The following is a 57,671-nucleotide window of genomic DNA, read 5'->3' as shown; positions in this document are numbered from 1 at the left end:
CCGTCACTGGTCAGCCGGATCCGGTTGCACTGACTGCAAAATTTATGGCTTACTGCACTGATGAAGCCGATTTTTCCTTTAAATCCCTGTGCCTGATAATAATGGGCAGGACCATTTCCCAGACTGCCTTCATAAGGAATCAGCTGAGTATGAAGCTTCTTTTCCAGAAGCATCAGAATCTGATCCTCTGTGCAGCAGGTAAAATCCTTCCCATATCCGATAGGCATCATTTCAATAAAACGTACATGCAGGTCCTGATCTTTGGCAAGTAAAGCCAGATCTGCCAGATCCTGATGATTTTTTCCATAAACAGGCACACAGTTCAGCTTTGTTACAAGTTCCGGATAAGATAAGGCTGCTTTCAGACTGTCCATAACAGGAAGGAGCCTGTCCCTGCCGCTGATCTGCTGATAATGTGCGGAATTCAGGGAATCAATACTGATATTGACTCCTGTAAGCCCTGCCTTTACCAACTGGGGAAGATACTTTTTCAATAAAATCCCGTTCGTTGTAAGAGTAACGCTGCGTATCCCAGGAATCTGCCTTATTTCTTTAATAAGTGCGGGAACCTGAGGCCGCAAAAGAGGTTCACCGCCTGTGATCTTGACTCTGGACACTCCAAGCTGTGCAAAACACCTGCACAGCATAAGGATCTGATCATCGTTGAGCATCTGTTTGGGCACTTTTTGTATACAGCCTTCTGGCATACAATAAATACACCGAAGATTGCACTGATCTGTTACAGAAATCCTGATATAGTCAATGGTTCTGCCATAACTGTCCTGCATACGGCTTCCTCCTTTCTTTTTTTCCTTGAAACACCTGATGATTTTTAGTATAATTTTTCCGGGAGCAGAAAGGTGCTGGTGTGTCTCCTGGTCTTCAAAACCAGTGTGGGGCATGGATTGTCCCGGGTGGGTTCGATTCCCACATGTTCCCGCCAGTAAATCATATCTTTTTTACAGCTTTTCAGTTATCCAATGCTGTGTGCCAGGATTCTTTTCTTTCCATTCCAGCTGGTAAAATGCTCTTTGTCGTAGCTTTCCAAAAGAGTAATGGCACACTTTCTTGAAATACCAAGTATGTCCCTGAACATTCCTGTAGGGATCTCACCATGTTGCCTAAAAAGAAAAGCAGCACATTCTTTTCCTTTCTTATAAAAGGCTTTTGCCATATAATCTCCCTCTCCAAACCTGCATAAATCTCCCTGCTGTATCATTTTGAAAAAAGCCCCGGAAAATCCCGGTTCTTTCCCAAGCAGTTTTTTGACCTCACAGGTTTTAGGTGGAAAGAAACCCGCCTGCTGATACAAAGTGCAGATCTTTTTCATGGTTTCACCAGATTCCTCTGGCTTTTGGCATACCTTTTCCCGTCTAACCTTATCGCAAAGCTGTATTACTATACCGCCTCCAATGGTTTTTGAAGGAGAATATTTCCGAAGGATCAGATGATCTCCAGGCTTTATATAAAGTTCTTTTTCCAAACGAAGCTGTGCCTGGCATTCTTCTCCTGGAAAAATCTGTTCCTTACCTTCCAGAAGTATCCTGCCCTGAAATGTACCACAGCCCCAGCATACCTGTATACGACTGTTATTTTTTACAGGTTCTTTTAAGCTTTTTACGGTCTGAAACTGTATATTTATTCTCCCTGCAGGCTTTTGACTGCCAGGCTGTGCCAGTACCATGCCTCTGGAAATCTGATTTTTTTCTATTCCCGGCAGATTCACTGCCACCCTGGTGCCAGCCTGTACCCATTCAGCCTGTTTTCCAAAGATCTCCAGCCTGCGGATCTTAACTTCTTTCCCTTTTGGATACAGGATTCCTTTTGCACCTGCACAGATCCTTCCCTGAACCAGGGTACCTGTAATTACAGTTCCAAACCCTGGCACTGTAAAAGCACGGTCAATAGGCAGAAAATAAGGCAGAGAAAGGTCTTTTGGCGGCAGCATTTTGGCAAGCTGTGACAGCTCCTTTCGTATGGTCTTGATCCCTTCACCAGTAAGTATGCTGGTTTCTATGATGGGTGCCTGTTCAAGGAAAGTCCCTTTTACAAGGGTTTCTATATCCTGTCTCACCTTCTGCTTTTGCGTTGCATCAGCCAGATCACATCTGGTAAGGGCGATCAATCCTTTTTTGATCCCCAGAAGTGACAAGATCTGCAAATGCTCTACTGTCTGAGGCATGATCCCCTCATCAGCTGCCACCACAAATAAGATGATCTCCATTCCCCACACACCAGCCAGCATATTCTTGATAAAGTGCTCATGCCCCGGTACATCGATGATCCCGCCACGGATCTCTTGTCCCAGATCCACAGGGGCAAATCCAAGATCAACCGTCAGGCCTCTTTGCTTTTCTTCCAGAAGCCGGTCTGTATCCACCCCAGTCAACGCTTTTACCAAACAGGTTTTCCCATGATCCACATGTCCTGCTGTCCCAATGGTAACGTACTGCATCCACTCACCTCCTTGTGAGGAAGAACATTTCTCCGGCTTTCTTAAATATCAAGAACTTTTTTGATTATCTGTGTCAATTCCTTCATTTCTCCCGGAAATATGGTCCGCATATCCAGAACCACCTGGTCTTTCTCAATTTTCCCGATTACCGGAGGCTCACTGTGGCGCAGCCTTTCTTCTATCTCCATCACAGAATACCTGGATGAACGAATAGACAGGCCTTTTCCTGGCAGATCCTTTCCCGGCATACTGCCTCCACCTGTTGTTCCTAGAGTGTCGATCATCTGAAGCTGCACATGATCTCCTGCTTCATGTTCCAGGCTTTTTAATAAAGCATCTGCCATCTGTTCCATCTGTTCCAGGCTCCGGCTGGTCATTTCCAATACCGGGATCTTTTGTTTTTCAGATTCCTTGTACAGCCTTACTGTTTCATCCAGCACAGCTGCCGTGAATTTATCGATCCTGAGCGCACGCATCAGAGGATGCTTTTTTATCCTGTGGATCAGTTCTCTTTTTCCTGCAAGTATCCCTGCCTGCGGCCCACCCAGCAGCTTGTCCCCACTGAAGGACACCAGGTCTGCCCCCTGAGCCAGAACTGACCTGACTGTCTCTTTTGGGTCCGTTCCGGGAATATAGCCCAGATCTCCGCTGCCCAGATCCACCAGCAGATACAGCTGACGCTTATGTGCTTCCTCTGCCAGTTCTTTTACAGAAGGTGCACAGGTAAAACCTGTGATCTGGTAATTACTGGTATGCACCTTCAGGAATGCAGCCGTGTTCTCTGTAACTGCGCCGGTATAATCTTCAAGGTAAGTTCGGTTTGTAGTGCCTACCTCAACAAGGATTCCTCCGCTTTGCTCCATAACCTCAGGGATCCTGAATTTCCCTCCGATTTCCACCAGTTCCCCTCTTGAAACACAAACCTGACGTTCAAAAGCCAATACAGTAAGCATAAGAAGCACTGCAGCTGCATTATTATTGACCACTGCTACTGCCTCAGCGCCTGTAAGACTCTCCAGATCCTGCTGAAAGGAAGCCAGCCTGCTTCCCCTTTTTCCTGTTTCCAGATCCAGCTCCAGATTGGTATACCCGGTCATCAGCCGTGCCACATGCTCTGCTGTCTCCTCTCCAAAAGGTGCACGTCCCAGATTGGTGTGCAGGATCACCCCTGTGCCATTGATCACATGGGTCAGATGCCTGCGCTTCTGCTTCTTTAGTATGGCACGGATCTCTTTAAAAATATCTCCCGGGTCTTTTCCAGGATCCTGCCGTATCTGGTCTGCAGCAATCCTTGCAGCCTGCAGGGTTTCCTGATATCCGTAAGCCCGGGCAAGCTGCCTGCCTGTTTCCTGAGCCATCAGCTGATCCATTTTAGGGATCTGCCGCATCCTTTTTGGATCATCCATTTTCTTTTTCCTCTTCAATCCGCTGGGCCAAATCATTTAAGTAAACCCATCTGTCCATTTTTTCCTCCAGAAGCGCTTCTGCATCTCCTTTTTCTTTCATCAGCTCCTGAAGTTTTAAGGAATTGGTGGCATTTTTAAGAATCTCCTGATCCAGATTTTCAATCTTCTCTTCCAGGCTGCTGATCACATCATCAATCGTCTCAAATTCCTTTTGTTCTTTAAAAGAAAATTTCAGCTTCTCCGGCCGGTTCTTTTTCCATTCCTTTGCAGCCTTCTTTTTATCTTCTGCAGATTTCTCCAAAGATGCCAAAGAAGCATGCACTGCTTTTTCCTGCTTTGCCTTTACATAGTCTGTATATCCGCCTTCGTATTGTACCAGATGGCCATCCCCCTCAAATGCAAAAATCCGATCCACTACATTGTCCAGAAAATATCGGTCATGGGACACTGTGATCACAATCCCGTTAAAAGAAGACAGATAATCCTCCAATATAGTTAATGTAGGGATGTCCAGGTCATTTCCCGGCTCATCCAAAAGCAGCACATTTGGTGCTTCCATAAGGACTTTCAGCAGATATAAACGCCTTTTCTCACCACCGGACAGTTTCTGGATGGGAGTATACTGCATGGCGGAGTCAAAAAGGAAGCGTTCCAGCATCATAGAGGCTGTGATCTTTCCATCTCTGGTAGGAATATACTCTGCCACATCACGGATATAATCGATCACACGCTGGTTGTTGTCCATATCCGGTACTTCCTGGGCAAAATATCCGATCCGGATCGTTTCACCTACCTCTACTTCTCCCTGGTCCGGCTGTACCACACCTGCGATCATACGGATCAATGTGGATTTTCCGCAGCCGTTTGGACCAATGATCCCCAGTCTCTGCCCTCTCAGTACAATATAATCAAAATCATTTACCAGCACCTTATCCTGATATTTCTTTGTAAGATGATGAAGAAGTATGGTTTTTTTCCCCATTCGTGTTTCTACGGAATCCATTTCTACCGTCTGCTCTGCCAAAGGTGTGGTTCCGTTTTTCAGGGCTTCCAAACGTTCCAGACGTGCTCTTTGTTTGGTGCTCCTGGCTCTGCATCCCCGCTTTGCCCATTCCAGTTCCATTCTAAGCACACTGCGGCGTTTACGGTCACTGGCAAGCTCCATTTCCTCTCTTTGGGCTTTCAATTCCAGGAATCTGGAATAGTTTGCCTCATAAGAATACAAGCTCCCGTGACTGATCTCCAGGATCCTGTTGGACACCCGGTCAAGAAAATAACGGTCATGAGTGACCATGATCAGCACCCCTTTAAACCGGATCAGATAATCCTCCAGCCATGAAACCATTTCTCCGTCCAGATGGTTGGTAGGCTCGTCCAGAATCAGGATATCAAACGGATTCACCAGTATCCTGGCAAGTGCAGCCCGCTTTTTCTGGCCTCCGGACAGATGGGAAATCTTAGCCTGATGATCTGTAAGCCCTAGCTTATTCAGCACATTTCCGGCCTCACTTTCCGTGCCCCACTCTTTGTGCCATCTTCCATCTGCCACATAATCAAGAACGGTACTGTCTGCAGGAAACTGAGGATTCTGCGGAAGGTATGCCATGCGGATACCATTTTGCATGATCACCTGACCTTCATCGCCTTCTTCCAGCCCTGCCAGGATCCTTAGAAGAGTGCTTTTCCCTGTACCGTTGATACCGATGATCCCAATCTTCTCACCTTCCTGTATACCGCAGGATATATCGTCAAAAATCACCTTTTCGCCATAAACCTTGCTGATATGTTCTATATTTAATATATTCATCCTAAAAACTCCTTGTTATCATAGCCTGGGGCTTTTGACCCATATTCCATCCTATCACAAACCGCTTATTATTTCCACTTCTTTAATAACCAGCCATCTCCTTAAGGGGGATTGACTCCCAGCTGATATAGAAAAACATTGAAATCCCCCTGCCCTTGCATATATACTGGAAATACAGGAGGTATTAAATCATGAACATACTTACAACCCGCTGGACGAACCAGGCCGCACTTGGCAAAACACTGCAGGAATACCCAAGGCCTATGATGGTACGAAACGAATGGGTCTGCCTTAACGGCATCTGGGATTATATCATAACAGACACACGAATCACACCTGCTGACTTTGAAGACCCAGATTCCTTTCCATTTCAGGGCCAGATCCGAGTTCCCTTTTCACCGGAGGCACCTCTTTCCGGCGTGATGCGCCAGCTAAAGCCTGATGAAACCCTGTGGTATTCCCTGACAGTTCTTCTTCCCTGGGATACCATAAATGAAGCCACAGACTGTCTGCTTTTGCATTTTGGCGCAGTGGATCAGATTTGTACGGTCTACGTAAACGGTCATCATGCCGGATATCATAAAGGCGGATATCTGCCCTTCACCCTGGATATCACAAAGGCCGCTGCACGTTCCCAAAGGCTTCATCTTCTTGTATCAGTGCGGGATTTCAGTGACACATCCTATCACAGCCGCGGAAAACAAAAACTAGCTCCAGGCGGCATGTTCTACACTGCCCAAAGCGGGATCTGGCAGACTGTATGGCTGGAAAAAGTTGCTGCAGACCACATTAAAAGCCTGAAACTGACTCCCAATCTGGATCATCAAAGCCTTTCCCTTAAAGTACAGGTCAGCAGTTCTGACTGCAGGCAGGAAGCCCTGTGCCAGATTTATGCTCCCTGTCTTCTTACAGAGCAGGGGGTCACTGAAAAAGCATGTCAGGAGCTTCTCTTTGAAGGCTCTATTGTTCCTGGCAAAACAGCCTGCATCCCTGTAAAGGATCCGATCCCCTGGACTTCTGATTCTCCCCTTCTTTATCCGGTACGGATCAGCTTTGGTCAGGATCAGATCTATACTTATTTTGCCATGCGCAAGCTGGATATTCAGCTAGATAAAAAAGGCATTCCCCGTTTCTGTCTGAATGATCATCCCGTTTTCCAAACTGGAGTGCTGGACCAGGGATACTGGCCGGACGGGCTTTACACAGCTCCCTCTGACCAGGCCTTGATCTACGATATCCAGACTATGAAGGAGCTGGGCTTTAACATGCTCCGCAAGCACGGAAAAATCGAAGCTGATCGCTGGTATTTCCATTGTGACCGTATGGGCATGCTGGTATGGCAGGATATGGTAAATGGCGGCAGCACTTATCAATCCTGGTTTGTTACATACCTGGCAACTCTTATGAATTATCTTCGCATTCCTGTAAAAGATCACTGCCGTTTTCTTTTTTCCAGAAAAAGCTATGAAGGCAGACAGGAGTTTATCCAGGAAACCAGACAGACCATCCAGGCACTTTACAACCATCCTTCCATTGTATGCTGGGTTCCCTTTAATGAAGGCTGGGGACAATTTTCCACGAAGAAAATCAGTGATATGATCCGGAAGCTGGATTCTTCCAGACTGGTAGATCCTGCCAGCGGCTGGTTTGACCAGAACTGTGGAGATATAAAAAGCATCCATTACTATTTCTTTGGCCTGCCTCTTCCCAGAAAAGAAAGCCGGGTAATGGCTCTGTCTGAGTTCGGCGGCTATTCCTTCAGGATTTCCGGACACAGTGCCTATAATAAAATCTATGGCTATAAAAAATTCAACAGTCAAAAGGCCCTTACCAGTGGGATAAAAGCACTTTTCCTTAACACTCTTCTTCCTGCTGTTCCCAAAGGCATTTCCGCATCTGTCTACACCCAATTATCAGATGTGGAAGAAGAAGTAAATGGTATCCTTACCTATGACCGTGAAATGATAAAACCTGTTCCCCATACCATAAAGAGCCTGAACCACCGGTTAAAAAGCCAAATCCAGGATCAGGCATTCTGACCAGCTTCAGGATAACTTTTGGGAAATCTTTTTAAATAATAGATAACAAACAATGTAGCAGTAATACTCCAGGAAATAGGATAGCTGAGCATAATGGTATCGATTCCAGGATATCTGGGTACCATAGTAAACAACCAAAGGAGTCTGAGCGTACATACACCTCCACAGGTAAGTACCATAGGGATCAGCACCTTTCCAGCACCCCTAAGTGCACCGGACAGGATGCTGATCACTACAAATATGGAATAGGCAGGAAGCATACGGAAGATCATATGTACTCCGATCTGAAGCACCTTCTGATCAGAAATAAACAGTCCGAAAAGTTCTTTTCCAAAAAGAATGATCGTACCGCTGATGGCTACTGAGGAGAACAAGGCCATGATCATGCAGATACGCACACTCTTTTTCATTCTTGTAAATTTTCCGGCCCCGTAATTTTGTCCCACAAATGTTGTTATGGATATGCCGAAAGCATTCAACACCATCCAGAAAAAGGCGTCGATCTTGCTTAAGGTTCCCCAGGCAGCCACAGTATCTGTACCCAGCTTATTAACATATACCTGGATGATCAAATTTGACACATTATACATGGTAGATTCAAGAGCTGCCGGTATTCCGATCCTGAGAATTGCTTTCAGATAACGGCTGTGAAAGCGAATCCTGAATGGAATCAACCGGTAGCTTTCTTTCGTTTTCAGCAGCATTACTATCACAATAACCGCACTGATCGCCTGAGAGATCACTGTTGCAGCAGCCACACCAAGAACGCCCAGACCAAATCCGATCACAAGAAGAAGATCCAGGATAATATTTACAGTACATGTAATGATCAGTACATACAAAGGACGTTTGGAATCTCCTACTGCACGGAGAATCCCTGCTCCCATATTATATAGAAGGTTAGAAAGCATGCCTATAAAATAAATATGCAGATATAATACAGAATCTTCCAGCACATCTGCCGGTGTATCCATGATCTGCAGCATCCATCTGGAGCCGGCATAGCCAATCACTCCCAGCACAATGCTTCCAATGATAGAAAATGCGAATGCTGTGTGAAGAGTTTTCTCCAGGCTGTCATCATCCTTAGCCCCGTAAAACTGTGCAAGGATCACAGACGCACCAGAAGACAGGCCTACAAACAGACCGACTGCCAGGTTCACGATCACAGTGGTGGAACCGCCTACTGCAGCCAGTGCCTGTTTTCCTACAAAGCGGCCCACCACAATGGTATCTGCCGTATTATAGATCTGCTGAAAAAATGTACCGAAAACAATTGGAAAGAAAAATAAAAGCAGCTGTTTCCAGATCACTCCTTCTGTGATCTGATTCACTGCGGTTTTTGCCTCTTTTTTCATATTTACCCCCTTTTACCCCAAAACAAGGGGCTGCAACATTAACACCAGCCACGAATACTTCTTATCCATGTCCGCTGTTAATGCCACAGCCCCTTGAATCATTTCTGCAGTGTTGAATTAGTCTTCAACCTTAATGATCTCTTTTTTGTTATAGCTTCCACAAGCCTTGCAAACTCTGTGTGGCATCATCAGAGCACCACATTTGCTGCATTTTACAAGATTCGGAGCGCTCATTTTCCAGTTTGCTCTTCTCTTATCACGTCTTGCTTTGGAAGATTTATTCTTTGGGCAGATGGACATTGGTTACACCTCCTTAAATTTACTGAATATATCACTGATAGCTGCCATGCGGGGATCCTTAGGCTCATCCACACATCCGCAGGGACCGTCATTAAGGTTTTTCCCACATTGGCTGCAGATACCTTTGCAATCCTCTCTGCATAAAACCTTTAAGGGCCAGCCCATCAGTACCTCAAGATAGACCAATTGGTCCACATCCAGGTCCATACCTGTGAGATAGCTGCTCTCATCCAGATCATTTATCCGTTCTTCTTCCGTAAGCTTCATATCCAGCTTTCTCTGGATCTGAAAAGGAATATCTACTGAAACTTCCTCCAGACATCTGTCACATGGAATCGACACTGTGATCTGTCCATGTCCTGTCAGTTCCAGAATCCGGTCTCCGGTATTAGTAATACAAAGCTCTACCGGTTTCTTCGCCAGAACAGGATATGTACCTGCCTGAAAAGAAATCCGATCCATCTCAAAAGGAACGGACTGCTGTATGCACTTACCTTCACTGGACGAAATATCCGATAAATGAATCCGCATAATTATCTCCTATCCACACTCAATCAATTATACCGTTGGCTTTGTATTTTGTCAACGTATAAATTGCGGCTTTTTATGAAAAAAATGTTGCTTTTTATGAAATTTGCTGTAACAGTCATAAAAATGGGGATCTGCCCAAGGCACATCCCCATTTATTCTTAAGAATGCTGCATGGAATTATTTAACAAGAGCAACTGTATCACGGCAGATTGCCAGTTCTTCGTTAGTAGGAATAACTGCAACCTTTACAGCGGAATCAGCAGCAGAAATCACTACTTCTTCTCCCATTGCCTCGTTTGCTTCTGCATCCAGCTTAACGCCAAGGAATCCAAGATATGAGCATACCTTTTCACGGATCATGCCTACATTCTCACCAATACCTGCAGTAAATACGATAGCATCTACACCATTCATAGCTGCCACATAGCCGCCTACAAACTTGGCAATGCCATAGCAAAGAACCTCAATAGCATTCTTGGCATCTTCGTTGCCTTCTGCAGCTGCAGCTCTCAGGTCACGCATATCACTGGATACACCGGACATACCCTGAAGACCTGATTTCTTATTCAGGACATTCATAACGCCTGCAAGATCCAGGTTCTCTTTCTTTGCAATGTACTCAACGATAGCCGGATCAATGTTACCGGAACGTGTACCCATTACTACACCTTCAAGAGGGGTAAGACCCATAGTTGTGTCCACACATTTGCCATTCTGTACAGCGCTGATGGAAGAACCATTGCCCAGGTGGCAGACGATCACTTTAGAATTGTCCTTATCAAGGCCAAGGAACTCAACCGCACGTTTGGATACAAAGCTGTGGGATGTACCGTGGAAGCCATATCTTCTTACTTTATATTTCTTATAATATTCAATAGGAAGTCCGTACAGATATGCTTTTGCAGGCATTGTCTGATGGAAAGCAGTATCAAATACACCTACCTGCGGAACTCCAGGCATAAGCTCTGCACATACGCGGATACCGATCAGGTTTGCAGGATTGTGAAGAGGTGCCAGATCATTGCACTCCTCAACAGCTGCGATCATTTCATCTGTGATGATTGCAGAGGAAGCAAATTTCTCACCGCCATGGACAATACGATGTCCGATAGCACCAACCTCTTTCAGACTGGAGATAGCACCAGTCTTGTCATTTGTCAGTGCATCCAGTACCATCTGGATAGCCTCTTTGTGAGTAGGCATGGAAGCCTCTGTGATCTCTTTGTCATTGCCAGCTTTCTGGTAAACAAGTCTTCCGTCGATACCGATCCTCTCGCAAAGACCTTTTGCAAGGACTGCCTCTGTCTCAGAATCGATCAGCTGATACTTCAGGGAAGAACTTCCGCAGTTAATTACCAATACATTCATTTTTCTACTCTCCTTAAAAAATATGGTAACAGTTTTCTATCTTCACAGTTACAAAATATGTACTTAATATGATGGGCTATAGAATCTGATGGATCAGTCCTGAGCCTGGCACTGAACAGATGTAATAGCTACTACACCTACGATATCATCTGCAGAGCATCCTCTGGAAAGGTCATTTACAGGCTTAGCAATACCCTGTGTGATAGGTCCGTATGCTTCAGCCTTTGCAAGACGCTGAGCCAGTTTGTAACCGATATTTCCTGCATCAAGATCCGGGAATATCAATACATTTGCTTTACCGGCAACCGGGCTGCCAGGAGCTTTGGAAGCACCTACGCTTGGAACGATAGCTGCATCCAGCTGGAACTCTCCGTCAAGTGCAAGCTCTGGATACTGCTCTTTTGCAATCTTTGTAGCTTCAACAACCTTGTCAACATCTGCATGCTTTGCACTGCCCTTTGTGGAATGGGAAAGCATTGCAACAATAGGCTCTTCCTGAACGAGAAGCTTAAAGGACTCAGCTGAAGATCCAGCGATAGCAGCCAGTTCTTCCGGATTCGGGTTCTGGTTCAGTCCGGAATCTCCGAATACAAATGCACCCTTTGCACCATATTCGCAATCCGGAACAATGATCAGGAAGAATGCGGATACAAGCTTTGTACCTGGTTTTGTCTTAAGGATCTGCAGACATGGTCTGAGTGTGTCAGCTGTAGAATGGCATGCACCGGATACCATACCATCTGCATCGCCCATCTTTACCATCATAACACCATAGTACAGATACTGGTTCAGAAGTATCTCCTTTGCCTGCTCAGGAGTCATCCCCTTCTTCTGTCTTAACTCTACTAATTTGTCAATATATCCCTGTGTCTTCTCAGAAGTCTCAGGATCAACGATCTGTGCACCGGAGATATCAAAGCCGCCTTCTGCTGCGCTCTTTTTAACCTTCTCCTCATTACCGATAAGAATCAGCTTTGCAATACCCTCTTTCAGGACCTTGTCAGCAGCTTCCAGAGTTCTCATATCCTCTGTCTCAGGAAGTACGATTGTCTTTACGTTTGCTTTTGCTCTGTTTTTGATTACATCAATAAATCCCATAATAATTCATTAGCTCCTTTCATAAGTGTTGGCCCGACAGAAATTTATCTCAGTCGAGAAGACTCCCACCTCTTTCAGGTGGTGAGTAACAACAAGTTCGTCTCTGTGGGAGTCCAATCTCCGACTGAGATAAACGCTCCGCGAGGATGCGCAGTGATTCTGTAAAGAATATGTCAGCTTACGCTGACCAGAATCACGCGCCAAGTCTCGCGGCTGCTCGACTTGAATTTCTCAGGCCATACCTGTAATGTATTATAAACCTCCCGGCCTTGTATTTCAAGCATTTCGATGGTAGAATGTGCCATATAATCGTATTTTATGAGGTACAATTTCATGAAAACTGTAGGTATCATTGCCGAATACAATCCCTTTCACACAGGCCATAAATATCAGCTTGATCAAATCCGCCAGAAGCTTCATGCGGATTATATTGTGATCGCCATGAGCGGAGATTTTGTGCAGCGGGGCACTCCTGCCCTTTTTTCAAAGCATGTGCGTGCCAGGATGGCTTTATCCTGCGGCGCAGACCTGGTGGTGGAGCTGCCTGTTTCTGTTTCCACAGCCAGTGCCGAAGGCTTTGCAAAAGGAGCTGTACACCTGCTCTCAGGCCTTGGCGTAACAGACGTTCTCTGCTTTGGCAGTGAATCCACAGATACGCAGCTTCTTATGGAGCTTGCCCGGATCCTGCTCAGAGAACCAGAGCCATACAGGCAGCTTCTTACAAAGAACTTGAAAGATGGGCTTTCCTTTCCTGCTGCCAGAAGCAATGCCCTTACCCTTTATACTCATAATCCTCAGCTTGCCACCTTACTTTCCAAACCTAATACTATCCTGGGAATTGAATACTGTAAGGCGATTCTCTCCCTGAAAAGTTCCATCCATCCTTACGCCCTGCAAAGAGAAGGCAGCGGCTACCATGACACTGATCTGTCAGATACTTTTCCTTCAGCTTCCGGTATACGCACCCGGATTTTTAAGGAGCCTTTGGCTTGTTTTCAGGATCTGATTCCATCGCCTTCCTTTTCTATTTTTAAAAAGGCAATCGAGGAAGGGTTGTATTTAAAAGAAAGTGACCTGGATCCTCTTTACAGATATCGTCTTCTCCTGGAAACACCAGATTCTCTTCAGCAGTATCTGGATATGAACGAGGATCTTGCAAGGCGGATCTGTACCTGTGCCTGGGAATATAGCACATTTACTGAATTTGCTGCTAAGGTTAAAACGAAGAATATGACCCAGGCCCGCATTCAGCGTGCACTGCTTCATGCCCTGCTTCAGATCCGACACACTCCCAGCGATTTTCATTATGCACGCATTCTTGGTTTTCGTAAGGCCAGCAGCAGCCTTTTATCCCAAATAAAAAAAAGAGGCTCCATGCCTCTTCTATCAAAGGCAGCAGATGCCGCTTTACTGCTGCCCCCTACAGAAAATAATCTGTTTCAGGAAACTGTTTTTGCTTCTAATCTGTATCAGACCATGCTTTCACAAAAAACCGGCCAGCCTTTCATTCATGAATACAGCCAGCCGGTGGTCGTCTTATAATGATTTAATGTAACTATTTGGCAGGAAGTGTACGCATACTGAATCGTTACGATTTAATTATCTTTTCCTGAAAGCAGGATTCTGTCATTATCCAATTTTTTACCTGCTCCTGCATTGAATTTTTCCAGAAGGCCGGCAACTGTCAGGCCTTCTCTTTCTTTTCCACTGATATCCAGCACAATCCTGCCGCTGTCCATCATCAACGTGCGATTTCCCAGTTCCAGAGCTGAATACATATTGTGAGTGATCATTAGACAGGTAAGATGATTCTCTTCCACCACCCTTTTTGTCATTGCCAGCACCTTAGCTGCTGTACCCGGATCCAGTGCTGCTGTATGCTCATCAAGAAGCAGCAGCTTAGGTGGATTCATGGTATCCATCAGAAGACTTAAAGCCTGCCTCTGTCCTCCGGAAAGAAGTCCTACCGGCTGCGACATCCGGTTCTCAAGCCCAATATCCAGAAGTGCAAGCTGTTCCCTGAACCTTTCCTTGTCTGCTTTGGATACATGAGAAAGCCATCCACCTCTGCCAGCTGCCAGTGCAAGATTCTCCTCAATGGTCATTCCTGGTGCCGTCCCCCTCATAGGGTCCTGATACAGCCGTCCGATACTTTTGGAGCGGATATGCTGTGGCACAAAGGTAATATCCTGTCCATCCAGAACAATAGATCCTGAATCCGTGAGAAAATCCCCGCAGATCGCATTGAACAAGGTAGATTTTCCGGCTCCGTTAGAACCGATGATCGTAGCAAAATCACCTGGCTTCAGAGAAAGAGACAGATCACTTAAGGCCTTTTTTTCATTTACAGTTCCCGGATTAAAGGTTTTGGAAATATGGTTTAATTCCAGCATCTGTCAGATACCTCCCTTCTTGTGTGTCATCCTTCTTCGTATCTGCGGCCATTGTTTCTTCAGATATGGGCCTGAGATTGCCAGGACTACGATCACAGAAGAAACCAGTTTCAGCATAAATGCAGGCATATTCAGTCTAAGCGCAATGGTATATACAAGCCTGAAAATGAAGGCACCCAAAACCATTCCAACAGCCCGAAGCAAAATGCCCCCCTTGCCCAGGATGGTTCCTCCGATCAGAAGGGATGCCAGGGCGATGGTCACCATACCCTGACCAATATTAATATCTACAGACTTCTGTGACTGGGCCAGCAGGCATCCGGAAAGTGCTGTAAAGGAATTGGCCACACAAAGCCCTACAATGGTGGTAAATACCGGATTAATAGAAGAAGATTTAACCATATCCGGATTATTTCCGGTAGCCCGGATCGCAAGACCAAGTCTTGTTTTCAGGAAAAATACAAGGAACGCAACCACGATCACTACTGCGATCAGTGCGACCAGGATCTCTGTCCTTCCCTGGAGAGGGGTACCTTTCAGTGCATCCTTCATCATCGTAAATACGGTGGTGGTCCTGTTCATATTCAAAAGGGAGGAGCCTCCCATCACTGCAATATTCACAGAATACAATCCTGTATTCACAATGATCCCGGCAAGAAGACTGTCCACGCCCATTTTAGTCTGCAGGATCGCAGTTACAAAACCGGAACCTACACCTGCAGCCATAGCTGCAGGAATGGATAAAAACGGGTGTCCGCTGATTGCTACGGTTGCCCCTACTGCTGCTCCAAGCGTAAAACAGCCATCGGTTGACAAGTCACATACGTTCAGCATGGAATAGCTGAGAAACAGCGCCAGAACTGTAAGGGAACAAATAAGTCCCAGCTTTAATGCAGTCTCTCCCAGTGTTAGAATGGTTGCGATATTCACAATAAATTCCTCCGATCAGTCAGCATTCAGCTCATCAAAGCTTTCAGCAGTTGTGATTTCTTTAATCTGTGTGCAGTGTGGCTCAAAAGCCGCCTTAACCTGTTCAAGATCCAGTCCAAGACCTTCACATGTCTCTGTATTGATGGTTGCTGTACCATTATCAAAAGTTTTAACAGGTGTAGCAGCCGGATCTGCGCCATCCAGAAGGATCTGGCTTACCATGTCTGCTGTTTCCTGCCCAAGATTTGCATAATCAACTCCATATCCCATGAAAGCTCCGTTTAATGCAAAGGAATCAGCTCCTGTATACTGAGGGATCCCTGCCTCCATAAATTTCTCATAAATTGAAAGCTCTGCTGTCATAATGGTATTGTCTGTAGGTGTAAATACTGCATCCACACCGTCTGCAACCAATGCATCTGCTGCCAGCTGTACCTCATCTGTTGTGGTACCTGTACGCTCTACAACCTCAATATCTTTCTCCTCCAGGAATGCTTTTGCTTCCTCAATAGCCGTTGCAGAGGAATCCTGTCCTACATCATATAAAAGACCTACTTTTTTCACATCCGGATTCACAGCAAGGATCAGATTCATCACAGATGCTGTGTCAAGATAATCTGAAGTACCTGTAATATTTGCTCCCGGCTCTTCCAAGGATTCTACCAGTCCTGCGCCTACAGGATCTGTAACTGCGGAAAATACAACCGGTGTATCTGTGCCTTCTGTCATAGACTGCATACGCATTGCAACAGGTGTAGCTACACCAACCATTAAGTCTACGCCATCTGCCTGAAAATCAGAAATGATCTGCTCCATAACATTTGCATCTGCATTACAGTTTTCATAAGAAATATCAAAATTTACACCTTTTTCTTTACCAATCTCTTCCAGTTTTGTCTGAAGATTATCTACAATCTGATTCAGGGATGCATCATCCACATAATTGCAGATACCGATCTTGAAGTCATCTGCCATTACAGTTGCTGTCATCATTGCTGTTGCTGCCATTGCTGCCATTACACATACCATCATCTTTTTTTTCATTTTCGTTCTCCTTTCTTGATCCGCTGAACCTGTGTACTAACAAAACAACATTAGAACCAACTCTAATGTTTTGATACCTACGGATTGCTCCGTGCTTTGCACTCTCGCAATCCTACCCTCTATTCGCATATCGTGGGATTAACATCCCACTTTTATGCTCATATAGGGGCGGGTCCCAAGGTCTTTCATCCACTTATGAGCAAGCTCATGTGGATTTAGACCTTTTGACCCTGGTATCAAAAAAACCGCCTCAAGGCAGCATATCTGCTGATCCTTGAGACGGTAATAAGATTCTTATTATCGCGGTACCACTCAAATTGACTCATTGTCCTCTTTCGCATGTACTGTCATACACTCCTGATTGATAACGGGTCCGGTTCCCGTCGGCTCCTACTCTGCTGTAAAATGATTTCGGGCCGCCCTCAAAAGGCCATTCAGCAAACCGCTCCATACAGGCTTCCACCAATACCTGCTCTCTGAAATGTTACATGAATGCTTACTACTCTTTCTCGTTGGTTTAACTGTGTTTTACTTTAGCACACTAATACCCGAATGTCAACACATTTTTTAATTTTTGAAGCTATGGATAGGAGCCGGGATCCTGCCGCCTCTTTCCACAAATGCATCACAGGAGAATGGATTCACCGGCATAATCGGTGCATAGCCTAACAGACCGCCGAACTCAACTGTCTCTCCTACTCCTTTTCCGATCACTGGGATCAGACGAACGGCTGTTGTTTTCTGGTTGACCATACCAATGGCAGCTTCATCTGCAATGATACCGGAAATAGTAGATGCTTTGGTATCCCCTGGTACTGCGATCATATCAAGACCTACAGAGCATACACAGGTCATGGCTTCCAGCTTCTCGATGGAAAGAGCGCCTGCATTCACCGCATCGATCATACCCTGATCCTCACTGACAGGAATGAAAGCTCCACTCAAGCCTCCAACTGCTGTGGAAGCCATAACTCCCCCCTTCTTTACCTGGTCGTTCAGAAGCGCCAGTGCTGCAGTAGTACCTGGTGCGCCTGCACGCTCCAGGCCGATCTCCTCCAGGATCTCAGCCACACTGTCTCCAATAGCCGGTGTAGGGGCAAGTGAAAGGTCTACAATGCCAAAAGGCACACCAAGACGTCTGGAAGCTTCCCTTGCTACCAGCTGTCCTACACGGGTTACTTTAAATGCAGTACGTTTGATCATCTCACAAAGAGTTTCAAAATCTGCACCACGCACCTTTGTCAGGGCGGTCTTTACAACACCTGGACCGCTGACACCTACATTAATAATACTATCTGCTTCTGTAACGCCATGGAAAGCTCCGGCCATAAACGGATTGTCATCCGGTGCATTACAAAATACAACCAGCTTGGCACAGCCCAGGGAATCCTGATCCTTTGTCTCTTTTGCAGTCTCAACCACCATTTCTCCCATAAGCTTTACCGCATCCATATTGATACCTGTCTTTGTGGATCCTACATTTACCGAACTACATACACGATCCGTGCAGGCAAGGGCTTTGGGAATGGAACGGATGAGAAGTTCCTCGGCAGGTGTCATGCCCTTGCTTACAAGAGCTGTATATCCGCCGATAAAATTCACACCAACTGTTTTGGCAGCACGATCCAGTGTTTTGGCAATGGATACAAAATCCTCTGTTGTTTTGCAGGCAGCACTTCCGATCAGTCCAATGGGGGTAACGGAAATCCTTTTATTAACAATGGGAATTCCAAACTCTGCAGAAATCTGTTCTCCGGTAGATACAAGGTTCTCTGCCTTCTTTGTGATCTTATTGTAGATCTTCTCATTTAACTTATCCAAATCACTGTCAATACAGTCCAGAAGGCTGATACCAAGGGTAATGGTACGCACATCCAGATTCTCCTGCTCTATCATTTTATTTGTCTCATTTACTTCAAAAATGTTGATCATATTCTTCTCCTTGCTTCCAGGTCTGCTTCCGTTGTTCTTTTGTTACCGCTGCTTTACTTTCTGCAGTCTTTTCAAAAACCCATATCAGATACGGTGCATCACATTGAAAATATCTTCATGCTGGCAATGGATCACTACGCCGATCTCATCGCCCAGAGCTGAAAGCCCATCGGCAAGAGCGCCTGTATCCTTCTTGGAAGCGCTGGTGTCTGTTACCATCATCATGTTAAAATACCCCTGTACGATGGTCTGGGAAATATCAAGAATATTTACCTGATTCTCAGCCAGGTAAGTACATACTTTCGCAATAATCCCTACAGTGTCATTTCCTACTACAGTAATAATTGTCTTTTTCATCGTATTATCCTTTCTATATGTAAAATTTAAATAATAACCGGTTGGGATAAGCAGTCCCTCCTGGCAACCTGAATCCTGAAATCACCGGAACGGTATGGATTATCCCCCAGTGTTACTTCCGAGCACACAGTTTCATATGCCAGCTGTTCATAATTATTCTCTTTACTAAGATGGCCTAAAAATACAGCCTTCAGATTGTCATGGAGAAGTCTGCACAAAAGCCTTCCTGCATTTTCATTGGAAAGATGCCCCCGATCTCCCAGTATCCTCTGTTTCAGATAATATGGATATTTTCCCACCTGAAGCATGCGGATATCATGGTTTGCTTCCAGAAGCAAGGCATCCAGCCCCTGAAGATGCTCCACAATATAATCATTATATTTCCCAAGGTCTGTTGCAATCCCTACAGAACTGCTGCCATGCTCAAGCCGGAAGCCAACCGGTTGTGCTGCATCATGAGGGATAGTAAATGCATTTACTTTCAGATCCTTTATCTGAAACGGTTCATCCTCCCGGATCTCCTGGATCAGTCCCTGGGGCAGCTGGCCAAGCCCTTTCGACCTGCTGATGGCATCTGCAGTACCTCCTGTTGTGTAAATGGGAATCTGGTATTTTCTTGAGATCACGCCAAGACCGCCTATATGGTCAGAATGCTCATGAGTGATCAAGATCCCATCAATATCTTTCCCTGTAAGATCTAGTTCATTCAGGCCCTTCTCGATCCGTCTGCCGCTAATCCCTGCATCTATCAGAAGATGTGTCTCCTGTGTGCCTACGTAAATACAGTTTCCGCTGCTTCCGCTGGCAATACTACAAAACCGCATGTTTCTCTATCCTCTCCCTGATCTGGGCATAAGTTCTTTCCAGATCATTATTATTTTCAATCACATAATCTGTATGGGCACGAAAATACTCCTCAGTTGCCTGGCTGGCAATGATCCCTTCCGCTTTTTCCCTTGTATAACCTCTGCTTTCTTCCAGACGACGAATCCGAATCTGTGGATCTGTATGGATATACCAGACCTGATCACAAAAATCCTGATAATGTTCTTCCAGAAGAAGGGCTGCCTCCACCACACAAAGCCTGCATCCACTTTCCTGAAGTTCCCGTATCCTGCGGCAAATGTACCGTTTTACTGCCGGATGGATTACAGACTCCAGCATTTTCAGAAGGTGCGGCTGTTCAAATACTACATCCGATACCCTCTTTCGGTCAATAGTTTTATCCTCTTTTATGATTTCTTTTCCGAAAATACCTATTACATCATCATAACATTCTTCTCCTGGTTCCATTACCAGATGGCCCACCTGATCTGCCTGTATGACGGCTGCACCGTATTCTTTTTCCAGAAAAGCAAGTACAGTGCTTTTTCCTGCACCTACCCCTCCTGTGATCCCGATTATCCTCATTTATTTTGCCTCGTACCAGCTGCTTCCTTCATGCATATCCACTTCCAATTCTACCTGAAGGCTAGCTGCACCTTTCATCTCTTCTTCCAGGATCCTGGCTACCTGCGTAAGTTCTTCTTTCCTTGTCTCGATCAGAAGCTCGTCATGCACCTGCAGAACAAGCCTGGATTTTTTGCCTTCTGATTTCAGGCGTTTGTATACCCGATTCATGGCAATCTTAATAATATCTGCAGCAGTTCCCTGGATAGGTGAATTCATAGCCACCCTTTCTCCAAAAGAACGCTGCATAAAATTACTGGACTTTAATTCCGGTACAGGACGCCGTCTGCCATACATGGTACTGGCATAGCCTTTCTCCCTGGCAGTCTCCACCAGATCATCCAGAAACTCCTTGATCTTTGGATAAGTCTCAAAATATTTTTGAATATAATCTGCTGCTTCTTTTCTGGTAATACTTAAGTCCTGGCTCAGTCCAAAGGAGCTGATACCGTAAACAATACCAAAATTCACTGCCTTTGCATTTCTTCGCTGAAGAGGTGTTACCTGATCAAAAGGTACATGAAACACCTGGGACGCTGTCAGCCTGTGAATATCCTGAGCCTGCTGATATGCCTGGATCAGGGTCTGATCCCCGGACATATGTGCCAGAACACGAAGCTCGATCTGGGAATAATCTGCATCAAGAAAAACGCAGCCATCTTCAGGTACAAAAACCTTACGGATCAATCGCCCAAGTTCCATACGTACCGGGATGTTCTGAAGATTAGGCTCTGTGCTGCTGATCCTGCCGGTTGCAGTAATGGTCTGGTTAAAGGTAGAATGGATCCTGCCATCCTTATCGATCATACCGGCAAGACCATCTGCATATGTAGACTTCAGTTTTGCCAGCTGCCTGTATTCCAGGATATCTTTAATAATGGGCTGCTGCTGGGCCAGCTTCTCCAACACATCTGCAGCTGTGGAATAACCGGTTTTGGTCTTCTTTCCGCCTTTGATCTCCATTTTCTCGAAAAGGACCACTCCCAGCTGTTTTGGTGAATTAATATTGAATTCTTCTCCTGCCTGCTGGTAAATAGCCTGTTCCAGTTCATGGATCCTGACTGCCAGTCTGTCCCCATAAGCCTTTAGTTCCTCTCCCTTTACCTGAATTCCTGTTTTCTCCATGGAATCAAGAGTAAAAATAAGAGGCAGCTCGATCTGGGTATATACCTTCCACATTCCTGTTTCTTCCAATGCCTGCTTTAAGGGTTCCATGCAGGAAAGCACAGTTTCTGCTGTATAGCAGGCATAGGAGGACAGCCCTTCCTGGCCCTCCTCCCAGGCCTTTCTAAAGGATGCCTTTCCAAGAAGTTCTTCCCTGGAGGGTATTATCTTCCCTCCTTCATACTCCCTCGCCAGATCCTCGCAAGTGTAGGTGGATTTCAATGGATTCAGAAGGTAAGCTGCCACACCTGCATCAAAAACCTGGTGTTCTTCTTCCAGGTTCACATGCTTCAACATTGTTTTTATATCTATGGCGCAGATCCTGGTATTTAACGCAAGATCTGCGATCTTTCCGCATAAATAGGGGCCTGTAATAAAATTGGCCACTGGAATATAATATATCTCCTGCTCAGTGATGGCAAGTCCCAGTCCGTAAACCTCTTCCTTGTCAGATAAAAGAGCTGTTCCTACAACCTTTTGCTTCCCTGCTTTTTCAAAAAGGGCTTCACATCCGGACAGATCCTCACAGGTAAAAAATTCTTTTACTTCTGTAAGCTCCTGGGACATTGTCTGATCAAACCTGGCCAACAGATTCTTAAAATCAAGCCTTTTGCAAAGGGCAAATGCTTCTTTTGTATACAGATCGCCCAGTCTGGCTTTTTCATAGGAGAAATCCACTGGACTTTCTGTATTAATGGTTGCAAGTGTTTTTGACAACTGAGCCAGGTTATAATGCTCCCGCAGGGATTCTCTGGCCTTATTTGGCTTGATTTCTTCCACATGCTGATAAGCATTCTCAATGGAACCGTATTCAACGATCAGCTTAGTGGCAGTCTTTTCACCCACGCCAGGAATCCCTGGGATATTGTCTGCAGAATCTCCCATTAATGCTTTCAGTTCAATGATCTGTGCAGGTGTTACCTGATACTTTTCTATTACCTGCTGTGCATGATAATCCTCTATGGTAGTCTTGCCACGTACAGTCTTAGGAAGGCGGATCATCACTTTTTCGGTTGCCAGCTGAAGCAGGTCCCTGTCACCGGACAGAATAGTTACATCCATACCCTTTGCTTCACTTTGTCTTGCAAGAGTTCCTAACAGATCATCTGCTTCATATCCTTCTTTGGACACGATCTCCACGCCCATTGCCTGCAGCATCTCTTTGATCAGCGGAACCTGTTCCCGCAATTCCTGCGGCATAGGCTTACGTGTGCCTTTATATGCTTCATATATCTTATGCCGAAAGGTAGGTGCATGCAGGTCAAATGCTACCGTCAGATACTTTGGCTTCTCTTCTTCCAGGATTTTTAAAATAATATTCAGGAAACCATAGACAGCTCCTGTATGCAGCCCTTCTGAATTGGTCAGATCCGGAAGACCGTAAAATGCCCTGTTCAGAATACTGTGCCCATCTATCAGCAATATTTTTTCACTCATCTGTCTGTCTCCTTTCCTACAATAGCTGCGTGACTGCATAAAACAGAAATCCTGCCAGCCCTGCCGCAAGAATACAGATCACTACGCCAAAAACAGTCCTGAAAAACTTCTTTTTCAGGATATATCTTCTGCTTTTACGAATATCCTCTTCAAGCAACTCCCGAAAATCCAGAATCTGGTCTTTTCCGTTTTCATCCAGCTGCTCCATCGCCTTATGGACAATAAAATAGGTTTCCAGTTCATCATAGCAGGAAGAGCACTCCTCTACATGTTCCAGAAAGCTCTCTAATTCATTTACACTTAATGTATGGTCAATATAACGATTCACCATACTTTCCGCAGTGCTGCAGTCCATAATGCCAGTCTCCTTTCAGCCCTATATCAGAGGTATTATAACGGATAATCCGTAAAAAAACAAGGGACCGACTCCCGCAGATCAAAAATCTGTGTGTCAGTCCCTCTTTAGCGTGGTATATTATGCCCCTACAGATACAGATGGCCCATTCAGGATTTTCATAAACTCTTCTCCTGTAATCGTCTCCTGCTCATACAGGAATTTGGCCAATTCGTGAAGCTTGTCAATATTCTCAGTAAGAATTCTGGTTGCTTTCTCATGTTGTCTGCGTACCAGCTCAACAACCTTTTTGTCCAGAAGGGTCTGGGTCTCAAAGGAACAGGTAAGACTTGAATCTCCGCCCAGATACTGATTGCTCATGCTTTCCATGGCAACCATGTCAAAATCATCACTCATACCATACCGGGTGATCATTGCCCTGGCAATCTTGGTCGCCTGCTCTATATCATTAGAAGCTCCGGTGGTAATGCTATGGAAGATCAGCTCTTCTGCTGCACGTCCTCCTGTAAAAGTAGCAATCTTATTCTCCAGTTCTTCCTTGGACATAAGATAATGCTCCTTTTCATCCACCTGCATGGTGTATCCTAATGCCCCGGAAGTGCGTGGAATAATAGTGATCTTGTGTACAGGTGCAGAATCTGTCTGTCTGGCAGCTACCAGGGCATGACCAATCTCATGATAGGAAACGATCAGCTTCTCCTTGTTAGAAAGAACCCGGTTCTTCTTCTGATATCCTGCAATAACTACCTCAATACTTTCTTCAAAATCTGCCTGAGTGGCAAATCTCCTGCCATCGCGTACTGCACGTAAAGCTGCCTCATTCACAATATTGGCAAGCTCTGCTCCTGATGCACCAGCTGCTGCCTTGGCAATCTCATCAAACCGCACAGAATCAGAAATCTTGATCTTCTTTGCATGTACCTTCAGGATCTCTTCCCGGCCCTGAAGATCTGGAAGTTCTACCGGGATCCTCCGGTCAAAGCGTCCCGGCCTTAAAAGTGCCGGATCCAGGGAATCCGGACGGTTGGTAGCTGCAAGGATCACTACGCCCTTAGATCCATCAAATCCGTCCATCTCTGTAAGAAGCTGATTCAGTGTCTGCTCACGCTCATCATTGCCTCCTGAGAAACCTGCTCCATCACGCTTCTTACCAATGGTGTCGATCTCATCAATAAATACAATACAGGGGGCTTTTTCATTGGCCTGCTTAAACAGATCCCTTACCTTGGCAGCTCCCATACCAACAAACATCTCTACAAACTCAGAGCCTGAAATGGAAAAGAAAGGAACCTCAGCCTCCCCTGCCACTGCTTTAGCAAGAAGAGTCTTACCAGTACCCGGAGGGCCTACAAGAAGCGCTCCTTTCGGCATGGATGCACCAATATCTGCATATTTGCGAGGATTATGAAGATAATCCACGATCTCTGTAAGAAGCTCCTTTGCCTCATCCTCACCGGCTACATCTGAGAACTTGATCCCATTGGTGGACTTCACATATACCTTGGCATTGCTTTTACCAAAGGACATCATCCCCCCAGGGCCTCCATTTCCCATAGAATTCATCATCTTCTTGCTGATCCATCTGCCCAGAAGTACAAAGATCAGGATCGGGATCAGATAACCTGCCAGCAGGTTCAGAAGTATGGATGGCTTCTGGGGCTCTACCACTTCCATGCTAGTACCGGCCTCATATAAACGGTCTACCAGCTGGGGATCCTCCATCCGCACTGTCCTGCACACCGTCTTGGTGTCATCTTTCTCTACCACATAATAAATATAGCTGTCCTGTATCTCAGCCTTAGTAACATTGCCACTATCCACATTCTTCAGGAAGGTGGTATAATCGGTCTTCTCCACACTTCTCCCCTGGATCATGGGAAGTACCAACATGTTCAGAACCAGGATCACAACCACTGCTGCCAGTGTATATACATATAATGGACGTTTGCCTGGCTTTTTATCATTCAGACTCATGCTTTTTCCTCCGTTTTGTGTTGTATACCTGATGCTATCACTATTTATTCTGAATATCAACAGACCCGGATCATATTTCATAAACTTTTTAGAATTAAAGTTACTGTTCACTCCGTTCACAGCAACTTGGTCAAAATCCCATCCTCGGGGAACGTTTTTTGCGTAACAGAAACATTGCAAAGTGATTTCGTATTGCATAAAAAAAAGCCCTGATCTCTCAGAGCTTGAAAAAGTGCCGGCAGTGGGACTTGAACCCACACGTAGTTGCCTACAACAGATTTTGAGTCTGCCTCGTCTGCCATTCCGACATGCCGGCGCTTGAAACAAAAGTTATCTTATCACAAAAGGCTCGCTTATGCAAGCCTTTTATGATAGATACTGAAATATTTTTATGAACCCTTTATGATGGATACTGAAATATCTTATGCTGCTATTTTATGATAGATTCAGAATCACGCGCCAAGTCTCGCGGCTGCTCGACTTGAATTTTCAGAATTTATCTGCATCTTCCAAAAGCTTTTCATAAATCGGAAAGCAGTCAAAAGTTGCAAAATAATCCTTTGGTGTTTCTGCCCTGCGGATCATCTCAAAGGATCCGTCTTCTTTCAGAAGAATCTCGGAAGACTTCAGCTTTCCGTTATAATTGTATCCCATGGAAAAGCCATGAGCGCCTGTGTCGTGGATCACCAACAGATCTCCCTTAGAAATCTCCGGAAGATAACGGTCAATAGCAAATTTATCATTATTTTCACAAAGAGAACCGGTAATATCATACATATGATCGCAGGGCGCATCCTCTTTTCCCATAACAGTAATATGGTGATATGCCCCATACATTGCAGGACGCATCAGGTTGACTGCACACGCATCCACACCAATATACTCCTTGTGGGTATGCTTCTCATGAATAGCTTTTGTTACCAGACAGCCATAGGGACCCATCATAAAACGGCCAAGTTCTGTGTAAATAGCCACATCTCCCATACCAGCCGGTATCAGCACTTCTTCATAAACTTTGCGTACCCCCTCTCCGATCACCTTGATGTCGTTGGGGGTCTGCTCCGGACGGTAAGGAATGCCAATACCACCGGACAGGTTGATAAACTTCACATGCGCACCTGTTTCTTTCTGAAGCTTTACAGCCAGCTCAAACATTACTTTTGCCAGCATCGGATAATATTCATTGGTAACAGTATTACTTGCAAGGAATGCATGGATACCAAAATTCTCTGCACCTTTTTCTTTCAGGATACGGAAAGCCTGGAAGATCTGCTCCGTAGTCATTCCATACTTTGCATCACCCGGGTTGTCCATAATATCATTGCTGATCTTAAATACACCACCTGGGTTGTAACGGCAGCTGATGGTCTTTGGAATACTGCCAACTGCACGCTCCACACTTTCAATGTGGGTAATATCATCCAGATTGATGATACCGCCGATCTCATCCGCATATTTAAACTCCTTCTCCGGCGTATCATTAGAAGAAAACATAATGTCTCCTTCCTTACATCCAATGGCCTTTGAAAGCATCAGTTCTGTCATGGAAGAACAGTCACATCCACAGCCATATTCCTGAAGGATCTTGATCAGATATGGATTGGGCGTAGCTTTTACTGCAAAAAACTCCTTAAATCCTTTGTTCCACGCAAATGCTTCCTTTAAAGCTTTTGCATTATCACGGATCCCTTTTTCATCATAAAGATGAAAAGGAGTAGGATATTTTGCAGTGATCTCCTGCAGCTTTTCAAGGGTAACAAACGGTTTTTTCTTCATAATAATCTTCTCCTTATGCCTGGCTATTTTGTCTCAATGATGTGCATCATATTTGTCACTGCACCCTCTGTAGTCATGTTTGTTGCAGGGTCTCCTGCTGTAAATACAAGAAGATCTCCTTTCTTAACGTGTTCCTTTGCTTTAACAACATTCATGGCCTGGGAAATGATATGCTCTGTTGAATCCTTATGATATCCCTTCAGAGGACAGACTCCCCATGCAAGCTGCAGCTTGTGCTGAACACGCTCGTTAGGTGTAATGGCATAAATAGGAACCTCCGGGCGGTAGTTGGAAATCAAAAGTGCAGTCTTTCCGGTCATGGTAGGCGTTACAACAGCAGCTGCCTTCAGATCCCTTGCAGCCTGTACTGCAGCAAGTCCTACTGCGCTTGAAACAAAGCCTTGTCTGAACATGTTCCTGTCTTTTCTGTGAAGGGTGTTATTAAGATGTGGCTCTGTAGTCTCAGCAATCTCCACCATCATCTTCACTGCCCGTACCGGATATTTACCTGCTGCAGTCTCACCGGACAGCATGATCGCATCTGTGCCGTCATAAATAGCATTTGCCACATCTGCCACCTCAGCCCTGGTAGGTCTGGGATTACGGATCATAGAATCCAGCATCTGTGTGGCAGTGATCACAAGGGCATAATTCTCATTACACTTCTGGATAATGCTTTTCTGGATATGGGGAACCTGGCTGGCAGGTATCTCCACGCCTAGATCTCCCCTGGCCACCATAATGCCATCTGCCTCCTGGATAATGGAATCAATATTATCCACACCCTCTGCATTCTCTATCTTGGCAATGATGCCGATATCGCTTCCGCCATTCTCATCAAGAAGCTTACGGATATCACGGATCACCTGTGCATTACGCACAAAAGAAGCTGCCACATAGTCAAATCCCTGTTCAATCCCGAAAAGAATATCCTTTTTATCCTGTTCTGTGATCCCCGGAAGATTCACCTTTACGTAAGGAACATTCACTCCCTTTCGTTCTCCCAGTTCACCACCATTTAAGACACGGCAAATAATATCTTTTCCTTCGATCTTCTCGATCTCCAAACCGATCAGTCCGTCATCGATCAGGATCTTACCGCCTGGCTTCACATCCTTGTATAACTCTTCATAAGTGATCGCCACCTTGTGCTCATCACCTTCAAAATCTCCGACTGAAAGAATAAACTGACTTCCTGAAGTTAACGTAACTTTCCTGCCATCTTTTAGAAGCTTTGTACGGATCTCAGGTCCTTTTGTATCCAGGAGCATGGCTACCGGCACATCCAGTTCTTCCCGCAAAGACTTGACCAGTTCCACTCTGCCCTTATGTTCCTCATGGTCCCCATGTGAAAAGTTAAATCTGGCAATATCCATTCCAGTCAGGATCATTTCCCTCATAATCTCCCGGCTGCTGCTGGCTGGACCAAGCGTACAAATGATCTTTGTTCTCTTCATGACAATTCTCCCTCTAAGTAAAACGCAATGCTGTTGTAAAAAGTGTCCCTGTCATTTCACATGTGTATGGGTAAACAAATGATCCTGACAGTATTCATAATTGCCATTGCATTTGGAACAGAAACGAAATTCCAGATTTGGATCATCCTGCTCAGTTCTGCCGCAGATGGCACATTTATGCTTTGTAATGGCACCATTCTGCCCGGTACGGCTCTTTGGCTCCATAGCACGGCGAAATTCGTTGCGTCTGTGAACCTCTTTAGGATTATAACGTTGAAGATCCCGCGTTCCCAGAAAATAAATAACAAAATTCAGAAGGGATGCAACGATCAATACAGCCATAAACCAGGCACCCATACGGATATAGCTGATCATCTCATATATGATCATCACTCCGTAGAAAATGGACATCCAGCTCATCTTGATCGGAATAATAAAATACAGCATTACCCGCATATTGGGGAAAGAAACACCGTATGCCAGGAATACAGATACACTGATATAATAGGTGGTAAAATAATTCCAGACACCATCACTGACCCCGTCGTATCCCAATCCGTAAACTGCGATCAGATACAGGGCAAATGCTCCGATAATGGTAAATACCATACCTGAAGCAATATAAATAGTATACCTAAGGCTCCCCCAGGTATGCTCCAGAGATGTGCCAATAGGATAATACAAAAACAGAACTGCGATCACAAACCAGAATACGCCTCCGTTGGACGGTGGCAGAAATACCCAGGTCACAAGCCGCCAGATCTGTCCGTGCAGGATCTTCTCAGGATTTAATGTAAACCAGGTAAGGAAGCCGGAATTCACAATACTGATGATATATCCAATCACGTAACAAATGATAACATACAGGGTCAGATTATTGATCCCGCCGTATTTACCGTATTTTCTTTCAAGTTTATCAATCCACTTCATTTCCTTGTGTGTCCTCCATCAGAAAAATTTCTTTTTTGATAATATGACAGCTGCGATAATACTAACTGCTATAGATAAAAGAATAATGATCAAAAAACCATGGGTAGTAAAAGAAAATGGCATTCCATGTGCATTCAGATTCATCCCGTAAGCGCTGAAAATAATCGTTGGAATACTCATCACGATCGTTATCACGGAAAGTACCTTCATAACTACATTCAGGTTATTGGAGATAACAGACGCAAAAGTACCCATCATACTGCTCAGGATCCCACTGTATATATTGGCCATCTCGATTGCCTGCTTATTCTCTATGATAACATCCTCCAGAAGGTCTGTATCCTCCGGATACTGCTTGATGGTATCTACTTTCAAAAGCTTTTCCAGCACAACTTCATTAGATCTGAGCGAAGTGGTAAAATAAACCAGCGACTTCTCCAATTCCAGAAGCTCCATCAGTTCCTGATTACGTGTGGACATGTGAAGCTTTTCCTCCACCTGCTCGCTTTTCTTGTCAATGATACGCAGATACCGCAGGTACATACTGGCATTCCTGTACAGGATCTGCAGGATAAACCTGGTCTTCATGTATGTGAAAAAGTTCCGCACACGTCCCTCCATAAAGCGTGCAAGAACCTGCGTATCCTCCAGACAGATAGTAAAGATCATCTTTTTTGTGACAATAATGCCTAAAGGGATGGTGCCATACCAGTCTTTGTCATTTCTTTCTTCGATCATAGGAATATCTACCAGGATCAGGGTATAATTATCCTCTGCCTCTATACGGGCACGCTCTTCTTCATCCAAAGGTGCGCGCAGATCATCCACTTCAATTCCAAAACGCTCGGAAATCTGAAAAATCTCTGTAGCCGTAGGATTGGTAAGTGCTACCCAGCATCCTTCTTCCGGCTCCTGAATCTCATGAATGGAGCTGTCGATCGTTTTAAAAATCCTGACCATGATTTTCCTCCCTTCCTGTCCCTTTGAAGCCAAATGGACAAGTTCAATTCATTATAAATTGTGCCGGAATTTTTGTCAATTCTATTGGTTTCGGTTTACAAATTTTTAACACCTGTCTATAATAAAGAAATCCGGAAACATCATTATCCCGGACAGACCACAAAAAGGAGACAACTTATGAGCAGATCATCTTTTGGAAATAGATTTACAGTAACCACCTGGGGAGAATCCCATGGGAAAGCCCTTGGTGCTGTAGTAGACGGCTGCCCAGCAGGGCTTCCCCTACAGGAAAGTGATATCCAGTACTTTCTGGACAGACGCAAGCCAGGTCAGAGCCGTTATACCACCTCCCGGCAGGAGGGTGATCAGGTAGCGATCCTTTCCGGTGTATTTCAGGGACGCACCACCGGAACTCCCATATCCATGATCGTATGGAATAAGGATCAACGGTCAAAAGACTATGGGAATCTGGCCTATACCTACCGCCCAGGCCATGCAGACTTCGGTTTTGACCAGAAATACGGCTTCCGTGATTACCGTGGCGGTGGACGTTCTTCCGGCCGTGAAACTATAGGCCGTGTAGCCGCCGGAGCCATCGCCTCCAGGATTCTTTCCGAAATGGGCATCTCTTTGTGCACTTATACCCGTTCCATCGGGGAAATCCAGATCCAAAGCTTTGATCCACAAGCCATCAATAAAAATCCTTTCTATATGCCGGATCCTTTGGCAGCAGACAAAGCCAGTGCTTATCTGGAAGAATGTATGAAAAATCAGGATAGTGCAGGCGGTGTGATCGAATGCAGGATAAGCGGTGTTCCTTCTGGTCTTGGAGAACCGGTATTTGACAAGCTGGATGCAATGCTTGCCCAGGCCATAATGTCCATTGGTGCAGTAAAAGCAGTGGAAATCGGCGATGGTGCTGCTGTTTCTACCATGAAAGGCTCCACAGATAATGACGGCTTTACCGTAAAAGACGGTCATATTACCAAAAGCACCAATCATGCAGGCGGGATCCTGGGCGGGATCAGTGATGGAAGTCAGATCCTTCTTCGGGCACATATAAAACCCACCCCGTCCATCAGCCAGCCACAGAATACTGTAACCAAAGATAAAGAGCCTATATCCCTTGAAATCCATGGACGCCATGATCCTGTGATCGTACCAAGAGCAGTAGTCGTAGTGGAATCCATGGCTGCTCTTGTGCTTACAGATGCACTTTTTACCAATATGAGCTGTCAGATGGATAAAATCAAAACCTTCTACAATCGGTAAAATCAGCTTTGAAAGAAAAAACTGCTGCAGACACTTCTTCTCACTTATCTGATAAATGGGAAGCTGAATCTGCAGCAGCTTTATTTTTTAAAGTATTTATTAACCATTACACCGCTTTTGAAGCTTTCAGTTATGGTCCGGTATATCCTCTCCGTCCGGTACCGGCCAGATACCGATACAGTTAGGTGTCTCGATCTTTCTTGGTTTGCCGTTCATAACGATAATATTCTTCTCATAATCCACAGTAAACATGGTGATGGAATTACTTGAATGATTGGCAATGGCTATATGCTTATTATCCGGGAAAATAGCCAGATCCTTAGGATAATCCCCACTAATGGGAAGGGTAAACTTCTTGGTGAGAAGCCCTGTCTGTTCATCGATCTCATACATGGAAACTGTATTCTCCCCTGCAGTAGTGCTGAACAAATGTCTGCCATCCGGCGCAAGAGCCAGACCTGAGGCTGCATTATGTGATACATCTGTGTCACCCTTCTGAAGGGTGGAAACGCTCTGCAGCAATTCAAACTCCGGTGCATTTCCGCTGCCGTCATAACTGTAAACCTTGATCTCATTGCTCAGTTCAAAAAGAAGATATGCATATCTGCCGTCTGCGCTGAACCGAATGATCCTTGGACCGCTCTCTCTTGGGCAACGCAAAATATCTACCAGTTCCAGCTTATCTGTTCTCTTGTTGATTCTGTATATCTTTACCTGGTCAATCCCATTATCTACTGCACAAAGATACTTGTTATCCGGTGTAGGACGTACACAATTCACATGCGGCCGGAAATTACGCTCCGCAACACTGCCAAGGCCTGTATGGAAAACCCCATCCATAACACTGCCAAGGCTTCCATCCTGATGGGTATGTACCACTGTAACCTTCCCGTCATGGTAGCCAGCCACATAAAGATATCTGCCATCCACATCCGTAGCCAGAAAACAGCCTCTCATACCATCAATGTCCACACTGTTGATCCTTGTAAGGTCTCCGTTCTCATCCCTTTGAAAAACAGCAACTCCCTCATCCTCTATGGAATAAAGAAACTTGCCATTCTTGGAGACTGCCGTATAGGATGCATTGCTTACCTGCACCTCACTGCGCTCTGTCAGTGTTCCATCTTCCACATTCACATCATACACCTGGATCCCTTTACTGGTTCCATGAGTGTAAGTTCCAACATAAGCCACGTATTTCTTTTTCCCCATTGTTCTGTCAACCTCCTAATGTCATCTCTCATATCCCGAGGTAACTATCAGTTACTGTTCACTCCGTTCTCAGCAACACCCTCTGGTTGATTATACCATATCGTGGTCTTTGTAACAAGCATCAGTCACAACTATTCGTCCGCTGCTTTCCATTTTTTTGTAAGCCTTGTAAGCACCTGATCTGTCTCTTCTCTCAGCTCCCGCTTTCTGGCTGTGTCCGTACTGCCGGTCTGGATCCCGATCACAGAATCATCTGCAATACAAAGTCCTGGAAAATAGAAATCACTTTCTTCTTTATCTCCGGATACATTCACATAGATGCCTTCTTCCTTACATACCTTACAGATCTGCTCATTCAGCTTCCAGTCCTGTGATGCTGCGATCACCATATATGCATTGTCGAAATCTGACCGCCTGATGGGACGAAGCTGGATATTGACTCTGCCTGCCTTTCCCATTTCCTGAAGCTCCTGCGTCATCCGAGGTGCGATCACCGTAATATTCCTTGTAAATAAAAGGAGACATTTGGTCCTTTGAAGGGCTGTCTTGCCACCCCCTGCCACAACGATGTTTTTATCTGATAAATCCACGAACATTGGAAAATACCGACTGTTTTTCATTAGTTATCTCCTGCTTCCTTTGTGTTTCCTGCTCATGGATAATATTTTAATCGTGAAAGAATGGAATGTCAATACAGCGGTGAAGGGATAGGGCGCCAATAATTATTTTACTATATTCAGCCTGCGGAGTAGATACGGACACGTAACGGAATACCAAGGGAATCTGCCAATTCCTGACTTTTACGTATATTCTCTTCTCCGATACAGTCTACAACTGTAAATCTTACATCATCCAGATATTTTCTGCAGTCGCAGGCAAATTTCAGCATAGCATCAAAGGACTTCTCCCCATAAGCAGGACGTACCACTTCATTATAGGATTTTGCGTCCGGCATGTTCAGGCTGATGGAAACACAGTCTACAGCCTTACAGATCTCTTCTGCCGTAGATCTTCCGTGGATCAGGTCACTTAATCCGTTGGTATTTAATCGCAGACGGAAATCATATTTTTTCCTTACGTATTCACTTACTGCCACCAGCTTGTCAAGTACCATGGTAGGCTCCCCATACCCACAAAATACAGCTTCCCTGCATCCGGTAAAATCAAACCTGTCTATCGCCGGGATGATCTCCTCAAGAGAAGGTTCCTTGGAAAACCACAGATTCCCAGATTCCCCTACTGTGTCTCCATTATTTCGGATACAGAAGGTACATCTGCATGGACATTTATTTGTCAGATTAAAATACACCTGATGATTATAATGATATACAATATCTGTCATAGTCCTAATCCTCCCATAATGTATAAAGATATTTTTCAAAGCAAACTCCGTCGTTTCGATCCGTACCTTCCTTTACTGCATCCCGGATCGCCTTTTCAAGAAAACGGACTGCTTTATGAACAAGTGCTTTTAAGCAGATTTCCTGCACCATCCCACCACATAAAACAGATGCAAAAAGATCGCCTGTGCCAGAATAGCTGCCTCCTGTTTTCTCAGAAAAAACCCATGTTTCTTCGTTATTTTCCCAAATCAGATTGCCAATCTGTTTTATTTCTCCATCCTGATCGTCCACTCCTGTGATCACAATCCCAGGCACCTGGTACTGTTCATGAAGCCTGCTTCCCAGTGATTCTATCTCTTTTAGGTATTCTTTACCTGAAAGCAGCAAAAGGGACGCCCATTTCTTTTCCATTTCCTCTTTCCCGTATAGTAAAAGCAATGCCTCTGTCAGATTAGGAGTGATCACCTGGGCTTGGGATATCAGGGCTCTCATTTTCTCACAAAGCTGCGAGGAATAAATATCATATGCCCTTCCCTGGTCTCCCATCACCGGGTCTACCAGGATCCTTGTGTCTGATGAAGCAAATCGATGAATAAACTCAAGGATCTTGTCTGCCTGTTTCTCTCCTGCCAGAAATCCTGTATAGATTCCATCTGGACGAAACCCTCGTTTCTCCCACTCATCCATAATCCCATCCATATGCTGTGTATAATCGTCACAATAATATGAGGCATATCCGGTTTGATTGCTAAGAATTGCTGTAGGCAGAGGACAGGCCTGCACACCCATGGCAGAGATCACCGGAATGGCTGCTGTCAGAGAACATTTTCCAAGTCCGGATAGATCGTTTAATATAGCTATTTTCTTCAAAGCTTGATCTCTCCTTGTATTTTTATTTATTGTGTTATAGAATAACATCTAAGTGTATCTTAATAAATATCCAAATTTAATTATTTTTAAGAGGACAGCTATGATTCAATTAGATAAAAAAGAAACAACTGATCATTTATATCTGGAAGTGTACCGATATTACCGTGACCTGATTCAAAACGGTAAAATGCTGCCAGGCAGCAAAATGCCTTCCCTGCGAAAATGTGCCCAGGAATTGAAATTAAGCAGAACTACCATAGAAAATGCTTATCTTCAGCTGGCTGCAGACGGATACATCCTTGCCAAAGCCCAAAGTGGATACTATGTAACTGAAATCTCTGTTCATCAACGCCAAAAGGCCAGTTCCAGGTACAGCCAGAGCGTAAATGTCCGGTTTGACTTCTCCTCTGCAGGCGTAGACAGAGAAAGCTTCCGTTTCGACCTTTGGAGCAGGTATATCAAAAGTGCCCTGCGGCAGGATCAGCGAATGCTGACCTACGGCGAAGTACAAGGGGAGCAGGATCTCAGACAGGTGCTGGCTGACTACATAAGACATCGCCGGAATATTCAATGCTCCCCCGATGATATTGTGGTAGGTGCCAGTGTGCAGTGTCTTCTTCAGGTACTGTGCCCGCTTCTGAAAAGCAGGTACCACTCTGTTTCTTTTCCTAATCCCTCCTTTGTACAAGGATCTACCATATTTCAGGATTTTGGATTTCAGCTCCATTACAGGGATAAGAACAGCCAGGTCATCTACGTATCCCCGGCTCATATGACCAAATGGGGAGAGATCATGCCCGTTTCCAGACGCCTGGAGCTGCTTGAGTATGCAAGCCAGCGAGAAAGCCTGATTATAGAGGATGATTATGAAAATGAGTTTGTATATCTGCAAAAGCCAACGCCCTCCCTGTTTGGTCTTTCCGGCGGACAGAATGTAGTATATATTGGCTCTTTTTCCAGACTTCTCCTTCCTTCCATCCGGATCAGCTTTATGGTCCTTCCCCCATCTTTGTTGGATGCTTACCGAAAAAAGGCTGATTTTTACAATCAGACAGCCTCTAAAGCAGAGCAGATCGCTTTGTGCCAATTTATCAGAGACGGACATCTTGCTTCCCAGACCAGAAAGCTGAAACGATTATATGCCCAAAAAGGAAAGCAGCTGTGCCAGATACTTTCCACAGTTTTCGGCAAAGAATACAGCATAAAAATGGGGCCTGCAGGCACAAGCCTTGCCCTGACCCTACCCTGTGTGGTAAGTACCGATGTTGTTCACAAAGAAACAGAAAAAAAAGGTCTTCGTATCCCTGTGCTGTCTGAAACGGCAGATACAAAAACCTTCCTGTTGTCCTATTCAGCTATGGAAGTCCAGGATTTTCTCCCGGCTTGTCATATACTGAAAGAAACCCTGCAAAGTCTTTCAGTCTCTTGAATTATTGATCATATATAAAAGAGCGTTCACAATACAGGCTGCAATATTTGAGCCACCCTTTCTTCCCTGGGCAACGATATAGGGAACCGGAGCTTTCATGATCAGCTCCTTTGACTGGACCACATTTACGAATCCTACCGGAACACCAATGATCAGCTCAGGTTTCAAGAAGCCATCTTCGATCAGTTCATACAGCCTTACAAGAGCTGTAGGTGCATTCCCAACAGCAAAGATCAGCGGCTTTGAAAGGCCTGCTGCCTTGTCCATACTTGCAGTGGCACGGGTGGTGCCGTTTTTTTTGGCATTCTGTGCCACATCCTCATCTGACATAAAGCAGTACACTTCTCCGCCATACCGTGCCAATGCCTTTTTATTGATCCCGGCTTTTGCCATCTGGGTATCTGTTACAATACAGGCTCCGTTTTTGATTGCATCCAGGGCATGCTGTACTGCCCCTTCTGAAAATTTCAGATTCTGAGCATAATCAAAATCCGCACTTGTATGGATACACCGTTTAACGATCAGCTCTGTTCCAGGAACCAGCTGCACATCCCCAAGCTCTGAGGTTATGATCTCAAAGCTCCTTTTTTCGATATCCATAGGCTTAACATTTTCCAGTTCCACCTTTATCATAAGTTACACCCCTTCTTCCAATATGCTGTATATTTTCTTCATGTCCAGATGCTTTCTAAGCTCCGCAGCCAGGATGTTATACTGTGTTTCCTTAAAGGCAGCAAAATCAATGCCTGTCATAGAAGATACATCTATCCCTTTTCTTTCTCCAAGGATCCGGATCAAAGTCTCCACAACTTCCTCTTTATCAAACACCCCATGTACATAGGTTCCACATACATTTTCATGAAAAGCACCTTCTGTCTTTGTTTCTTCCGGCTGATTTCCGGCCACCATCAGCTTTGTTGCAGGCAATATTCCCTCTTTTCTTACTGATTCTCCCATATGGATCTCATAACCTTCCAGGCTTACTCCTGACAGTGCAGCAAAGGTACCTGGCATTGGAAGAAACTGCCCTGTAACACGGGTTCTTGTTTTTTTGCTGGCAAATACTGTATCCATAGGCAAAAGACCCATACCCCGGATCTTTCCGCCAGCCTCCACATGATAAGGGTCACTTAATGTATCTCCCAGCATCTGGTATCCTCCGCAGATCCCAAATACGATACAGCCTGCAGCTGCAGCCTTCAGAACAGCTGCTTCCAGACCGTTCTCCCTCATCCACAGCAAATCCTCCATTGTATTTTTCGTTCCCGGGAGAATGATCATATCCGGATTCTTCAGTTCAGACACATGCTGTACATAACGCAGGGATACCCCTTCTACACTTTCAAAAGGATTAAAATCCGTAAAATTGGAAATCCTGGGCACACGGATCACTGCAATATCGATCAGACCTGCCGGCTGCTTCCTGTCAAACCGTTCCGTCAAACTGTCTTCATCCTCCACCTGGATATTCATGTACGGGGCAACTCCTACCACCGGGATGTGGCTTCGCTCCTCCAGCATCTTCACGCCAGGATCCAGAATGGTCTTGTCTCCCCGGAATTTGTTAATGATCAGCCCCTTTACCATATCACGCTCAGAAGGCTCCAGAAGGTCTACAGTACCGATCAGCTGGGCAAACACACCGCCCCGGTCGATATCTCCTACAAGAAGCACTGGTGCTTTTGCCATTTTAGCCATTCCCATATTAACAATATCATCATTTTTCAGATTGATCTCTGCCGGACTGCCTGCGCCTTCGATCACAATAATATCGTATTCATCAGACAATTCCTGATAAGCCTTCATAATGTCCGGCACCAGTTTCTTTTTGTATTTAAAATAATCCCTGGCGCTCATAGTCCCCAGCACTTCTCCGTTTACGATCACCTGGGAGCCCACATCATTGGTAGGCTTTAAAAGGATGGGATTCATCTTTACTGAAGGACGGATCCCTGCTGCCTCTGCCTGCATCACCTGGGCTCTGCCCATCTCCAGACCTTCCTCAGTGATAAAGGAATTCAATGCCATATTCTGTGATTTAAAGGGGGCCACCGAATATCCGTCCTGCCGAAAGATCCGGCAAAGTCCAGCTGCAAGAAGGCTTTTTCCTGCATTTGACATGGTTCCCTGTATCATAATCGCTTTTGCCATATTTCCTCCAATGCTTTTACCAATATTTCATTCTGTACATGCTTTTTCACGGCAATCCGGTAATATCCCTTAGAAAGACCGGGATAATTGCTGCAATCCCGGATCAGCACTTTTTTTTGCAGGCAGGCCAAAAAAAGGTCCTCCGGACCCTTAAAAAACAGATAATTGGCCATCGATGGATATACCTTAAGTCCCAGCCTGGTAAGTCTCTCCCTTAAATATGCTTTTTCCTTAAAAACCAGCTGTCTTCCGGCCTCCACATATGAATTTTCCAAAAGAGCTGCCATCCCTGCTGCCTGGGCTGGTGTGGAAATATTCCATGGCTGATTTTCTTCTGTCATTTTTTCCAGCAGCCTTGTATTTGCACAAAGCCCATACCCAAGTCTTAAGCCTGGCATCGCATACCTTTTGGTAAATGCCTTTATAATAAAAAGATTTCTGTAGTCTCCCAGTACTTTCTTCAGCGTATAAAGTGCCGGTTCTTCCACAAAATCAAGGAAGCATTCATCCACTACAAGAAAAATATCCAGTTCCCTGCACCTTTTCAGTATCTCCATAAGAAGGCACTGATCCATCAGAACACCTGTAGGATTATTAGGATTACACAGAAAAACAATATCCAGCTCCGGCCGGAGAGCTTTCAAAAAATCCCTTTTAACTCGAAAATCTTCTTCCTCTTCCAGCCAAAAATGATCCACCTCACATCCCACACCTTGCAAAGCTTGTTCATATTCTGCAAAGGAAGGACCTGTGACCAGCGCCTTCTTTGGCTTTCCTGCCCTGCACACAGAAAAGATCACTTCAGCTGCCCCATTGCCGCAGATGATCCAGTCAGAATCTACCTGCTCATATTTTCCGATTGCCTCTTTCAAAGGCTGATAGCCTACCTGTGGATACTCATAGATTCGCTCCAAACTATCCCTTGCCGCAGCCTTTACACTTTCTGGTGTTCCCAGCGGATTACAGTTTGCTGAGAAATCCAGGCAATCCCTGTAATGATAAACATCTCCGCCATGCACATGATTATTCATCCGTTCCTCCAAATCTTCAGGCTAATCTAATCAGGAATCCAAGCACTGTAAAAACTGCCATTCCAAGAACAGCTGTCCCATACAGGATCCGGTTTGCCCTTGGAATATCTTCATATTCTACAGTCCTGTCCGGATCACCTATAGTGGGCTTTTCATACAGCTTTCCAAAATAAAACGCATTGCCTGCCAGCTGTACACCCAGGGCTCCTGCCATAGCCGCTTCGGTCTGGGCTGAATTGGGACTTGCATGATTGCGTCTGTCCCTTCGGTAGATCCTTGCTGCATTCTTCCAGTTAAAGCCGGTCAGTCCACTTGCTGCTACCATCAGCCATCCGGAAAGCCTGGCCGGGATAAAATTAGCCACATCATCCAGCTTTGCAGCACATCTGCCAAAATACAGATACTTGTCATTTTTATAACCAACCATAGAATCCATAGTATTGATGCCTTTGTACAAAAACATAAGCGGTGCACCGCCAATAGCCATAAAAAGCATAGGTGCGATCACTCCGTCAGAAGCGTTTTCAGCCACTGTTTCCACAGCCGCCTTTGTAACTCCTGTATCACTTAAGCTTTCCGTATCCCGTCCAACGATCATGGAAACCGCATATCTGGCTTCATCCAGGGTGCCGTTTACCAGTCTGTCATACACCTTCATGCTTTCCTGCTTCAGTGATCTGGCTGCAAGAAGCTGATAGCACCAGAAAGTTTCAAGAAGGAAGGCCGCCACAGGTACAAACTTATATAATATATAAAGAATGGCAAAGGGCAGAAAATAACAGACTGCACATACCATAAAAACCATCACGATCCCTGCAGTCAGAAGTCCGCCTGGAGTATCCGGAAAAATCTTCCGAAGTCTTTTTTCCAATGCACTGATCAAATCACCGATCCAGCATACCGGATGTCTGATCCAGGATGGATCTCCAAGTATCAGATCCAGAACGAATCCAAGGGGAAGTGCAAGTATTCTCAGCATTTTCATTGATCTCCTTTATTTTTCAGGGATTTTTCCTGGCGGAAGGCAAGGCACCTTTCAAGAAAGGCCTGTGGTATCCGTGGATTTCCATAATAATACAAATGAGGAAATCCTGCAAGTATTCGGTCACTGCCCCAAATACATTCCCAGCCTCTTAAGCTTTCCGGTTTTGATGCATGAAAGGATTCTCCACAGCTGTTGGAATCAAAATAATGAAATTCATGGGCAGGTATGCTTCCCAGATCCGTATGTCCAAGCACAGAAAGCTTCTGTTCCAGAGTAATATAGCCAAACCTGGTAAGCCTTGGTGTTCTGTATGCCTTTCCTTTTATCACATCTGCCATCTGATAAAGCTTCCCATCCATACCTTCCATCTGCTGATGCAGGTACATAAAGCCTCCACATTCTGCAAGAACCGGCATTTGATCATAAATGGCTTCCCGGATCTGCTGACGCATTTCCTGGTTTTCCTCCAGCTGCTTACCATACAGTTCCGGATAACCGCCGTACAACAAAAGTCCCTGTATATCCTTCGGAAGCTTCTTGTCATGAATTGGTGAAAATGGCACCAGTTCTGCTCCCATTTGCTGAAGAAGTCTGAAATTATCCTCATAAAAGAAACAGAAAGCTTCATCCTTTGCCAGTCCGATCCGAAGCTTCTTTTCTTTCTTTGGTAAACTCCATCCAAAAGAAGGATCCACTTTTTCCAGTTTATCTGGTACATCAATCTTTGATGCTTCCACGGCAAGCTTCAGGATCTCATCAATCTCCAGGGTATCATTCAGGATCTGGGAAAGCTTGTAAAGCCGTTGTTTCAGTCCTGGGATCTCCTCTGGAAGGATCAAACCAAGATGACGGCTTTCAATCAGGCAGTCCTCCACCCTTGGCACATAGCCAAGAACCTGGATTCCCAGCTGTTCCTGAACCAGTTTTTTCATCCTTGGATACAGCATGGCCGACATCTGGTTAAAGATCACGCCTTTAATGTGGCTGTTCTTTTTATATTCCAGAAACCCTTTGATATAGGCAACCAGAGAAACACTCATTCCTTTGCTGTTTACGATCAGGATCACCGGAGTATCCGTAATATCTGCCAGATCATAAGCACTGGCTTTTGTGGTCGTGCCTGCAACTCCGTCATAATATCCCATAACGCCTTCCATAACAGCCAGATCACAGTCCTTTGCATTTTCCTGAAGCAGATATCTGGTAACATATGGAGATGTAAAAAAGGTGTCAAGATTTCTGGATTTGGTACCGATCACCCTGCTGTGGAACATGGGATCAATATAATCAGGCCCGCATTTAAAGGAAGCTGCTCTGATTCCCCTGTTTACAAGCACCTGTAAAAATCCGCAGGTGATCAGGGTTTTTCCGCTTCCGCTAGCCCCTGCTGCAAAAAGGATCCTGGGGATCTTCATTTCTTTTCCTCCCTCTTCTGACAGGTGATGATATAAATAGGATTTTCTCCCATCATCATATGGTAACGTCCGATTTCTTTGGATCTTGCAGCGCTTATCTGCACAATGTCTGTTTCTGTAAACTGCTGGTTCTTTATCACCTGCAAAGCCTCCCCTACGGTTTCCAAAGTAATACAGTTGATCACGATCCGTACTTCCGGATTCTTTTCCATAAGCAGATCTACGATCTGGGAAAGATTTCCTGAAGAACCTCCGATAAATACATGGGTAGGTGCAGGCAGACTTTTCAGAGCCTCCGGTGCTTCTCCCTTGATCACTTCCAAGTTGTCTGCTGCAAATTTCATTTTATTTTCAAGAATCAGATCTGCTGCCTCATCCTTTTTTTCGATTGCATATACTTCTCCATCAAAGGCCCTTAAAGCCATTTCCACAGACAGGGAGCCTGTACCTGCCCCCACATCATAGCATATGGCATCCTTTGGCAGCTGAAGCTTGGAAAGGGAAACTGTACGGATCTCTTCTTTTGTCATTGGTGCCTTGCCACGGATAAATTCCTCATCCCGGATACCATGCACCAAAAGCATAGGCTTTGCCTTCGGATTGCAGGCGCAAACTACACATAAAGCATCCCCTTCATATCCGATCAGCTCTCCTGCTGTTTTTGCAAATATTTTTTCCTCAGGATAAGAAAGCTTCTCTCCTACATACAGCATCACATCTGACATGCCATAAGAAACCAGCTTTGCAGCCAGATTTCCGATTTCCCGGCCACTGCCAAGAATAGCAAAAACCTTTCGGTAATGGCAAATATAGTGGATCAGATTACAATTCTTTCCATGTGCGCTTAAAAGCTTTGCATCCTCCCAGGACATGTGGATCCTGGACATAAAATAAACAACTGAAGAAATCCCGCAGATCACCTGTGTGTCACTGCCAAGACCTTCCAGAAGCTTTTTGGCTCCACTGTAAAATCCCACATCTCCGGATAATACGATCAGAATATTTTCAAATTCCGGATGCTCTTCAATGTACTTCAGAATCGCTTCGCTGCGGTACTCATATACCACTTTCTGACCTGGCATCCCTACGCTGTCTGCCATCCTTCTGGCTCCGATCACAAGATCTGCTTCCTGAACTGCCCTTTTTCCCTGGATAGTAAGTGTTTCTTCAGAACCCATCCCAATCCCAAGCACAGTAACCTTTGGCTTTGCCACAATCTGGAAACGCTTCTGCAAAAAACGTTTACATTCCAGAACAGTCAGCCCCTGCTCCTTTATGGGACGCCCAATGATCACCGGAACTGCATGGCAGTTTAAAGCCGCATCGATCTTTTCCTGAAAGCCTCCTGCCATCCCGGTATCCTTTGTGACAAGAAAATCACACTGAAACTGCCTGAGCATAGCTTCATTTAATTCTCTGGAAAAAGGCCCCTGCATACCGATCAGATGCTTTCCTTCAAATCCCATTTCCTTGCATGCACTGATCACGGAAGGAAGGGAAAGTACACGTGCGTACACCCGCTCCCTATAATCTGGAAGTCCGGTAAATGCTAAAAGCTCCTTGCTTCCTGTAGTAAGCAGAATATTTCCCCTGGTGCCTTTTAAATATTCCACAGCATCCTGAATGCTTTCTGTATAAACTGCCTGATCCTCATGTTTTCCCTGTGCCCGCAGGATCCGTACATACTCCGTATTTTTATTGTCACAGGCTTCCCGGATATTTTTCGTCACTTCTGCTGCATAAGGATGAGTGGCGTCCAGCACCAGTTCCGGAGACGTTTCCTGGATAAAGGCCTCCATCTGACTTTCATCCATACGCCCGGCATGAAGCGCCACCCCTGGCAATTCCCCCGGGGAGCGGGTGCCATATTCGGTTGCTACAAGGGCGCATACAGAAATCTTCTGTTTTCCAAGGAACCTGCAAAGCTCATATCCTTCTGTTGTACCTGCAAACACAAGAACCTTATACATCTTTATATCCTCTTGGAGTTACCATTTTGCCGTTTATCACCTTTGTCTGAGAATTGCCGATAAATACAGTGGTAAACATGTCCACCTTTGTATCACGCAGTTCTTTTAATGTCATGATCCTGGAGTTTTCCCCTTCTCTTGCAATATTTGACACGATCCCACACACTGTATCCGGGGATTTGTATGTCATCATCAAATCACATGCCTTCTGAAGATAATCATGGCGCTTATGGCTGGATGGATTATAAAGACAGATCACAAAGTCTGCCTGGGATGCGCCAAGAAGCCTTGCCTGGATCTTTTCCCAGGGGGTAAGAAGGTCACTTAAGCTGATCAGGCAGAAATCATGGATCAAAGGTGCTCCAAGCACAGAAGCTCCTCCAATGGCAGCAGTGACCCCGGGAATGATCTCTATCTCCACATCCGGATATCTTTCGCTGATCTCATAGATCAGTCCTGCCATACCATATACTCCTGCATCTCCACTGCAGATCATAGACACAGTCTGTCCTTTTTTTGCTTCCTCAAAAGCCATCACACACCGGTCCACTTCTTTTCTCATCGGTGTTGTCAGAAAGGCTTTATCACTAAAATGCTCTTTTACAAGATCGATATATACTGTATATCCAACGATCACATCACTTTGTTCAAGGGCTGCCACTGCTGCCCCGGTCATTTCCTGGTATGCGCCAGGTCCGATGCCTACCACATAGATTTTCTGTTTACTCAAAATGAATCCTCCGGTTTCCGGCTGCCAAAGCTGCTGTCACGCCACCTGCAGCCTGCTTTTTTTCTATCAGTACCCCTTCTTCCCCACTTGCAAGAAGGGCGCTTCTTTCACATACATTATCTACCCCTACCTGGGCTTTTACAAAGGATGAGGGTGTAAAATCCCCCTGCACAGCCTGCAGTTCCTCACTTGTATATACCTGGAAAGGAATCTTCCACTGCTCTGCTAATGCCACAAGGCCTGGCTCTTCTTTTTTGATATCAATGCTGGTCAGGGTCTTTACCCCTTCTTTGAAAATCCCGGCCTTTTTTAGGATCTCATTTGCTGCCTGAAGCACAGCTTCAGACTCTTTTCCCTTTCTGCAGCCCATGCCTAAAGCTACTGTTTTTGGTACTACATAAACGGTTTCCTCAAAAGGAGTATGCTCCTTATAAACCGTTACACTGATTCCCAAAAGCAGTCCTTTTTTCTTTGCTTCCTGCCTGTCTTTACAATAGACCAGTCCGGGCGGAAGACTTCCTTCCCATGGGAAATCGCTGAAAAATCCTGTTTTTTCCCCAGCAAGAAGGGCTGCTGACACTTCTTTTGCACCCTTCATATTGAGAATCCCACAATCATTTTTCTTTGCAAAAACATCCACTGCAAAGCACTGATGAAGGTCTGTGGCAGTTGTTACTACCGGCATGGCATCCAGTATTTTGGCTGCTGTCCCAGCCAGTTCATTGGCCCCTCCCAGATGACCGGAAAGCAGTGAAATCACAAATCTGCTGCATTCATCCACTACCAGAACTGCAGGATCTGTTTTTTTGGATGCTACAAAAGGCGCAATACTGCGTACTGCAATCCCACAAGCTCCAATAAATATCACTGCCTGAGAATCCCCAAACCTGTCGCCGGTCCACTGACTACAAGACTCCTTTATTGAATCCGGCAGATATTTGCTTTTCTCCCACAGCTGTACACTGTGTCCCAGCTTTTCCAGGCCTTCTTTTAGGCGAAGCCCTGTACTTTCTCCTGTCAGGCTGTAGCATATCATGGCTATTTTCATTTCTTATCACCTGGACATCTCTCTTTTCGTTGATTATCTATTACATGGTTTTCGATGTACTAGTTGCTTCTCTGAATTCTGTTGTAAATCCCGGGTCATACAGCTTGGAACGGTCATACTTTGCACCCTTCACTGCATCTCCGATGATCATCAAAGCTGTCTTTGTAATATTATTTTCTTTTGCAGTTTGTGCCAAAGTTCCAACCGTACAAATGAATTTTTTCTCATCCGGCCAGGTTGCCTTGTATACAATAGCTGCAGGAGTTTCGGCTTCATATCCTCCCTCGATCAGACGGCGGCTTAATTCTTCCAGCATTCCTGTACTTAAAAAGATAACCATAGTTGCATGATGAGCAGCAAAAGACTGAATGCTTTCTCTTTCCGGAACCGGTGTCCTTCCCTCCATTCTGGTAATGATCACACTTTGTGATATCTCCGGAAGTGTATATTCCAGGTTCAGGGCACTGGCAGCTCCACAAAATGCACTGACTCCGGGACAATAGTCATAAGCGATCTTCTTTTCATCCAAAATATCCATCTGTTCACGGATAGCTCCATAAATGCAGGGATCTCCAGTATGCAGTCGAACCGTTGTTTTCCCTGCTGCTTCTGCCTTTTCTATCACAGAGATCACATCCTCCAGTGTCATTTTGGCACTGTTATAAATGGTGCACACATCCTTTGTATAATCCAGAATCTGCGGATTTACAAGTGATCCTGCATAGATCACCACATCTGCCTCTTCTAGATACTGTTTTCCTCTTACTGTGATCAGATCCGCTGCTCCTGAACCTGCTCCAACAAAATGTACCATAGATCAGTCCTCCTTTTATGTGTTTGCTTTATATGTTTGCTTTATCTTTTACAATGATCAGCGAATAATAGCCAGGATCATCCGGGATCTTTTCCACACTGTCAAAGATCTGCTCGTCTTCCATGCCACAGTTACGGATCATCACCGCTTCTTCCCCCAGCTTTTGGATCTGCTGCCTGACTTCTTTCATCTTATGTCCTGCCTTCATCAGCACCTTTGTTCCCGGAAGTTTCAGCCCTTCCCGGATCTGATAGGAGGCCGGAAGCACATGAAGCTGCTGGCTTGTTTCTACCAGACCTGTATTCAGCCTTGCGCTGACTGCACAGAACGAAGGGATACCACTTATGATCTGTGTGTCATATCCCTGATCCGTTAGGATCCTATGTACATAAAGATATGTGGAATAAACAGTAGGATCTCCCAAAGTCAGAAAAGCCACCTTTTTCCCTTGCTCAAGAAGTCTTCCAAGAAGCTGTGCCCCTTTTTCATGATTTTCCTTCAGCTGCTTTTTGTCCTTTGTCATTGGCATAGGCACAGCAAGCAGTTCTTTTTCCCTGATTCCTTCCCATGCACCGTAAACGATCCGGTAGGCAATGCTTTGCTCTGGGATTTCTCCAGGCACTGCCACCACATCTGCCTCTTTTATAATTCTTAGGGCTTTTAACGTAAGCAGTTCCGGGTCTCCCGGTCCTACTCCTACCCCGTATAATTTTCCGGTCATAATTCTCCTTTATACTCCTTTTGAATCTTCTGGATCAGACAGGGAGCATCCTCTGTCATTCCCAGATAGCCATAAACATTAGAAAATACCACTGCTCCCAGAAGGATCTGATCATAAGAGCGGTGATTCAGATAAAACTGGATCCGTTTCATCACCTGCTCCATTGCAGGCTTTAAGATTCCGTTCTGTTCCAGGATCTGTAATGCCTCATCTGTAGTATTGCATTCCAGGATCTTACGGGCACACTCCAGATCAGACCCTGCACGGATCCCATTAGCTGCCAGTACCTCCATCCTTCCGTCTGCATTATGAGAATGGGTATTCATGATCCCTGCTGCCACCTTTACAAACTTCCCAATATGTGCCACAAAAAGAATGCCTTTTACTCCCATATCAATGGCCATATCAATAGTTTCCCCTACATAATTGCTGCATTTTATATTTTTTTCAAATGGCAGATCCATATGATTTTTCAAATATTCTGCCCCATAATTTCCAGGGGTTACAAGAAGATATTCCTCTCCCTGGGTAAAATGCTGTCTCATCTCCACACGAATGCTTTCGATAAGTGCTTTCTCGCTCATAGGCTCCACGATCCCACTGGTACCTAAAATGGAAATCCCGCCTTCTATGCCAAGCCTTGGATTAAAGGTTTTCTGGGCTGTCTTTTCTCCCTCAGGTACAGAAATAATGATCTTAAGGCCACCTTCATAATCCCATTCCTGGGCAGCCTCTTCTGCTTCTTTTTTGATCATCGCCCGCGGAACAGGATTAATGGCAGCCTCTCCTATTTGCTGGGATAATCCTGGCTTTGTCACCCGTCCTACACCGATCCCCCCATCGATAAGGATTCCCGGAGTACTAATTTTTTCTGCCGAGGCATACACAAGGAGCCCGCTGGTGGTATCCGGATCATCTCCCCCATCCTTTCGGATCGCACAGGATGCCTTGTCTTTGTCAATACAAATATCCTCAGGTATCAGAGAAAGCCGGATCCCTTTTGGCGTCATAATCGATATCTCTTCCACCTTCTTCCCGGACAGAAGCATCTTTACTGCAGCCTTTGAAGCCGCAGCTGCACAGGAACCTGTGGTATATCCAAAACGCATTTTCTTTTGTCCCTTAATGACGTAATAATCTTCCAGACCTGTTTTATGCATGCCTTTTCCTTTCCTGTGATATGATTCCTTCTTTGAAGCTATATTCAGCCTGTACGCTCTTATCTGATAACTTTTACACACCCTATACAACCTTATGTTTCAGCCATTTACGGCTGTGGAAACGCCAAAGAAAGACGATGCCGCGGATGGTCCAATCTGTAAACATTCCAAACCATACAGCCAGTGGTCCCATGCCTATAACACGGATCAGAAATACGCATAAACAGAACCGAAACACCCACATGCTTACACAAGAGGTGATCATAGAAAAACGCACATCACCGGCAGCACGCATTCCATATGCCGGGATAAAGGATACCACCCATACAAGCGGCTTGACCACTGTGATCCAGGCCATCATCTGAAAGCACATCCTTGCACTTTCCGGCTCCATACCGCCAAGAATGGTGATAGGCTTTGTAAGGGCAAATACCAGAAGGCAGCATCCAATGATGATCATCTCAGCCACACAGCTCAGTTTCTTCACATAATAAACAGCCTCATCTTCCCTGCCTGCTCCGATACATTCTCCTACAATGGTCATCAGCCCGATCCCAACTCCCATAGCTGCCGTACCATTTAACATCTCCAGATTGTTAGTCATTGCCTGGGCTGCGATAGCTGTTGTACCAAGCGTGGAAACCGTAGACTGTATAGCAAGCTTTCCAAGCTGAAACATACTGTTCTCAATCCCGGAAGGAATCCCAAGTCCCAGGATCCTGCCGATCAATTTACGATCCGGACGTATCTTCAGATAATCCCTGACTACAATAGGCTGTCTGTCCTTCCTTAACTGCCAAAGTACAACAACTGCACAGAAGATCCTTGAAACCAGAGTTGCAATGGCAGCTCCTGCCACCCCCATATTAAATCCCCAGATCAGTATCGCATTGCCAACAATATTCATCACATTGGAGATTACTGAAATGATCAGTGGCCCTTTTGTATTTTCCTGTGCTCTGAAAATAGATGCACCAGAGTCATACAGTGCAATAAAAGGATAGGAAGCTGCTGAAAACAGAAAGTAAACAGAAGATGCTTCCATAACATCTGCATCTACTTTTCCAAAGATAAAATGAAGCAGAGGATCTTTAAAAAGAAGGCACAAAATAGTAACAGCAGCCGAAATGGACAGTATGATGAATAATACCTGTCTGGCTGATTTATTTGCCCTTTCATAATTACGCTGTCCCATATACTGAGCACAGATAATGGTTCCTCCTGCTGCAAGCGCAGAGAATGCCTGGATCAACAACACATTAATGGAATCCACAAGAGAAACTGCAGAAATAGCTGCAGATCCTACATTACTCACCATCATGGTATCAGCCGTACCCATAAAGGAATTCAACAGCTGTTCCAGAATGACCGGTACCAGAATGCTTTTTAACATTTTATTTGAAAAAAGATGTTTCTGCTCCATATATACTCCCTTTCCCTCTAATGAAGCTTTGTATTGACTGTCTTTTATCCTGAAGTCTTGTTATTTCTTTCTGAAAATGCTATGATTCTGTAATTAAAAAATCATTTAGAAAGGTAACCTTATGTGTCGTACCCTTACATATTCTGTTACAGACAAAGATGCAGGCGTAGAGATCCTTGATTTCCTGCGAAGCCATGGCTTTTCTCGCCATCTTCTGTCCTCGATGAAAAATGACCCAGGCTGCATCCGTCTGAATGAAGACCGTGGCTTTGGTCATACCCTATTAAAAGAAGGGGATATACTTACCATCCTCCTTCGGGAAATGGATCCTCCATCTCTGATCTCTCCTGTAAAAATGGATCTGCAGATCCTGTTCGAGGATCAAGACCTGCTTGTTTTAAATAAACCTGCAGATATGCCGGTTCATCCATCTGCAGGCAATTATGAAAATACCCTGGCTAACGGAGTTTCTTATTATTTTGCTTCCAAAGAGCAGCCCTTTGTATATCGTTGTATCAACCGTCTGGATCGTGACACTTCCGGAGTCCTTGTGCTTGCCAAAAATGCTCTCAGTGCAGCTGTACTGTCCCAGCAGATGAAAGCCCGGCAGATCAAAAGAACTTATCTTGCCATTGTCACAGGGATCACACCCGAACATGGCACCATAGATGCTCCCATTGCCCGCGAAAACGGATCTGCCATTACCAGAATTGTGGACTTCCAAAATGGAGAAAAGGCGGTAACGCACTATGAGCGCCTCGCTGTCCATGCAAAGCGCTCACTTCTTGCTCTCCGACTGGACACAGGCCGGACACATCAGATCCGGGTCCACATGAAATATCTGGGCTTCCCTCTGCCAGGAGATTACTTATACAATCCGGACTACCGGATCATCCACAGACAGCCGCTCCACTCCTATCAGCTGGAATTCACCCATCCTGTGACCGGTAGTCCCCTTTTATTTACTGCACCTGTTCCACAGGACTTTGCGTCTGCCTTTACAAAGGAACTGTCATGACCAATGATACAATCCCCGGATTCTGCCAGATGGATCATTTATTTTTGTCATAAATGATCATCAGCCCCTTCAAAAGAAGATCCTCATCCAGAACGATCTTCTTTTTGCAATAGGGAACTATCTTTTTGGAAAGGCCGCCGGTTGCCACTACAAAAGGTTCTTTCCCAAGTTCCTCTCCAATTCGCTCCACGATCCCGTCCAAAGCAGCGGCATTGCTGTAGATCACACCGCTTTTCATACACTCAATGGTGTTTTTCCCAATGATCCTTCTAGGTGCGTCAATACTGATCCCACTAAGCTGGGATGCTCGTGCAGTGAGGGCATCCAAGGAAATGTTGATTCCCGGAAAGATCATGCCCCCTACATAATGCTTCTTCTCATCCACAACGCTTACTGTACTGGCAGTGCCCATATCGATAATGGCCAGAGGCAGCGGATATTCTGCAATCCCTGCCACAGCATTTGCCACCAGGTCTGCCCCCAGTGAGCCGGGGTTATCCATCATAATATTCAGTCCTGTTTTCACGCCAGGGCCTAATACCATCACTTCTTTTTTCAGGATCTTTTCAGCAGCCAGCTTCACTGCGTTGGTGATCTGAGGCACAACAGAAGAAATAATGCATCCTTCAATGTCATTCTTCTTAATGTGATAAATGTCCAGAAGCGTTTTAATGTCAACTGCATATTCCAATTCTGTTTTTGTTCTTACTGTAGAAAGCCTTTCAATAAAATAAGTCTTCTCCTTATCAATACAGCCGGCTACAATATTTGTGTTGCCAATATCGATTGCAAAAATCATGTTTCCTCCTGGTTACAGCCTTACGGCATCTCTTTTTACTGCTTCTGTGCCCTCAGTTGCTGTGCCGGGGAGCAGTCTTGCCTTATAAAGTGCAGCGCCTACCATTCCGGTGATCACAGTAGAAGAGATCATCTCACATACAGCATTAATTCCAACAAATGAGCAAATAAACACAATCACATTCTGGCCGCCCATCAGTCCCTGTATATACTCACTGTTGCCAAAAAGAACAACCAGCATTGTCATGAAAAACAGAGTATTAAGAAATGCGGAAAAGAAGCCTGTTACAGAGCAAGAAAGATAAACATTCTTGGATTTCTTACGGGTTCCTTTGAAAATATATCCAAGAAGAATACCATCCAGAAATCTTGGTACAAATCTCTGAATAATAGCCAATGCAGGATTTATGGCAAAAAGTGTAGCACCCATGGCACTGGAGCCGCCAACGCCTATACACTGCAGACAGCTGGTAATACCAAACACTGCCCCTGCAACAGCTCCGCCTGCAGGCCCAAGTACAATGGCACTGATAGCTACCGGAATCACATTAAAGGTGATGGCAAGCGGGCCGATATTCAGATACCCAAGGGGTGTGTAGGCCATAAGAAGCAGGATGGCGATCATCAGGCCAAGCATAGTGATTTGTGATGTTTTCAGTTGATTTTTCATTTTGTCCTCCTTGTTATCGTTCCCTTTTCGGGATACAATACGGTGCTGGATCTGCGGATATTATAAATTTGTCCGCATCCTTTGGTTAATCAGTTACCTCCTGGTTCATAATCTCCAGGATCTTATCCAGGATCTTTCCGGCTGCATCCTCCTTGCTCATCAGCGGGAGTGATACTTCCTCATCCTGTGTAATCAGAGTCAGCACATTGGTATCTCCCTGGAATCCGGCTCCTGCCACCTTTACATTATTGGCAGCTACCATATCCAGGTTTTTCTTCTTTAGCTTGGCTCTGGAATTACTGAGCATATCGCGGGTTTCCATAGAAAATCCGCACAAAAACTGCCCGGGCACCTTATGCTCACCCAGGTATTTCAAAATATCCCTTGTTCTTTTTAGCGGAATGGACATCTGGTCATCCTGTTTTTTGAGCTTGTCCTCACTTACTGTAGCAGGGCAATAATCAGCTACTGCTGCAGCCTTGATGATAATATGCTGGCTGTCACTGATACTGGTCACAGCCTCATACATATCCTGGGCAGTTACAACAGGGATCAGCTTTACAAAAGCCGGAGGCTTAATGGCAACCGGTCCGCTGACCAAAGTTACCTCCGCTCCCCTTAGCATAGCTGCCTTTGCAATGGCATATCCCATCTTGCCAGAGGAATGATTCGTAATATAGCGTACCGGGTCAATGGGCTCCTGGGTAGGTCCTGCTGTTACCAGAACCTTCTTTCCTCTCAGATCCTTTGCTGCACCGATCTCCTGTAAAATATAAGAAAGAAGCGTCTCAGGCTCCGGCATCTTGCCTGCCCCTGTATCCCCACATGCCAGATGTCCTACTGCAGGATCGATCACAGAGTATCCATAGCCTGCAAGAATCTTTAAATTATCCTGCACAATGGGATTCTCAAACATATTGGTATTCATTGCTGGGGAAATAAATTTCCTGCATCTGCACGCCAGAATCGTAGTGGTAAGCATATCATCTGCAATGCCATGGGCCAGCTTGCCGATCACATTCGCACTTGCCGGTGCGATCATTACCACATCAGCCTTCTTGGCAACAGATACATGCTCCACAGAAAACTGAAAATTCCTGTCAAAGGTATCCACAAGACATTTATTTCCTGTAAGTGTTTCAAAAGTAATAGGATTTATAAAATTACATGCATTCTTTGTCATAAGCACATGTACATCTGCATGAAGCTTTACAAGCGCACTGGCAAGATATGCGATTTTATATGCAGCAATGCTGCCTGTCACTCCCAGAAGCACAGTTTTGTCTTTTAACATGGAAATAAATCGTCCTCCTCTGTAAAATTTCGATATGATGGTGTTACTGTACACAGGTAATATCCTGGTTTATTATACGGCAGGGATTAATGGATTGCAATGGAATTTTTTTTACCCATTTGGTAAAATAGAAAAAAAGAGCAGTGCAACCATATTGAGAAAGGAATGATCACCATGAAAAATATACAGATCACCGGCTGGTGCAGCCGTTTTATAGAAGAGCAGGTACAGGAAGGAGACCTGTGCATAGATGCCACCGCAGGAAACGGCTCAGACACCCTTCTTCTTTCCAGGCTTTGCGGAAATACAGGCCATGTACTTGCCTTTGATATCCAAAGGGACGCCCTGGATCACACAAAGGAAAAGCTTTTGAAAGAAAGTCCCTTTCAGAACTGCAAATGCATCCTGGATTCCCATTCCAACATGGAAGCATATGCATCCCCAGATACAGTCAGCTGCATTGTATTTAACTTCGGCTATCTTCCAGGTGGGGATCATACCATATCTACAAGGATAAAAACAAGTATGCCCGCTCTTTCTTCTTCGCTGAAGCTTCTGAAAAAAGGCGGGCTTTTGTCTCTTTGTATCTACAGCGGGGGAGATACAGGCTTTGAAGAGCATGATGCTGTCCTTAGCTGGCTGAAAAGCCTTGATCCCCACTGTTATCTTGTTATCAAAAGTGAATTTTATAACAGGCCCAATCATCCGCCGGTGCCTGTGCTGGTGATCCGGCTGAAATAAACGGATCAGTCCCGGAAGATCAGTCCAGAACCTTGATGTACTCGATCACAGGCTGCTGGTCTGCCGGGATGGTGCCATTGTCGTCTGTGGGCTTGGCATCTTTGCAGATGGCATCTACCACATCCATACCAGAGGTAACTTCTCCGAATGCAGCATAATCTCCGTCCAGGAAGGTGCTGTCTGTCTGCACGATAAAGAACTGTGAGCTGGCACTATCCGGATCACTGCTCCTTGCCATAGAGATCACGCCTCTCTTATGGGAGATGTTATTCTCCACCTTGTTGTTCTTGAACTCCCCTTTAATGGTCTGATCAGAACCGCCGGTACCATTGCCAAGAGGATCTCCCCCCTGGATCATAAAGCCGTCCATGATCCTGTGAAAGGTAAGTCCATCATAAAAATTCTCCTGTACAAGCTTAATAAAATTAGTTACTGTAATAGGAGCTGTATCTGCATCCAGTTGTACATCGATGGTGCCATAATCCTTTACCTTGATCTCCACATCATGAGTACCGGTAAGGGACTTGCTTACATCCAGTGTAACTGCATCCTCTGAAGATCCAGTATCTGCCGCTTTCTCCGGCTCCTGGAAGGTTTCTTCTGCAGCATCTTCTGCATCCTCTACAGGCTGTCCGCTCTGGCCTTCCTCCTGGCTGCCCTCCTGTACATCTTCTGTATCAGAACCATCAGAAATACCAGCCTCCTCTGCATCCTTTTCTGTTCCCTGCTGCTCTTCAGACGCAGTCTTTGCGGTTTCCTTATTATCTGTGTCTTTGTTTCCACACCCTGTGAACATGCAGGCTGAAAGCACTGCTGCACAAAGCACTGCAAGATATTTACGTTTCATATTCATTATGCCTCCCAGATTACTTTTATTATATTATAATGACTGTTTTCTTGTACTCTTATCGAATCCGATCAGGAAAGCCTACTTTTCTCTGAACCTTACGCAAAGTTTTTGTTGCATAATAGTTTGCCTTTTCTGCATTTTCCTTGATAACAGAATCAATATATGCCTTATCCTTTGAAAGTCTGGCGAACTCATCCTGAAGCGGTTTCAGCACACTGACAACAGCTTCTCCAACTGCAGGCTTGAAGTCTCCATATCCCTTACCCTGGAATTCCTTCACTGTTTCATCCGGTGTTTTACCTGTGCATGCACTGTAAATATCGATCAGATTCTTGATTCCCGGCTGCTCATCCCTGTACAGGATACATCCTTCTGAGTCTGTAACTGCACGTTTGCACTTTCTCATAATAGTATCCGGATCATCCATCAGATAAATACTTCCATTCGGATTCTCATCAGATTTGGACATCTTTTTGGAAGGATCCTGAAGGCTCATGATCTTTGCTCCTACCTTGCCGATATACGCTTCCGGAATTGTAAATACATCGCCGTAAATATTATTAAAACGCTCTGCAATGTTTCTTGTAAGTTCAAGATGCTGCATCTGGTCAATCCCCACCGGAACCACATCTGCCTGATACAGAAGAATATCTGCTGCCATCAGTACCGGATATGTAAAAAGTCCGCTGTTAATATTATCCGCATGTTTGGCTGCTTTGTCCTTGAACTGAGTCATACGGTTTAATTCTCCCATATAGGTAAAGCAGTCCAGGATCCATGCCAGTTCTGCATGACCGGACACGTGAGATTGATAATAGATGCAATTTTTCTTTGGATCCAGTCCTGCAGCAATATAAAGGGTAAGCAGATTCCTGGCTCTTTTGCGGAGCACTGCCGGATCCTGGCGTATGGTAATAGAGTGCATATCTACCACACTGTAAAAGCATTCATATTCATCACATAAAGTCACCCAATTCTTCAGAGCACCCAGATAATTACCCAGAGTAAGATTTCCTGTTGCCTGCATGCCGCTGAACAACACTTTATTTCCGTCGATCATAATGATTTCTCCTTCTTTTTTCATTCCTAGTCAGTTTAGCATTCTGTCATATTAAAGTCAATGTTGCAGTTATTTTTTATCTGCCGCTTATATCTACAGATGATTTTTATCTGGTCTTTTATCTGCCAGCTGTTTTATATTGCAAAACTGTTTTTTTCTGTTAAAATTAAAAAAGACAGTGTACAGCCTGTTATCATTTAAATCGAAAGAGAGGATCTGACATGGAAAAAATAACCAGTTTTACCATAGACCACATCAAATTGCAGCCTGGAGTATATGTATCCAGGAAAGACAAAGCAGGTGACAGCGTGATCACCACCTTTGATATCCGTATGACTTCCCCTAATGAAGAGCCTGTAATGAACACTGCTGAGCTTCATACCATCGAGCACCTGGCTGCTACTTTTTTAAGAAACCATCCTGTATTTGGTCCTAAGATGATCTACTGGGGACCAATGGGCTGCCGCACCGGCAATTATCTTCTTTTAAATGGAGACTACGAATCCAGGGATATTGTTCCCCTTATGATTGAAACCTTTGAATTTATCCGCGATTTTGAAGGAGAAGTACCTGGTGCTTCTGCCAGGGATTGTGGCAACTATTTGGATATGAATCTTGGCATGGCCAAATATCTGGCAAAGAAATATCTGGAGCAGGTGCTTTACGATATCCGCCCGGATCGTCTGGTTTATCCAGAGTAATATTTTACACAAGAAAAAAAACAGCACGGTCATCAAATGGCTGTGCTGTTCGTTTCTCAATTATTATTATTTTTGTAATGCTCTGTCTTATTGCTGCACAGTACCATCTGATACAGCTGCATCTGCCTGTGTACCGTCACTTACAGCCGCATTAGGATCTGCTGCTGCATTAGGATCTGCTGCTGCATTAGGATCTGCTGCCGCATTAGGGTCTGCTGCCGCATTAGGGTCTGCTGCCACTGCAGTCACATAATCTCCGGACGCATATAAGGTCTGTCCATTATAGTTCACTTCGATCCATCCATTGTCACATACACCAGTGCTGGTAAGCTGGACCCCTGCGCCAACTCCTGTAACAAGCTCTGCATCTGTGCTTGCATCTGCACGAAGGTTCACTTCTGTATTGGTAGTATATACACCGTCCTGCTTGGTAACATTAACACCG

52 protein-coding genes, 2 tRNA genes and 1 other annotated feature (2 of these 55 cut by a window edge) are annotated in these 57,671 nt (G+C 45.0%); of the genes, 8 read left to right on the top strand and 46 right to left on the bottom strand.

The window, feature by feature from the left end; all coding sequences use genetic code 11:
• Nucleotides 1-788, bottom strand: partial view of a GTP 3',8-cyclase MoaA gene (moaA, locus tag G5B11_RS02395; protein WP_173726747.1) — the 5' portion only. Its footprint begins 202 nt before the window's first position; only the first 788 of its 990 coding nucleotides appear in the window; its start codon is at nt 786-788; its stop codon lies off the left edge, out of view.
• 60 nt (nt 789-848) lie between these two features.
• On the opposite strand from moaA, the gene G5B11_RS02390 reads away from it, so the two are divergent.
• Nucleotides 849-943 (top strand) — tRNA-Sec (locus G5B11_RS02390).
• 30 nt (nt 944-973) lie between these two features.
• On the opposite strand, the gene selB is transcribed toward G5B11_RS02390, so the two are convergent.
• From selB to G5B11_RS02375, 3 genes are read right to left on the bottom strand one after another with little or no spacing between them, the layout of a single operon-like run.
• Nucleotides 974-2,455 (bottom strand): selenocysteine-specific translation elongation factor, encoded by a 1,482-nt coding sequence (selB, locus tag G5B11_RS02385; RefSeq protein ID WP_173726746.1) that lies wholly within the window; start codon nt 2,453-2,455, stop codon nt 974-976.
• A 41-nt stretch (nt 2,456-2,496) separates the two neighbouring features.
• Complete coding sequence (gene selA / locus G5B11_RS02380; protein WP_173726745.1) at nt 2,497-3,861, bottom strand: L-seryl-tRNA(Sec) selenium transferase; 1,365 nt, start codon at nt 3,859-3,861, stop codon at nt 2,497-2,499.
• Nucleotides 3,854-5,668, bottom strand: coding sequence for an ABC-F family ATP-binding cassette domain-containing protein (locus G5B11_RS02375; RefSeq protein WP_173726744.1), 1,815 nt, complete (start codon nt 5,666-5,668; stop codon nt 3,854-3,856). The genes selA and G5B11_RS02375 overlap by 8 nt, the downstream gene beginning before the upstream one ends.
• Before the next feature lie 191 nt (nt 5,669-5,859).
• Between G5B11_RS02375 and G5B11_RS02370 the strand changes: the two genes are divergently transcribed.
• Nucleotides 5,860-7,707 carry a glycoside hydrolase family 2 protein gene (locus G5B11_RS02370; protein ID WP_173726743.1) on the top strand — a complete coding sequence of 616 codons (1,848 nt, stop codon included), beginning with the start codon at nt 5,860-5,862 and terminating at the stop codon, nt 7,705-7,707.
• Here G5B11_RS02370 and G5B11_RS02365 read toward each other — a convergent pair.
• The 5 genes from G5B11_RS02365 to pta all read right to left on the bottom strand — a co-directional run bounded on the left by G5B11_RS02365 (nt 7,695) and on the right by pta (nt 12,362).
• On the bottom strand, nt 7,695-9,065 hold the full coding sequence (locus tag G5B11_RS02365) for an MATE family efflux transporter (protein ID WP_173726742.1): 1,371 nt from the start codon (nt 9,063-9,065) through the stop codon (nt 7,695-7,697). The genes G5B11_RS02370 and G5B11_RS02365 overlap by 13 nt on opposite strands.
• Before the next feature lie 117 nt (nt 9,066-9,182).
• A complete protein-coding gene (rpmF, locus tag G5B11_RS02360) occupies nt 9,183-9,365 on the bottom strand; it encodes a 50S ribosomal protein L32 (RefSeq protein ID WP_118509587.1) in 183 nt (60 codons plus the stop codon).
• Between the two features lie 3 nt (nt 9,366-9,368).
• Nucleotides 9,369-9,896, bottom strand: coding sequence for a YceD family protein (locus G5B11_RS02355; RefSeq protein ID WP_158420517.1), 528 nt, complete (start codon nt 9,894-9,896; stop codon nt 9,369-9,371).
• Between the two features lie 177 nt (nt 9,897-10,073).
• On the bottom strand, nt 10,074-11,264 hold the full coding sequence (locus G5B11_RS02350) for an acetate/propionate family kinase (RefSeq protein ID WP_158420518.1): 1,191 nt from the start codon (nt 11,262-11,264) through the stop codon (nt 10,074-10,076).
• Between the two features lie 93 nt (nt 11,265-11,357).
• Nucleotides 11,358-12,362 (bottom strand): phosphate acetyltransferase, encoded by a 1,005-nt coding sequence (gene pta / locus G5B11_RS02345; protein WP_158420519.1) that lies wholly within the window; start codon nt 12,360-12,362, stop codon nt 11,358-11,360.
• Between the two features lie 333 nt (nt 12,363-12,695).
• On the opposite strand from pta, the gene G5B11_RS02340 reads away from it, so the two are divergent.
• Entirely contained in the window at nt 12,696-13,904 is a 1,209-nt protein-coding gene (locus tag G5B11_RS02340) for a nucleotidyltransferase (RefSeq protein ID WP_173726741.1), read from the top strand.
• A gap of 53 nt (nt 13,905-13,957) precedes the next feature.
• Here G5B11_RS02340 and G5B11_RS02335 read toward each other — a convergent pair whose 3' ends face one another.
• The 15 genes from G5B11_RS02335 to G5B11_RS02265 form a co-directional block, all read right to left on the bottom strand.
• Nucleotides 13,958-14,755 (bottom strand): ABC transporter ATP-binding protein, encoded by a 798-nt coding sequence (locus tag G5B11_RS02335; RefSeq protein WP_173726740.1) that lies wholly within the window; start codon nt 14,753-14,755, stop codon nt 13,958-13,960.
• 3 nt (nt 14,756-14,758) lie between these two features.
• Entirely contained in the window at nt 14,759-15,685 is a 927-nt protein-coding gene (locus G5B11_RS02330; protein ID WP_330603028.1) for an ABC transporter permease, read from the bottom strand.
• Between the two features lie 15 nt (nt 15,686-15,700).
• Complete coding sequence (locus G5B11_RS02325; RefSeq protein ID WP_173726739.1) at nt 15,701-16,729, bottom strand: ABC transporter substrate-binding protein; 1,029 nt, start codon at nt 16,727-16,729, stop codon at nt 15,701-15,703.
• A gap of 272 nt (nt 16,730-17,001) precedes the next feature.
• Nucleotides 17,002-17,251: a binding site (T-box leader), on the bottom strand.
• A gap of 45 nt (nt 17,252-17,296) precedes the next feature.
• On the bottom strand, nt 17,297-18,661 hold the full coding sequence (locus G5B11_RS02320; protein ID WP_158421625.1) for a PFL family protein: 1,365 nt from the start codon (nt 18,659-18,661) through the stop codon (nt 17,297-17,299).
• An 84-nt stretch (nt 18,662-18,745) separates the two neighbouring features.
• The gene (locus G5B11_RS02315; protein ID WP_173726738.1) at nt 18,746-19,018 is read right to left on the bottom strand and encodes an ACT domain-containing protein; all 273 of its coding nucleotides are present in this window, start codon (nt 19,016-19,018) and stop codon (nt 18,746-18,748) included.
• 26 nt (nt 19,019-19,044) lie between these two features.
• On the bottom strand, nt 19,045-19,842 hold the full coding sequence (locus tag G5B11_RS02310; protein ID WP_173726737.1) for an MBL fold metallo-hydrolase: 798 nt from the start codon (nt 19,840-19,842) through the stop codon (nt 19,045-19,047).
• Nucleotides 19,829-20,428 carry a dephospho-CoA kinase gene (coaE, locus tag G5B11_RS02305; protein WP_173726736.1) on the bottom strand — a complete coding sequence of 200 codons (600 nt, stop codon included), beginning with the start codon at nt 20,426-20,428 and terminating at the stop codon, nt 19,829-19,831. The genes G5B11_RS02310 and coaE overlap by 14 nt, the downstream gene beginning before the upstream one ends.
• Nucleotides 20,429-23,068 carry a DNA polymerase I gene (gene polA / locus G5B11_RS02300; protein ID WP_173726735.1) on the bottom strand — a complete coding sequence of 880 codons (2,640 nt, stop codon included), beginning with the start codon at nt 23,066-23,068 and terminating at the stop codon, nt 20,429-20,431.
• A gap of 16 nt (nt 23,069-23,084) precedes the next feature.
• Nucleotides 23,085-23,423, bottom strand: coding sequence for an anti-sigma factor family protein (locus tag G5B11_RS02295; protein WP_173726734.1), 339 nt, complete (start codon nt 23,421-23,423; stop codon nt 23,085-23,087).
• A gap of 120 nt (nt 23,424-23,543) precedes the next feature.
• Nucleotides 23,544-25,397 carry an ATP-dependent zinc metalloprotease FtsH gene (gene ftsH / locus G5B11_RS02290; protein WP_173726733.1) on the bottom strand — a complete coding sequence of 618 codons (1,854 nt, stop codon included), beginning with the start codon at nt 25,395-25,397 and terminating at the stop codon, nt 23,544-23,546.
• Nucleotides 25,398-25,630: 233 nt separating this feature from the next.
• Nucleotides 25,631-25,713: transfer RNA gene (locus G5B11_RS02285), tRNA-Leu, on the bottom strand.
• Between the two features lie 173 nt (nt 25,714-25,886).
• Nucleotides 25,887-27,173: a diaminopimelate decarboxylase gene (locus G5B11_RS02280; RefSeq protein ID WP_158421618.1), complete on the bottom strand. Its 1,287-nt coding sequence runs from the start codon at nt 27,171-27,173 to the stop codon at nt 25,887-25,889.
• A gap of 23 nt (nt 27,174-27,196) precedes the next feature.
• Nucleotides 27,197-28,630 (bottom strand): pyruvate kinase, encoded by a 1,434-nt coding sequence (gene pyk / locus G5B11_RS02275; protein ID WP_173726732.1) that lies wholly within the window; start codon nt 28,628-28,630, stop codon nt 27,197-27,199.
• A 51-nt stretch (nt 28,631-28,681) separates the two neighbouring features.
• Nucleotides 28,682-29,560: a rhomboid family intramembrane serine protease gene (locus G5B11_RS02270; protein ID WP_158421616.1), complete on the bottom strand. Its 879-nt coding sequence runs from the start codon at nt 29,558-29,560 to the stop codon at nt 28,682-28,684.
• 18 nt (nt 29,561-29,578) lie between these two features.
• Complete coding sequence (locus G5B11_RS02265; RefSeq protein WP_158421615.1) at nt 29,579-30,520, bottom strand: magnesium transporter CorA family protein; 942 nt, start codon at nt 30,518-30,520, stop codon at nt 29,579-29,581.
• A 177-nt stretch (nt 30,521-30,697) separates the two neighbouring features.
• Between G5B11_RS02265 and aroC the strand changes: the two genes are divergently transcribed.
• Complete coding sequence (gene aroC, locus G5B11_RS02260) at nt 30,698-31,792, top strand: chorismate synthase (protein ID WP_173726731.1); 1,095 nt, start codon at nt 30,698-30,700, stop codon at nt 31,790-31,792.
• A gap of 126 nt (nt 31,793-31,918) precedes the next feature.
• On the opposite strand, the gene G5B11_RS02255 is transcribed toward aroC, so the two are convergent.
• From G5B11_RS02255 to G5B11_RS02240, 4 genes are all read right to left on the bottom strand, one after another.
• Complete coding sequence (locus tag G5B11_RS02255; RefSeq protein ID WP_173726730.1) at nt 31,919-33,004, bottom strand: lactonase family protein; 1,086 nt, start codon at nt 33,002-33,004, stop codon at nt 31,919-31,921.
• Nucleotides 33,005-33,135: 131 nt separating this feature from the next.
• Complete coding sequence (locus tag G5B11_RS02250) at nt 33,136-33,624, bottom strand: precorrin-2 dehydrogenase/sirohydrochlorin ferrochelatase family protein (protein ID WP_173726729.1); 489 nt, start codon at nt 33,622-33,624, stop codon at nt 33,136-33,138.
• Between the two features lie 116 nt (nt 33,625-33,740).
• The gene (locus G5B11_RS02245) at nt 33,741-34,346 is read right to left on the bottom strand and encodes a TIGR04100 family radical SAM protein (RefSeq protein ID WP_158421611.1); all 606 of its coding nucleotides are present in this window, start codon (nt 34,344-34,346) and stop codon (nt 33,741-33,743) included.
• A 4-nt stretch (nt 34,347-34,350) separates the two neighbouring features.
• Entirely contained in the window at nt 34,351-35,217 is an 867-nt protein-coding gene (locus G5B11_RS02240; RefSeq protein WP_244092887.1) for a pyridoxamine kinase, read from the bottom strand.
• A 100-nt stretch (nt 35,218-35,317) separates the two neighbouring features.
• On the opposite strand from G5B11_RS02240, the gene pdxR reads away from it, so the two are divergent.
• On the top strand, nt 35,318-36,646 hold the full coding sequence (pdxR, locus tag G5B11_RS02235; RefSeq protein WP_173726727.1) for a MocR-like pyridoxine biosynthesis transcription factor PdxR: 1,329 nt from the start codon (nt 35,318-35,320) through the stop codon (nt 36,644-36,646).
• On the opposite strand, the gene G5B11_RS02230 is transcribed toward pdxR, so the two are convergent.
• From G5B11_RS02230 to G5B11_RS02175, 12 genes are all read right to left on the bottom strand, one after another.
• Complete coding sequence (locus tag G5B11_RS02230; RefSeq protein ID WP_158421627.1) at nt 36,635-37,276, bottom strand: precorrin-8X methylmutase; 642 nt, start codon at nt 37,274-37,276, stop codon at nt 36,635-36,637. The genes pdxR and G5B11_RS02230 overlap by 12 nt on opposite strands.
• A gap of 6 nt (nt 37,277-37,282) precedes the next feature.
• Complete coding sequence (locus G5B11_RS02225) at nt 37,283-38,797, bottom strand: cobyric acid synthase (RefSeq protein WP_173726726.1); 1,515 nt, start codon at nt 38,795-38,797, stop codon at nt 37,283-37,285.
• Nucleotides 38,779-39,828, bottom strand: a complete 1,050-nt coding sequence (locus G5B11_RS02220) for a pyridoxal phosphate-dependent aminotransferase (protein WP_173726725.1) — start codon at nt 39,826-39,828, stop codon at nt 38,779-38,781. Before G5B11_RS02220 ends, G5B11_RS02225 begins: the two co-directional genes overlap by 19 nt.
• 16 nt (nt 39,829-39,844) lie before the next feature.
• Nucleotides 39,845-40,807, bottom strand: a complete 963-nt coding sequence (gene cbiB / locus G5B11_RS02215) for an adenosylcobinamide-phosphate synthase CbiB (RefSeq protein ID WP_158421606.1) — start codon at nt 40,805-40,807, stop codon at nt 39,845-39,847.
• Nucleotides 40,808-40,809: 2 nt separating this feature from the next.
• A complete protein-coding gene (locus G5B11_RS02210; protein ID WP_173726724.1) occupies nt 40,810-42,228 on the bottom strand; it encodes a cobyrinate a,c-diamide synthase in 1,419 nt (472 codons plus the stop codon).
• The gene (gene cobK, locus G5B11_RS02205; RefSeq protein ID WP_173726723.1) at nt 42,225-44,198 is read right to left on the bottom strand and encodes a precorrin-6A reductase; all 1,974 of its coding nucleotides are present in this window, start codon (nt 44,196-44,198) and stop codon (nt 42,225-42,227) included. The genes G5B11_RS02210 and cobK overlap by 4 nt, the downstream gene beginning before the upstream one ends.
• Nucleotides 44,191-44,928 (bottom strand): precorrin-3B C(17)-methyltransferase, encoded by a 738-nt coding sequence (gene cobJ, locus G5B11_RS02200; RefSeq protein WP_191868051.1) that lies wholly within the window; start codon nt 44,926-44,928, stop codon nt 44,191-44,193. The genes cobK and cobJ overlap by 8 nt, the downstream gene beginning before the upstream one ends.
• Nucleotides 44,921-45,976, bottom strand: coding sequence for a cobalt-precorrin 5A hydrolase (locus G5B11_RS02195; RefSeq protein WP_173726722.1), 1,056 nt, complete (start codon nt 45,974-45,976; stop codon nt 44,921-44,923). Before G5B11_RS02195 ends, cobJ begins: the two co-directional genes overlap by 8 nt.
• 40 nt (nt 45,977-46,016) lie before the next feature.
• On the bottom strand, nt 46,017-46,790 hold the full coding sequence (cobM, locus tag G5B11_RS02190) for a precorrin-4 C(11)-methyltransferase (RefSeq protein ID WP_173726721.1): 774 nt from the start codon (nt 46,788-46,790) through the stop codon (nt 46,017-46,019).
• Nucleotides 46,791-46,818: 28 nt separating this feature from the next.
• Nucleotides 46,819-47,511 carry a precorrin-2 C(20)-methyltransferase gene (gene cobI, locus G5B11_RS02185; protein ID WP_173726720.1) on the bottom strand — a complete coding sequence of 231 codons (693 nt, stop codon included), beginning with the start codon at nt 47,509-47,511 and terminating at the stop codon, nt 46,819-46,821.
• Nucleotides 47,508-48,671, bottom strand: a complete 1,164-nt coding sequence (gene cbiD / locus G5B11_RS02180) for a cobalt-precorrin-5B (C(1))-methyltransferase CbiD (RefSeq protein ID WP_173726719.1) — start codon at nt 48,669-48,671, stop codon at nt 47,508-47,510. The genes cobI and cbiD overlap by 4 nt, the downstream gene beginning before the upstream one ends.
• An 82-nt stretch (nt 48,672-48,753) precedes the next feature.
• The gene (locus G5B11_RS02175) at nt 48,754-50,094 is read right to left on the bottom strand and encodes an MATE family efflux transporter (protein ID WP_173726718.1); all 1,341 of its coding nucleotides are present in this window, start codon (nt 50,092-50,094) and stop codon (nt 48,754-48,756) included.
• Between the two features lie 121 nt (nt 50,095-50,215).
• Here G5B11_RS02175 and G5B11_RS02170 point away from each other — a divergent pair, with 121 nt between their 5' ends.
• Nucleotides 50,216-51,112 carry an RluA family pseudouridine synthase gene (locus tag G5B11_RS02170; RefSeq protein WP_173726717.1) on the top strand — a complete coding sequence of 299 codons (897 nt, stop codon included), beginning with the start codon at nt 50,216-50,218 and terminating at the stop codon, nt 51,110-51,112.
• A 34-nt stretch (nt 51,113-51,146) separates the two neighbouring features.
• On the opposite strand, the gene G5B11_RS02165 is transcribed toward G5B11_RS02170, so the two are convergent.
• The 3 genes from G5B11_RS02165 to coaBC all read right to left on the bottom strand — a co-directional run bounded on the left by G5B11_RS02165 (nt 51,147) and on the right by coaBC (nt 53,874).
• The gene (locus tag G5B11_RS02165; RefSeq protein ID WP_158421596.1) at nt 51,147-51,911 is read right to left on the bottom strand and encodes a type III pantothenate kinase; all 765 of its coding nucleotides are present in this window, start codon (nt 51,909-51,911) and stop codon (nt 51,147-51,149) included.
• Nucleotides 51,912-51,923: 12 nt separating this feature from the next.
• Complete coding sequence (locus G5B11_RS02160) at nt 51,924-52,580, bottom strand: ECF transporter S component (protein WP_173726716.1); 657 nt, start codon at nt 52,578-52,580, stop codon at nt 51,924-51,926.
• Nucleotides 52,581-52,665: 85 nt separating this feature from the next.
• The gene (gene coaBC, locus G5B11_RS02155; RefSeq protein WP_173726715.1) at nt 52,666-53,874 is read right to left on the bottom strand and encodes a bifunctional phosphopantothenoylcysteine decarboxylase/phosphopantothenate--cysteine ligase CoaBC; all 1,209 of its coding nucleotides are present in this window, start codon (nt 53,872-53,874) and stop codon (nt 52,666-52,668) included.
• A gap of 174 nt (nt 53,875-54,048) precedes the next feature.
• Between coaBC and G5B11_RS02150 the strand changes: the two genes are divergently transcribed.
• Complete coding sequence (locus tag G5B11_RS02150) at nt 54,049-54,615, top strand: tRNA (mnm(5)s(2)U34)-methyltransferase (protein ID WP_173726714.1); 567 nt, start codon at nt 54,049-54,051, stop codon at nt 54,613-54,615.
• A 19-nt stretch (nt 54,616-54,634) separates the two neighbouring features.
• Here the strand turns inward: G5B11_RS02150 and G5B11_RS02145 are convergent, their stop codons facing one another.
• Both G5B11_RS02145 and trpS read right to left on the bottom strand, forming a co-directional pair.
• On the bottom strand, nt 54,635-55,462 hold the full coding sequence (locus tag G5B11_RS02145) for a peptidylprolyl isomerase (RefSeq protein ID WP_173726713.1): 828 nt from the start codon (nt 55,460-55,462) through the stop codon (nt 54,635-54,637).
• A 58-nt stretch (nt 55,463-55,520) separates the two neighbouring features.
• Nucleotides 55,521-56,525, bottom strand: coding sequence for a tryptophan--tRNA ligase (gene trpS, locus G5B11_RS02140; protein ID WP_173726712.1), 1,005 nt, complete (start codon nt 56,523-56,525; stop codon nt 55,521-55,523).
• Between the two features lie 221 nt (nt 56,526-56,746).
• On the opposite strand from trpS, the gene G5B11_RS02135 reads away from it, so the two are divergent.
• On the top strand, nt 56,747-57,226 hold the full coding sequence (locus G5B11_RS02135; RefSeq protein WP_173726711.1) for an S-ribosylhomocysteine lyase: 480 nt from the start codon (nt 56,747-56,749) through the stop codon (nt 57,224-57,226).
• A gap of 87 nt (nt 57,227-57,313) precedes the next feature.
• Here G5B11_RS02135 and G5B11_RS02130 read toward each other — a convergent pair whose 3' ends face one another.
• Nucleotides 57,314-57,671, bottom strand: partial view of an SH3 domain-containing protein gene (locus G5B11_RS02130; RefSeq protein WP_173726710.1) — the 3' portion only. 197 nt of this gene lie beyond the right edge of the window; 358 of the gene's 555 nt are visible here — the last part of the coding sequence; its start codon lies beyond the right edge, outside the window — the gene reads right to left on this strand; its stop codon occupies nt 57,314-57,316.

Origin of the sequence: Blautia glucerasea, from assembly GCF_013304385.1 — a bacterium.
GTDB classification, from domain to species: domain Bacteria; phylum Bacillota; class Clostridia; order Lachnospirales; family Lachnospiraceae; genus Blautia_A; species Blautia_A ammoniilytica.
This window is presented reverse-complemented; position numbering and strand designations above follow the sequence as displayed.

Coding starts and splice junctions, on each gene's coding strand:
- selB (WP_173726746.1), bottom strand. CDS start 2,455: ATGCAGTACGTTACCATTGGGACAGCAGGACATGTGGATCATGGGAAA.
- selA (WP_173726745.1), bottom strand. CDS start 3,861: ATGGATGATCCAAAAAGGATGCGGCAGATCCCTAAAATGGATCAGCTG.
- G5B11_RS02375 (WP_173726744.1), bottom strand. CDS start 5,668: ATGAATATATTAAATATAGAACATATCAGCAAGGTTTATGGCGAAAAG.
- G5B11_RS02370 (WP_173726743.1), top strand. CDS start 5,860: ATGAACATACTTACAACCCGCTGGACGAACCAGGCCGCACTTGGCAAA.
- G5B11_RS02365 (WP_173726742.1), bottom strand. CDS start 9,065: ATGAAAAAAGAGGCAAAAACCGCAGTGAATCAGATCACAGAAGGAGTG.
- rpmF (WP_118509587.1), bottom strand. CDS start 9,365: ATGTCCATCTGCCCAAAGAATAAATCTTCCAAAGCAAGACGTGATAAG.
- G5B11_RS02355 (WP_158420517.1), bottom strand. CDS start 9,896: ATGCGGATTCATTTATCGGATATTTCGTCCAGTGAAGGTAAGTGCATA.
- G5B11_RS02350 (WP_158420518.1), bottom strand. CDS start 11,264: ATGAATGTATTGGTAATTAACTGCGGAAGTTCTTCCCTGAAGTATCAG.
- pta (WP_158420519.1), bottom strand. CDS start 12,362: ATGGGATTTATTGATGTAATCAAAAACAGAGCAAAAGCAAACGTAAAG.
- G5B11_RS02340 (WP_173726741.1), top strand. CDS start 12,696: ATGAAAACTGTAGGTATCATTGCCGAATACAATCCCTTTCACACAGGC.
- G5B11_RS02335 (WP_173726740.1), bottom strand. CDS start 14,755: ATGCTGGAATTAAACCATATTTCCAAAACCTTTAATCCGGGAACTGTA.
- G5B11_RS02325 (WP_173726739.1), bottom strand. CDS start 16,729: ATGAAAAAAAAGATGATGGTATGTGTAATGGCAGCAATGGCAGCAACA.
- G5B11_RS02320 (WP_158421625.1), bottom strand. CDS start 18,661: ATGATCAACATTTTTGAAGTAAATGAGACAAATAAAATGATAGAGCAG.
- G5B11_RS02315 (WP_173726738.1), bottom strand. CDS start 19,018: ATGAAAAAGACAATTATTACTGTAGTAGGAAATGACACTGTAGGGATT.
- G5B11_RS02310 (WP_173726737.1), bottom strand. CDS start 19,842: ATGCGGTTTTGTAGTATTGCCAGCGGAAGCAGCGGAAACTGTATTTAC.
- coaE (WP_173726736.1), bottom strand. CDS start 20,428: ATGAGGATAATCGGGATCACAGGAGGGGTAGGTGCAGGAAAAAGCACT.
- polA (WP_173726735.1), bottom strand. CDS start 23,068: ATGAGTGAAAAAATATTGCTGATAGATGGGCACAGTATTCTGAACAGG.
- G5B11_RS02295 (WP_173726734.1), bottom strand. CDS start 23,423: ATGGACTGCAGCACTGCGGAAAGTATGGTGAATCGTTATATTGACCAT.
- ftsH (WP_173726733.1), bottom strand. CDS start 25,397: ATGAGTCTGAATGATAAAAAGCCAGGCAAACGTCCATTATATGTATAT.
- G5B11_RS02280 (WP_158421618.1), bottom strand. CDS start 27,173: ATGAAGAAAAAACCGTTTGTTACCCTTGAAAAGCTGCAGGAGATCACT.
- pyk (WP_173726732.1), bottom strand. CDS start 28,630: ATGAAGAGAACAAAGATCATTTGTACGCTTGGTCCAGCCAGCAGCAGC.
- G5B11_RS02270 (WP_158421616.1), bottom strand. CDS start 29,560: ATGAAGTGGATTGATAAACTTGAAAGAAAATACGGTAAATACGGCGGG.
- G5B11_RS02265 (WP_158421615.1), bottom strand. CDS start 30,520: ATGGTCAGGATTTTTAAAACGATCGACAGCTCCATTCATGAGATTCAG.
- aroC (WP_173726731.1), top strand. CDS start 30,698: ATGAGCAGATCATCTTTTGGAAATAGATTTACAGTAACCACCTGGGGA.
- G5B11_RS02255 (WP_173726730.1), bottom strand. CDS start 33,004: ATGGGGAAAAAGAAATACGTGGCTTATGTTGGAACTTACACTCATGGA.
- G5B11_RS02250 (WP_173726729.1), bottom strand. CDS start 33,624: ATGAAAAACAGTCGGTATTTTCCAATGTTCGTGGATTTATCAGATAAA.
- G5B11_RS02245 (WP_158421611.1), bottom strand. CDS start 34,346: ATGACAGATATTGTATATCATTATAATCATCAGGTGTATTTTAATCTG.
- pdxR (WP_173726727.1), top strand. CDS start 35,318: ATGATTCAATTAGATAAAAAAGAAACAACTGATCATTTATATCTGGAA.
- G5B11_RS02225 (WP_173726726.1), bottom strand. CDS start 38,797: ATGGCAAAAGCGATTATGATACAGGGAACCATGTCAAATGCAGGAAAA.
- G5B11_RS02220 (WP_173726725.1), bottom strand. CDS start 39,828: ATGAATAATCATGTGCATGGCGGAGATGTTTATCATTACAGGGATTGC.
- cbiB (WP_158421606.1), bottom strand. CDS start 40,807: ATGCTGAGAATACTTGCACTTCCCCTTGGATTCGTTCTGGATCTGATA.
- G5B11_RS02210 (WP_173726724.1), bottom strand. CDS start 42,228: ATGAAGATCCCCAGGATCCTTTTTGCAGCAGGGGCTAGCGGAAGCGGA.
- cobK (WP_173726723.1), bottom strand. CDS start 44,198: ATGTATAAGGTTCTTGTGTTTGCAGGTACAACAGAAGGATATGAGCTT.
- G5B11_RS02195 (WP_173726722.1), bottom strand. CDS start 45,976: ATGAAAATAGCCATGATATGCTACAGCCTGACAGGAGAAAGTACAGGG.
- cobM (WP_173726721.1), bottom strand. CDS start 46,790: ATGGTACATTTTGTTGGAGCAGGTTCAGGAGCAGCGGATCTGATCACA.
- cobI (WP_173726720.1), bottom strand. CDS start 47,511: ATGACCGGAAAATTATACGGGGTAGGAGTAGGACCGGGAGACCCGGAA.
- cbiD (WP_173726719.1), bottom strand. CDS start 48,671: ATGCATAAAACAGGTCTGGAAGATTATTACGTCATTAAGGGACAAAAG.
- G5B11_RS02175 (WP_173726718.1), bottom strand. CDS start 50,094: ATGGAGCAGAAACATCTTTTTTCAAATAAAATGTTAAAAAGCATTCTG.
- G5B11_RS02170 (WP_173726717.1), top strand. CDS start 50,216: ATGTGTCGTACCCTTACATATTCTGTTACAGACAAAGATGCAGGCGTA.
- G5B11_RS02165 (WP_158421596.1), bottom strand. CDS start 51,911: ATGATTTTTGCAATCGATATTGGCAACACAAATATTGTAGCCGGCTGT.
- G5B11_RS02160 (WP_173726716.1), bottom strand. CDS start 52,580: ATGAAAAATCAACTGAAAACATCACAAATCACTATGCTTGGCCTGATG.
- coaBC (WP_173726715.1), bottom strand. CDS start 53,874: ATGTTAAAAGACAAAACTGTGCTTCTGGGAGTGACAGGCAGCATTGCT.
- G5B11_RS02150 (WP_173726714.1), top strand. CDS start 54,049: ATGAAAAATATACAGATCACCGGCTGGTGCAGCCGTTTTATAGAAGAG.
- G5B11_RS02145 (WP_173726713.1), bottom strand. CDS start 55,462: ATGAAACGTAAATATCTTGCAGTGCTTTGTGCAGCAGTGCTTTCAGCC.
- trpS (WP_173726712.1), bottom strand. CDS start 56,525: ATGATCGACGGAAATAAAGTGTTGTTCAGCGGCATGCAGGCAACAGGA.
- G5B11_RS02135 (WP_173726711.1), top strand. CDS start 56,747: ATGGAAAAAATAACCAGTTTTACCATAGACCACATCAAATTGCAGCCT.